General features: G+C 67.1%; 51 protein-coding genes (2 of these 51 cut by a window edge). 32 read left to right on the forward strand and 19 right to left on the reverse strand.

The genetic code is table 11. From position 1 onward, the window contains the following. The 15 genes from nuoH to A7W11_RS14285 form a co-directional block, all read left to right on the forward strand. On the forward strand, positions 1-508 hold the end of the coding sequence (nuoH, locus tag A7W11_RS14215; RefSeq protein ID WP_066413386.1) for an NADH-quinone oxidoreductase subunit NuoH. 566 nt of this gene lie to the left of the window's left edge; the window shows 508 of its 1,074 coding nt (coding positions 567-1,074); its start codon lies beyond the left edge, outside the window; the stop codon is at positions 506-508. Between the two features lie 22 nt (positions 509-530). After that, the gene (nuoI, locus tag A7W11_RS14220) at positions 531-1,019 is read left to right on the forward strand and encodes an NADH-quinone oxidoreductase subunit NuoI (protein WP_066132752.1); all 489 of its coding nucleotides are present in this window, start codon (positions 531-533) and stop codon (positions 1,017-1,019) included. Positions 1,020-1,037: 18 nt separating this feature from the next. After that, on the forward strand, positions 1,038-1,685 hold the full coding sequence (locus A7W11_RS14225) for an NADH-quinone oxidoreductase subunit J (RefSeq protein WP_066413388.1): 648 nt from the start codon (positions 1,038-1,040) through the stop codon (positions 1,683-1,685). Next, on the forward strand, positions 1,682-1,990 hold the full coding sequence (gene nuoK / locus A7W11_RS14230) for an NADH-quinone oxidoreductase subunit NuoK (protein WP_066132746.1): 309 nt from the start codon (positions 1,682-1,684) through the stop codon (positions 1,988-1,990). The genes A7W11_RS14225 and nuoK overlap by 4 nt, the downstream gene beginning before the upstream one ends. Before the next feature lie 17 nt (positions 1,991-2,007). Further along, the gene (gene nuoL / locus A7W11_RS14235) at positions 2,008-4,062 is read left to right on the forward strand and encodes an NADH-quinone oxidoreductase subunit L (RefSeq protein WP_066413390.1); all 2,055 of its coding nucleotides are present in this window, start codon (positions 2,008-2,010) and stop codon (positions 4,060-4,062) included. Further along, a complete protein-coding gene (locus tag A7W11_RS14240) occupies positions 4,059-5,561 on the forward strand; it encodes an NADH-quinone oxidoreductase subunit M (RefSeq protein ID WP_066413393.1) in 1,503 nt (500 codons plus the stop codon). Before nuoL ends, A7W11_RS14240 begins: the two co-directional genes overlap by 4 nt. Positions 5,562-5,571: 10 nt before the next feature. After that, positions 5,572-7,056, forward strand: a complete 1,485-nt coding sequence (gene nuoN / locus A7W11_RS14245) for an NADH-quinone oxidoreductase subunit NuoN (protein ID WP_066413397.1) — start codon at positions 5,572-5,574, stop codon at positions 7,054-7,056. A 13-nt stretch (positions 7,057-7,069) separates the two neighbouring features. Further along, a complete protein-coding gene (locus A7W11_RS14250) occupies positions 7,070-7,399 on the forward strand; it encodes a DUF2818 family protein (RefSeq protein WP_066413408.1) in 330 nt (109 codons plus the stop codon). A gap of 207 nt (positions 7,400-7,606) precedes the next feature. Continuing rightward, positions 7,607-8,236, forward strand: coding sequence for a GntR family transcriptional regulator (locus A7W11_RS14255; protein WP_066413410.1), 630 nt, complete (start codon positions 7,607-7,609; stop codon positions 8,234-8,236). Between the two features lie 52 nt (positions 8,237-8,288). Beyond that, on the forward strand, positions 8,289-9,269 hold the full coding sequence (locus tag A7W11_RS14260) for a tripartite tricarboxylate transporter substrate binding protein (RefSeq protein WP_066413412.1): 981 nt from the start codon (positions 8,289-8,291) through the stop codon (positions 9,267-9,269). Between the two features lie 26 nt (positions 9,270-9,295). Then, positions 9,296-10,303, forward strand: coding sequence for a Bug family tripartite tricarboxylate transporter substrate binding protein (locus A7W11_RS14265; RefSeq protein ID WP_066413414.1), 1,008 nt, complete (start codon positions 9,296-9,298; stop codon positions 10,301-10,303). Positions 10,304-10,343: 40 nt separating this feature from the next. After that, entirely contained in the window at positions 10,344-11,405 is a 1,062-nt protein-coding gene (locus A7W11_RS14270; RefSeq protein ID WP_066413416.1) for an isocitrate/isopropylmalate dehydrogenase family protein, read from the forward strand. A gap of 2 nt (positions 11,406-11,407) precedes the next feature. Continuing rightward, complete coding sequence (locus A7W11_RS14275) at positions 11,408-12,319, forward strand: amidohydrolase family protein (protein ID WP_082887230.1); 912 nt, start codon at positions 11,408-11,410, stop codon at positions 12,317-12,319. A gap of 163 nt (positions 12,320-12,482) precedes the next feature. After that, the gene (locus tag A7W11_RS14280; protein WP_066413418.1) at positions 12,483-13,214 is read left to right on the forward strand and encodes an SDR family NAD(P)-dependent oxidoreductase; all 732 of its coding nucleotides are present in this window, start codon (positions 12,483-12,485) and stop codon (positions 13,212-13,214) included. Between the two features lie 48 nt (positions 13,215-13,262). Continuing rightward, entirely contained in the window at positions 13,263-13,727 is a 465-nt protein-coding gene (locus A7W11_RS14285) for a RidA family protein (protein WP_066413422.1), read from the forward strand. Here the strand turns inward: A7W11_RS14285 and A7W11_RS14290 are convergent. The 3 genes from A7W11_RS14290 to A7W11_RS14300 form a co-directional block, all read right to left on the reverse strand. After that, the gene (locus A7W11_RS14290; RefSeq protein WP_066413424.1) at positions 13,714-14,628 is read right to left on the reverse strand and encodes a LysR family transcriptional regulator; all 915 of its coding nucleotides are present in this window, start codon (positions 14,626-14,628) and stop codon (positions 13,714-13,716) included. The genes A7W11_RS14285 and A7W11_RS14290 overlap by 14 nt on opposite strands. A gap of 58 nt (positions 14,629-14,686) precedes the next feature. Continuing rightward, a complete protein-coding gene (locus A7W11_RS14295; RefSeq protein ID WP_066413426.1) occupies positions 14,687-15,559 on the reverse strand; it encodes an alpha/beta fold hydrolase in 873 nt (290 codons plus the stop codon). A gap of 188 nt (positions 15,560-15,747) precedes the next feature. Next, the gene (locus A7W11_RS14300; RefSeq protein ID WP_218188592.1) at positions 15,748-16,317 is read right to left on the reverse strand and encodes a CGNR zinc finger domain-containing protein; all 570 of its coding nucleotides are present in this window, start codon (positions 16,315-16,317) and stop codon (positions 15,748-15,750) included. Positions 16,318-16,504: 187 nt separating this feature from the next. Between A7W11_RS14300 and A7W11_RS14305 the strand changes: the two genes are divergently transcribed. Both A7W11_RS14305 and serB read left to right on the forward strand, forming a co-directional pair. Continuing rightward, a complete protein-coding gene (locus A7W11_RS14305) occupies positions 16,505-19,063 on the forward strand; it encodes a penicillin acylase family protein (RefSeq protein WP_066413431.1) in 2,559 nt (852 codons plus the stop codon). Between the two features lie 175 nt (positions 19,064-19,238). Continuing rightward, a complete protein-coding gene (gene serB, locus A7W11_RS14310) occupies positions 19,239-20,096 on the forward strand; it encodes a phosphoserine phosphatase SerB (protein ID WP_066413434.1) in 858 nt (285 codons plus the stop codon). Between the two features lie 11 nt (positions 20,097-20,107). Here serB and A7W11_RS28010 read toward each other — a convergent pair whose 3' ends face one another. From A7W11_RS28010 to A7W11_RS14325, 3 genes are all read right to left on the reverse strand, one after another. Beyond that, a complete protein-coding gene (locus A7W11_RS28010; protein ID WP_066413440.1) occupies positions 20,108-20,962 on the reverse strand; it encodes a hypothetical protein in 855 nt (284 codons plus the stop codon). A 29-nt stretch (positions 20,963-20,991) separates the two neighbouring features. Beyond that, a complete protein-coding gene (locus A7W11_RS14320) occupies positions 20,992-21,795 on the reverse strand; it encodes a hypothetical protein (protein WP_082887231.1) in 804 nt (267 codons plus the stop codon). Between the two features lie 136 nt (positions 21,796-21,931). Next, entirely contained in the window at positions 21,932-22,819 is an 888-nt protein-coding gene (locus tag A7W11_RS14325) for a thioredoxin domain-containing protein (RefSeq protein WP_066413441.1), read from the reverse strand. 334 nt (positions 22,820-23,153) lie between these two features. On the opposite strand from A7W11_RS14325, the gene A7W11_RS14330 reads away from it, so the two are divergent. Next, positions 23,154-24,170 (forward strand): hypothetical protein, encoded by a 1,017-nt coding sequence (locus A7W11_RS14330; protein WP_066413449.1) that lies wholly within the window; start codon positions 23,154-23,156, stop codon positions 24,168-24,170. 15 nt (positions 24,171-24,185) lie between these two features. Here the strand turns inward: A7W11_RS14330 and mfd are convergent, their stop codons facing one another. Beyond that, a complete protein-coding gene (gene mfd / locus A7W11_RS14335) occupies positions 24,186-27,647 on the reverse strand; it encodes a transcription-repair coupling factor (protein ID WP_066413452.1) in 3,462 nt (1,153 codons plus the stop codon). A 29-nt stretch (positions 27,648-27,676) separates the two neighbouring features. Here mfd and ispD point away from each other — a divergent pair, with 29 nt between their 5' ends. Both ispD and ispF read left to right on the forward strand, forming a co-directional pair. Beyond that, on the forward strand, positions 27,677-28,375 hold the full coding sequence (ispD, locus tag A7W11_RS14340) for a 2-C-methyl-D-erythritol 4-phosphate cytidylyltransferase (protein WP_066413462.1): 699 nt from the start codon (positions 27,677-27,679) through the stop codon (positions 28,373-28,375). Positions 28,376-28,517: 142 nt separating this feature from the next. Continuing rightward, a complete protein-coding gene (ispF, locus tag A7W11_RS14345; RefSeq protein WP_066413465.1) occupies positions 28,518-29,012 on the forward strand; it encodes a 2-C-methyl-D-erythritol 2,4-cyclodiphosphate synthase in 495 nt (164 codons plus the stop codon). A 21-nt stretch (positions 29,013-29,033) separates the two neighbouring features. Here ispF and murI read toward each other — a convergent pair whose 3' ends face one another. Next, positions 29,034-29,855 carry a glutamate racemase gene (gene murI, locus A7W11_RS14350; protein ID WP_066413467.1) on the reverse strand — a complete coding sequence of 274 codons (822 nt, stop codon included), beginning with the start codon at positions 29,853-29,855 and terminating at the stop codon, positions 29,034-29,036. Between the two features lie 106 nt (positions 29,856-29,961). Here murI and A7W11_RS14355 point away from each other — a divergent pair, with 106 nt between their 5' ends. From A7W11_RS14355 to A7W11_RS28015, 3 genes are all read left to right on the forward strand, one after another. Beyond that, on the forward strand, positions 29,962-30,315 hold the full coding sequence (locus A7W11_RS14355) for a VOC family protein (protein ID WP_066413470.1): 354 nt from the start codon (positions 29,962-29,964) through the stop codon (positions 30,313-30,315). A gap of 177 nt (positions 30,316-30,492) precedes the next feature. Further along, positions 30,493-31,728: an MFS transporter gene (locus A7W11_RS14360; protein WP_066413473.1), complete on the forward strand. Its 1,236-nt coding sequence runs from the start codon at positions 30,493-30,495 to the stop codon at positions 31,726-31,728. After that, on the forward strand, positions 31,725-31,874 hold the full coding sequence (locus A7W11_RS28015; protein WP_156523075.1) for a hypothetical protein: 150 nt from the start codon (positions 31,725-31,727) through the stop codon (positions 31,872-31,874). The genes A7W11_RS14360 and A7W11_RS28015 overlap by 4 nt, the downstream gene beginning before the upstream one ends. A gap of 99 nt (positions 31,875-31,973) precedes the next feature. On the opposite strand, the gene A7W11_RS14365 is transcribed toward A7W11_RS28015, so the two are convergent. From A7W11_RS14365 to risA, 4 genes are all read right to left on the reverse strand, one after another. Next, entirely contained in the window at positions 31,974-32,492 is a 519-nt protein-coding gene (locus A7W11_RS14365; RefSeq protein ID WP_066413476.1) for a carboxymuconolactone decarboxylase family protein, read from the reverse strand. Positions 32,493-32,550: 58 nt separating this feature from the next. Then, positions 32,551-33,099 (reverse strand): peroxiredoxin, encoded by a 549-nt coding sequence (locus tag A7W11_RS14370; protein ID WP_066413479.1) that lies wholly within the window; start codon positions 33,097-33,099, stop codon positions 32,551-32,553. 64 nt (positions 33,100-33,163) lie between these two features. Next, the gene (risS, locus tag A7W11_RS14375) at positions 33,164-34,558 is read right to left on the reverse strand and encodes a sensor histidine kinase RisS (RefSeq protein ID WP_066413482.1); all 1,395 of its coding nucleotides are present in this window, start codon (positions 34,556-34,558) and stop codon (positions 33,164-33,166) included. A 37-nt stretch (positions 34,559-34,595) separates the two neighbouring features. After that, complete coding sequence (gene risA / locus A7W11_RS14380; RefSeq protein ID WP_066132672.1) at positions 34,596-35,330, reverse strand: response regulator transcription factor RisA; 735 nt, start codon at positions 35,328-35,330, stop codon at positions 34,596-34,598. Between the two features lie 131 nt (positions 35,331-35,461). Here risA and tsaB point away from each other — a divergent pair, with 131 nt between their 5' ends. After that, positions 35,462-36,859: a tRNA (adenosine(37)-N6)-threonylcarbamoyltransferase complex dimerization subunit type 1 TsaB gene (tsaB, locus tag A7W11_RS14385; protein WP_066413485.1), complete on the forward strand. Its 1,398-nt coding sequence runs from the start codon at positions 35,462-35,464 to the stop codon at positions 36,857-36,859. Continuing rightward, entirely contained in the window at positions 36,856-37,914 is a 1,059-nt protein-coding gene (locus A7W11_RS14390; protein WP_082887232.1) for a uracil-DNA glycosylase, read from the forward strand. The genes tsaB and A7W11_RS14390 overlap by 4 nt, the downstream gene beginning before the upstream one ends. A 77-nt stretch (positions 37,915-37,991) precedes the next feature. Here A7W11_RS14390 and lplT read toward each other — a convergent pair whose 3' ends face one another. Then, positions 37,992-39,305: a lysophospholipid transporter LplT gene (gene lplT / locus A7W11_RS14395; RefSeq protein WP_066413500.1), complete on the reverse strand. Its 1,314-nt coding sequence runs from the start codon at positions 39,303-39,305 to the stop codon at positions 37,992-37,994. A 291-nt stretch (positions 39,306-39,596) separates the two neighbouring features. Here lplT and smc point away from each other — a divergent pair, with 291 nt between their 5' ends. Genes smc through ligA form a run of 3 tightly spaced genes read left to right on the forward strand, consistent with a single transcriptional unit; the run spans position 39,597 to position 46,396 of the window. Beyond that, positions 39,597-43,121, forward strand: coding sequence for a chromosome segregation protein SMC (gene smc / locus A7W11_RS14400; RefSeq protein ID WP_066413503.1), 3,525 nt, complete (start codon positions 39,597-39,599; stop codon positions 43,119-43,121). 42 nt (positions 43,122-43,163) lie between these two features. Then, on the forward strand, positions 43,164-44,231 hold the full coding sequence (locus tag A7W11_RS14405) for a cell division protein ZipA C-terminal FtsZ-binding domain-containing protein (RefSeq protein WP_066413505.1): 1,068 nt from the start codon (positions 43,164-43,166) through the stop codon (positions 44,229-44,231). Between the two features lie 59 nt (positions 44,232-44,290). After that, positions 44,291-46,396, forward strand: coding sequence for an NAD-dependent DNA ligase LigA (gene ligA / locus A7W11_RS14410; protein WP_066413508.1), 2,106 nt, complete (start codon positions 44,291-44,293; stop codon positions 46,394-46,396). Between the two features lie 212 nt (positions 46,397-46,608). Here the strand turns inward: ligA and A7W11_RS14415 are convergent, their stop codons facing one another. From A7W11_RS14415 to msrB, 4 genes are read right to left on the reverse strand one after another with little or no spacing between them, the layout of a single operon-like run. After that, on the reverse strand, positions 46,609-47,385 hold the full coding sequence (locus tag A7W11_RS14415; RefSeq protein ID WP_066413510.1) for a peptidylprolyl isomerase: 777 nt from the start codon (positions 47,383-47,385) through the stop codon (positions 46,609-46,611). 18 nt (positions 47,386-47,403) lie between these two features. Continuing rightward, positions 47,404-47,679 carry a BolA family protein gene (locus A7W11_RS14420; protein ID WP_066413515.1) on the reverse strand — a complete coding sequence of 92 codons (276 nt, stop codon included), beginning with the start codon at positions 47,677-47,679 and terminating at the stop codon, positions 47,404-47,406. A gap of 13 nt (positions 47,680-47,692) precedes the next feature. Next, positions 47,693-48,262 (reverse strand): septation protein A, encoded by a 570-nt coding sequence (locus A7W11_RS14425; RefSeq protein WP_066413520.1) that lies wholly within the window; start codon positions 48,260-48,262, stop codon positions 47,693-47,695. Between the two features lie 16 nt (positions 48,263-48,278). Then, complete coding sequence (gene msrB / locus A7W11_RS14430; protein ID WP_066413523.1) at positions 48,279-48,677, reverse strand: peptide-methionine (R)-S-oxide reductase MsrB; 399 nt, start codon at positions 48,675-48,677, stop codon at positions 48,279-48,281. 327 nt (positions 48,678-49,004) lie between these two features. On the opposite strand from msrB, the gene A7W11_RS14435 reads away from it, so the two are divergent. From A7W11_RS14435 to A7W11_RS14450, 4 genes are all read left to right on the forward strand, one after another. Next, the gene (locus A7W11_RS14435) at positions 49,005-50,168 is read left to right on the forward strand and encodes an ABC transporter substrate-binding protein (protein WP_066413525.1); all 1,164 of its coding nucleotides are present in this window, start codon (positions 49,005-49,007) and stop codon (positions 50,166-50,168) included. Positions 50,169-50,375: 207 nt separating this feature from the next. Further along, positions 50,376-51,413 carry a branched-chain amino acid ABC transporter permease gene (locus A7W11_RS14440; RefSeq protein ID WP_066413529.1) on the forward strand — a complete coding sequence of 346 codons (1,038 nt, stop codon included), beginning with the start codon at positions 50,376-50,378 and terminating at the stop codon, positions 51,411-51,413. Positions 51,414-51,418: 5 nt separating this feature from the next. Continuing rightward, positions 51,419-53,254 (forward strand): branched-chain amino acid ABC transporter ATP-binding protein/permease, encoded by a 1,836-nt coding sequence (locus tag A7W11_RS14445; RefSeq protein WP_066413532.1) that lies wholly within the window; start codon positions 51,419-51,421, stop codon positions 53,252-53,254. After that, positions 53,251-54,003 carry an ABC transporter ATP-binding protein gene (locus A7W11_RS14450; protein ID WP_066413537.1) on the forward strand — a complete coding sequence of 251 codons (753 nt, stop codon included), beginning with the start codon at positions 53,251-53,253 and terminating at the stop codon, positions 54,001-54,003. Before A7W11_RS14445 ends, A7W11_RS14450 begins: the two co-directional genes overlap by 4 nt. A 48-nt stretch (positions 54,004-54,051) precedes the next feature. Here A7W11_RS14450 and A7W11_RS14455 read toward each other — a convergent pair whose 3' ends face one another. After that, positions 54,052-55,098, reverse strand: a complete 1,047-nt coding sequence (locus A7W11_RS14455) for a sensor histidine kinase (RefSeq protein WP_162270274.1) — start codon at positions 55,096-55,098, stop codon at positions 54,052-54,054. 157 nt (positions 55,099-55,255) lie between these two features. Next, positions 55,256-56,220, reverse strand: the 3' portion of a protein-coding gene (locus A7W11_RS14460; protein WP_066413540.1) for an ABC transporter substrate-binding protein. 49 nt of this gene lie beyond the right edge of the window; only the last 965 of its 1,014 coding nucleotides appear in the window; the start codon falls outside the window, past its right edge — the gene reads right to left on this strand; its stop codon occupies positions 55,256-55,258.

Here is a 56,220-nt window from a genome sequence, read left to right on the forward strand (position 1 = left end):
GATCGTGCAGGGGCAGGGCCGCGGCTGGTTCGCCGAGCACGGCATCACCTTCATGTCCTGGAACTGGCTGCCGCTGCTGCCGCTGTTCGTGATCTACGTGATCTCGGCCGTCGCCGAAACCAACCGCCACCCGTTCGACGTGGTGGAGGGCGAATCGGAAATCGTGGCCGGCCACATGGTCGAGTACTCGGGCATGGCCTTCGCGCTGTTCTTCCTGGGCGAATACGCCAACATGATCCTGCTGTCCTGCATGGCGTCGATCATGTTCCTCGGCGGCTGGATGTCCCCGATCGACATCGCGCCGCTGACGTGGATTCCGGGTTGGATCTGGCTGGGCATCAAGACCTTCTTCGTGGTGTCTCTGTTCGTGTGGTTCCGCGCATCGTTCCCGCGCTACCGCTACGACCAGATCATGCGACTGGGTTGGAAGATCTTCATCCCGCTGACCGGCGTGTGGCTGGTCGTCGTGGCGATCTGGATGCAGACGCCCTGGAACATTTGGCGCTGAGGCGCCGGGTCGAGGCAGGATTATGGAAGCGATCAAAGACTTTTTCGGCAGCCTGCTGCTGTCCGAGCTCCTGAAGGGCATGCGCCTGACGGGCAAGTATTTCTTCAAGCGCAAGATCACGCTGCGCTACCCGATGGAGAAAACGCCGACTTCGCCGCGATTCCGTGGCCTGCACGCACTGCGCCGCTACCCCAACGGGGAAGAGCGCTGCATCGCGTGCAAGCTGTGCGAAGCGGTATGCCCGGCGCTGGCCATCACCATCGAATCGGACGTGCGCGATGACGGCACCCGCCGCACCACGCGCTACGACATCGATCTGACCAAGTGCATTTTCTGCGGCTTCTGCGAGGAAAGCTGTCCCGTGGACTCGATCGTGGAAACCCATATCCACGAATACCACGGTGAAAAGCGCGGCGACCTGTACTTCACCAAGGACATGCTGCTGGCCGTCGGTGACCGCTACGAATCCGAAATCGCCCAGCGCCGCGCCGAAGACGCGCCTTACCGTTGATCGCCAGGGCCTGATTCCATGACTTTCACTTCTGTCCTGTTCTACATCCTGGCCGCAGTCCTGGTGATCGCCGCGTTCCGCGTCATCACCGCCCGCAGCCCGGTTACCGCCGTGATGCACCTGATCCTGGCCTTCGCCAATGCCGCGATGATCTGGATGCTGCTGGGCGCCGAGTTCCTGGCGCTGCTGCTGGTGCTGGTCTACGTCGGCGCCGTGATGGTGCTGTTCCTGTTCGTGGTGATGATGCTCGACATCCGTGTCGACCACCTGCGCCGAGGCCTGAAGACGTATCTGCCGATGGGCCTGATCGTCGGCGGCATCATGGTGCTGGAGATGGCCTTCGTGCTGGGCACCACCTGGCACGGCGCCGGTCCGCAGGCCGCGACCGCCCCGGATTACAACAATGCCCGCGCGCTGGGCGAGATCATGTACACGCAATATGTGTACGCGGTCGAAGTCGGCGCCGCGCTGCTGCTGGTGGGCATGATCGCCGCGATCGCGCTGACCCTGCGCGGCCGCCGCGACGTCAAGTACAACGATCCTGCCGCTGCCGTCCGCGTCCGCGCCAAGGACCGCTTCCGCATGGTGAAGATGCAGCCCCAGCGCGAACGCGCTCCTGAGGCAGCTGCCGCGACCGACGCCGCGGCTCAAGGAGAAAAGCAATGACGTTGACGCTGGCCCACTTCCTGATCCTGGGGGCGATCCTGTTCGCCATCGGCATCTTCGGCATCTTCCTGAACCGCCGCAACCTGATCATCCTGCTGATGTCCGTCGAGCTGATGCTGCTGGCCGTCAACATGAACTTCGTGGCGTTCTCCACGTGGTCCGGCGACGCCGCCGGCCAGGTGTTCGTGTTCTTCATCCTGACCGTGGCGGCCGCCGAGGCCGCCATCGGCCTGGCGATCCTGGTGCTGCTGTTCCGCAACCTGAGCACGATCAACGTCGAAGACCTCGATCGCCTGAAGGGCTGATGGGATAACGGAAGAAAATGTCTACCACTGCCTCCCCCAATCTCTACCTGCTGATCGCGCTGGCCCCCCTGGCCGGCGCCATCCTCGCGGGCCTGTTCGGCACCGGCTTCCTGGGCCGCCCGATCGGCCGCCGTGGTGCCCACATCATCACGATCCTGGGCGTGCTCATCTCGGCCATCGGCTCGGTGGTCGTCCTGGGCGACGTGCTCAACGGCCTGCGTTTCGACGGCAACGTCTACACCTGGAGCCTGATCGGCAAGACCGAGCTGTCCATCGGCTTCCTGATCGACCCGCTGTCGGCCATGATGATGGTCGTGGTCACGTCCGTGTCGCTGATGGTGCACATCTACACCATCGGCTACATGGCCGATGATCCCGGCTACCAGCGCTTCTTCGCGTACATCTCGCTGTTCACGTTCTCGATGCTGATGCTGGTCATGTCCAACAACATGGTCCAGCTGTTCTTTGGCTGGGAGGCGGTCGGCCTGGTGTCCTACCTGCTGATCGGCTTCTGGTACACGCGTCCGACAGCGATCTTCGCCAACATGAAGGCGTTCCTGATCAACCGCGTGGGCGACTTCGGTTTCGTGCTGGGCATCGGCCTGCTGTTCGCGGCGGTCGGCTCCATGCACTACGGCGACGTGTTCGGCCAGGCCACGCGCCTGGCGGGCGAAACGATGCCGGGCACCGACTGGAACCTGGTCACCGTCGCCTGCATCTGCCTGTTCATCGGCGCCATGGGCAAGTCGGCCCAGGTTCCGCTGCACGCCTGGCTGCCCGACTCGATGGAAGGCCCCACGCCGATCTCGGCGCTGATCCACGCCGCCACCATGGTGACGGCCGGCATCTTCATGGTGGCCCGCTTCTCGCCGCTGTTCGAACTGTCGGACACCGCGTTGTCGTTCGTCATCGTGATCGGCGCCATCGGCGCGCTGTTCCTGGGCATCCTGGGCATCATCCAGAACGACATCAAGCGCGTGGTCGCGTACTCCACGCTGTCGCAGCTGGGCTACATGACCGTCGCGCTGGGCGCCTCGGCCTACTCGGTGGCGATCTTCCACCTGATGACCCACGCGTTCTTCAAGGCGCTGCTGTTCCTGGGCGCGGGTTCGGTCATCATGGGCATGCACCACGACCAGGACATCCGCAACATGGGCGGCCTGCGCAAGTACATGCCCATCACCTGGATCACCTTCCTGCTGGGCACGCTGGCGCTGGTCGGCACCCCGTTCTTCTCGGGCTTCTACTCGAAGGAACACATCATCGAAGCGGCCGGCGCCGCCGACGTGTGGGGCGCGGGCTTCGCCTACTACGCCACGCTGATCGGCGTGTTCGTCACCTCGCTGTATTCGTTCCGCCTGTACTTCCTGGTCTTCCACGGCAAGGAGCGCTTCTCGACCGACGGCCATGGCCACGATGCGCACGGCCATGACGGCCATGCCGCCCACGGCCACGACGATCACGCGCACGACGACCACGGCCATCACGGCGGTACGCCGCACGAGTCGCCCTGGGTGGTCACGCTGCCGCTCTTGCTGCTGGCGATCCCGTCGGTCATCATCGGCGCCTGGGTGGTCGATCCGATGCTGTTCGGCAAGTTCTTCGACGGCGTCATCACCGTGCTGCCGCAGCATCCCGCGATGCACGAACTGCACGAAGAATGGCACGGCTGGGTGGCCTTCGGCACGCACGCCTTCGTCACCGTGCCGTTCTGGCTGGTGGTGGCGGGCGCCGTGGTGGCCTGGTACTGCTACCTTGTCAACCCGAAGGTGCCGGCCAAGATCCATGCCAGCCTGTCGGGCGTGATCCGCATCCTCGAGAACAAGTACTTCATCGATTGGATCAACGAGCAGATCATCGCCCGCGGCGCACGCTGCCTGGGCCGCGGCCTGTGGCAGACCGGTGATCGCGGCCTGATCGACGGCGTGCTGGTCAACGGCTCCGCGCGTGTCGTCGGCTGGGTGGCCGCGGTCAGCCGCCACCTGCAGTCCGGCTTCATCTATCACTACGCGTTCGCAATGATCATCGGCATCATGGCGCTGGTGACTTTCTTTGTGCTGATTCCCCAATGATGGCAAGCGACATGGCATCCAACAACTTTCCCTGGCTTACGCTTGCGATCTTCGTTCCGATCGTATTCGGTCTGCTGGTGCTGGCGCTGGGTCGCGACGAGAATCCGGGCCTGGCGCGCAAGCTGTCGCTGGCCGGCGCCGTGCTCGGATTCCTGGTCACCATCCCGCTGTACACCGGTTTCGACAACACCACCCCGGCGATGCAATTCGTCGAGATGGCCCCCTGGATCTCGACGTTCAACGTCAACTACCACCTGGGCGTGGACGGCATCTCGCTGTGGTTCGTGCTGCTGACCGCCTTCATCACCATCATCGTGGTGGTGGCGGGCTGGGAGGTCATCACCAAGCGCGTGGCGCAGTACATGGCGGCGTTCCTGATCCTGTCTGGCCTGATGGTCGGCGTGTTCGCGGCGCTGGACGGCCTGCTGTTCTACGTGTTCTTCGAGGCCACGCTGATCCCGATGTACATCATCGTGGGGGTGTGGGGCGGTCCCAACCGAGTCTACGCAGCGTTCAAGTTCTTCCTGTACACGCTGATGGGTTCGCTGCTGACTCTGATCGCGTTCATCTACCTGTGGCACGCCTCGGGTGGCTCGTTCGACATCCTGACCTGGCACCAGACCAAGCTGGGCTACACACCGCAGGTGCTGATCTTCGTGGCGTTGCTGGCGGCCTTCGCGGTGAAGGTGCCGATGTGGCCGGTGCACACCTGGCTGCCCGACGCCCACGTCGAGGCGCCCACCGGCGGTTCGGTGGTGCTGGCCGCGATCATGCTGAAGCTGGGCGCCTATGGCTTCCTGCGCTTCTCGCTGCCGATCGCGCCCGACGCCTCGCACAGCCTGGCCGGCCTGATGATCACGCTGTCGCTGATCGCGGTGATCTACATCGGCCTGGTGGCGATCGTCCAGGAAGACATGAAGAAGCTGGTGGCGTATTCGTCCGTGGCGCACATGGGCTTCGTCACCCTGGGCTTCTTCATCTTCAATACGGCCGGCATCGAAGGCGCTATCGTCCAGATGGTCTCGCACGGCTTCGTGTCGGGCGCCATGTTCCTGTGCATCGGCGTGCTGTACGACCGCATGCACTCGCGCCGCATCGCCGACTACGGCGGCGTGGTGAACGTGATGCCGCGCTTCGTCACCTTCTTCGTGCTGTTCTCGATGGCCAACAGCGGCCTGCCGGCCACCAGCGGTTTCGTCGGCGAGTTCATGGTCATCATGGGCGCGGTCGAGCACAACTTCTGGATCGGCCTCCTGGCCGCCACCGCCCTGATCCTGGGCGCGTCGTACTCGCTGTGGATGGTCAAGCGCGTGGCCTTTGGCGACATCGCCAACGACCACGTCCGCGAACTGACCGACATCAACACCCGCGAGTTCCTGCTTCTCGGCGTCATGGCGATCGCCGTGTTGTACATGGGTATCTATCCCAAGCCCTTCACCGACGTCATGCACGTGTCGGTAGAGGCCCTGCTGCAACACGTGTCCGTCTCGAAACTGTAAGACCTAGACAATGATGCAATCCCACATCGATTTCGCCTTGGCGCTGCCCGAGATCCTGTTGCTGGTCATGGGGCTGGCGGTCCTGATCGCCGACGTCTTCAGCAAGCATCCCGAGCGCAAGACCACCTTCGTCCTGACGCTGCTGTCCCTGGGCGTCCTGACCGTGGTGTCGCTGGTCCAGTGGAACAACGGCGTCGCGGGCAAGACCTTCAACGGCCTGTACGTCACCGACGCCCTGTCGCACCTGCTGAAGATCGCCTCCTACATCGCGGTGGCGGTCACCCTGATCTACGGCCGGCTGTACGCCCAGGCGCGCGACATGATGCGCGGCGGCGAACTGTACGTGCTGACGCTGTTTGCCCTGCTGGGCCAGATGGTGATGATCTCGTCCGGCAACCTGCTGTCGATCTACCTGGGCCTGGAACTGATGTCGCTGGCCCTGTATGCGCTGATCGCGCTGCGCCGCGACGACGCCACGGCCACCGAGGCGGCCATGAAGTACTTCGTGCTGGGCGCGCTGGCTTCGGGCTTCCTGCTGTACGGCATGTCCATGGTGTACGGCGCCACCGGCCACCTGGACCTGGCCGAGGTCGCCGCTACCATCCAGATGGGTAAGGCTGCCCAGATGCCGCTGGTGTTCGGCATCGTGTTCCTGGTCGCCGGCCTGGCGTTCAAGCTGGGCGCCGCGCCGTTCCACATGTGGGTGCCCGACGTCTACCAGGGTTCGCCCACGGCGGTCACGCTGATCCTGGGCGGCGCGCCCAAGCTGGCGGCCTTCGCCATCACGCTGCGCCTGCTGGTCGACGGCATGCACGGCCTGGCGGCCGACTGGCAGCCCATGCTGGCGATCCTGGCGGTGCTGTCGCTGGCCATCGGCAACCTGACGGCCATCGTGCAGACGAACTTCAAGCGCATGCTGGCCTATTCGACCATCTCGCACATGGGCTTCGTGCTGCTGGGCCTGATGTCGGGCGTGGTCGAAGGCAGCCCCAGTGCCGCTGCCGGCGCCTACGGCGCCTCGCTGTTCTACATGCTGACCTACGTGCTGACCACGCTGGCCAGCTTCGGCATCATCCTGTTGATGTCGCGCCAGGGCTTCGAGTGCGAACAGATCGACGACCTGAAGGGCCTGAACCAGCGCAGCCCGTGGCGCGCCTTCATCGTGCTGCTGCTGATGTTCTCGCTGGCCGGCATCCCGCCGCTGGTGGGCTTCCACGCCAAGCTGGCCGTGCTGCAGGCGCTGGTGCAGGCCGGTCACGTCACGCTGGCCGTGGTCGCCGTGGTGTTCTCGCTGATCGGCGCCTTCTACTACCTGCGCGTCGTGAAGGTCGTCTACTTCGACGAGCCTGCTGCCGAAGCCGCTCCCGTCATGGCCTCGTGCGCGCATCGTGGCCTGATGTCGGTCAACGGCCTGCTGATCCTGGTGCTGGGCGTCCTGCCCGGCGGCCTGCTGGCGCTGTGCGTGCAGGCCATCCAGTCGTCGCTGCTGCAGTAGGAAGGGCAGGCGCGTGAATCAGACGCTCGCTGTCTGGCTGTTGATTGCGCTGGCCCTGGTCAGCGCCAATCTGCCGTTCCTGACCGAACGCGTGTTCGCCGTGCTGCCCTGGAAACAGGGCGGTGCGGTCGCCGTCAAGCCGTTCTGGCTGCGCCTGGTCGAAGTGCTGGTGTTCTACCTGATCGTGGGCGCGCTGGGTTTCGCGTTTGAAAGCGCCCTGGGCAACCGCTTCGGGCAGACCTGGGAGTTCTACGCCATCACGCTGTGCCTGTATCTGGTGCTGGGGTATCCGGGATTCGTGTACCGGTATCTGTTCAATCGGAAGCGGGTGGCGGCCGCCTAGGCCCACTCATGCCCTGAACGGGCAGGCATCAACGGCTACTGGCTGACGTCAGTAGCCGTTTTGTTTTTCCGTGGTTGAATGCCGTTTGGGGGTGGACCTTGGGGCTGTTCCGGCTTTTCCGCCACGACGATTTGCGCCCTGTTTTTTTGTATGCAAAAATATACTTAAATACACAATGGCGTTCCAAGCGCTCCGGAGACTGCTTCCATGCCCATCCTGCACGCCAATTCGCAGGCCTTCGTCGCCTACAACGAGATCAAGCGCCGCATCCTGGGCGGCGATTTCGCACCGGGCGCGCGCCTGCGGGAAGTGGAAGTGGCCGAGCTGCTCACCCTGGGACGCACGCCCGTGCGCGAGGCGCTCAAGCGCATCCAGGACGAAGGCCTGCTGCGGCAGGAGCCTGGCCGTGGCCTGGTCGTGGCCGAAATGGATCAGCAGGAAGTCGGCGAGCTCTACGCCATGCGCGAATCGCTGGAGTCCACCGCCGCCTCGCTGGCCGCGCATCACGCCACCGAGGCCGAGATCCTCAACATGGAAGCCATCCTGATGGAGGGCGGCGACGATCCGGTCGCGCAGAACCTGCGCTTTCACGAGGCCATCTACAGCGCGGCGCACAACCGCTATCTGATGCGCCTGCTGCGCACCCTGACCGACACCACTTATCTGCTGGGCCGCAGCACGCTGGCCTCGCCTGTGCGCGCCGCAGCCGCCTTGCGCGAGCACTCGGCCATCGTCGACGCCATCCGCAGGCGAGACCCCGAAGGGGCCGCGAGCGCCGCGCGGCATCACATCCATCAGGCATTGATGGAGCGACTGAAGATGCTGCGACAAGGCTAAGTGCTGACAAGCCCCAATCAAAAAATTCACAAAGCCGTCGAGGAGACAACACATGACCACGCTGAACATCGTGCGCAGGGGCCTGTTGGCCGCCGCCGCCACGGCCGCCCTGGCATTGCCCGCACTGGGCTGGGCGCAGTATCCGGACAAGCCCATCAAGCTGATCGTGCCGTTCGCGGCGGGCGGCGGGACGGACAGCATTGCGCGCGACATGGCGCGTACGCTCGGCGAGCGGCTGAAGCAGCCCGTCGTGGTCGAGAATCGCGGCGGTGGCGGTGGCTCGATCGGCGCGGGCATGGTGGCGCACGCGGATCCCGACGGCTACACGCTGCTATTCGCCACCTCCACCTTCGTGACCAACGCCGCGGCCGAAGTCACCACGCAATACGACGTGGAGAAATCCTTTGCGCCCATCGCGCTGATCGGACGCGGCCCGCTGCTGGTGGTGACCAACAAGGACCTGGGCGCCAACAGCGTGGACGAGCTTCGCAAACTGGCCGCCAGCAAGCCGGGCGAGATCAATTTCTGCTCGGCGGGCGCCGGCAGTATCAATCACCTGTCCGGCGAACTGTTCAAGCAGAAGGCCAAGGTGGACATGACCCACGTGCCGTACAAGGGCAGCGGCCCCGCCACGGTGGATCTGCTGGCGGGCCGCGTGCAGGTGTTCTTCGCCACGGTGCCGACCATCCTGGGACAGGTGAAGGACAAGCGCGTGAAACTGCTGGCCGTGACCAGCAAGGAGCGTTCGCGCCTGTTCCCCGATACGCCGACCATGGCCGAGGCGGGCGTGCCCGATTTCGACATCAGCACGTGGTGGGGCGTGCTGGCGCCGGCCGGCACGCCGCAGGCCGTCATCGACACGCTCAACACAGCCGTGAATGCCGCGGCGGGCGATGAACTGGTGCGCCGCCGGCTGACGGAAGAGGGTGCCGACCTGTATGCCGGCAAGCCCGCCGATTTCGCCCGTACGCTGTCCAGCGAAATGACGCTGTGGCGGGGCGTGGTCAAGCAGTCGGGCTTCAGCCTGAACTGACACCCAGAACATACGGAGACGACATCATGCAGGCATCCGCCTATCCCGACACCGCTCGCCGCCGCCTGCTGCTGGGCGCAAGCGCCGCCGCCGCCGGGACGCTGTTCAGCGGCCTGGCCCGTGCCGAAGACGCCTATCCTTCCCGCGCCGTCACCGTCACGGTGCCTTATGCGCCGGGCGGTCAGGGCGATGTGTTCGCCCGCATCCTGGGCGAACGCCTGGGCAGCAAGCTGAAGCAGACCTTCGTGGTCGAGAACCGTCCGGGCGCTTCGGGCTCGCTGGGCTCCCGCCTGGTGGTGCGCGCCACGCCGGACGGCTATCACCTGCTGATGGGGCAGACTGGCGAAATGGTGGTCAATCCCTTCGTGATGCCCAATCTGGGCTACGACCCGCAGAAGGATTTCATGCCGGTGGCGCTGGTGGGCGATTCGCCGCTTGTGCTGGCGGTGCCGGCTGCGTCGCCTCATGGCGACATCAAGGCGCTGATCGAGGCGGCTCGCGCCAAGCCGGACGCCATCAGCTATGCCTCGTCGGGCACCGCCACGCCGGGCCACCTGGCGGCCGCCGCCATGAGTCTGGCGACCAAGGCACGCATGGTACACGTGCCCTACAAGGGCGCGGGCCAGGCCATGGCCGACCTGCTGGGTTCGCACGTGGACTGCTTCTTCTCCAGCGCGTCCGCCGCCATGCCGCACATCAGTTCGGGCAAGCTGCGCGTGCTGGCGGTGTCCACGCCGCAGCGCGTGCCCGCGTTGCGCGACGTGCCCACGGTGGCCGAAAGCGTGGCGCCGGGCTTCACGTTCAGCCTGTGGGGCGGCTTCTTCGCCCCGGCGCATACGCCGCAGCCGGTGGTGGATCTGCTGAACCGCGAGATCAACGCCATCCTGGCGGACCCGGCGATCCGCCAGCGCTTCGAGGCCGACGGCACGACGGTGCGCCAGAACAGTTCCGCCGAATTCGCTGCCTTCGTGCGCACCGAAGCCGGGAAATACCAGCAACTGGTCAAGGCGACCGGCGTGCGCGCCGAAGGCTGACCCTTTCACTCATTGTCTTTTCATCCTTGAAGGTGCTTCCATGAAAATCGTAGTTCTGCCGGGTGACGGCATCGGCCCTGAAACCGTGGCCGTGGCGGTCGATGCACTGCAGGCCGTGTCCGGCCGCTTCAATCTGGGCCTGCTGCTGGAGCACGACGTGGCCGGCCACGACAGCCTGAAGCGGCATGGCGCCACGGTGACGCCGGCGCTGCTGGACAAAGTGAAGGCCGCCGACGGCCTGCTGCTGGGCCCGATGGCCACCTATGACTTCAAGGACGAGGCAAAGGGCGAGATCAATCCGTCCAAATACTTCCGCAAGAGCCTGGATCTGTACGCCAACATCCGTCCGGCCCGCACCTATCCGGGCATGCAGGCGCGCCTGGGCGAATTCGACCTGGTGGTGGTGCGCGAGAACACCGAGGGCTTCTACGCCGACCGCAACATCGAATCGGGCGGCAGCGAGATGCTGATCACGCCCGACGTCGTCGTGTCGCTGCGCCGCATCACGCGCCAGTGCTGCGAGCGCATCGCGCGCTCGGCCTTCGAGCTGGCCATGACGCGCAAGAAGCACGTGACCATCGTGCACAAGGCCAACGTGCTGAAGATCGGCGACGGCATGTTCATCGACCTGTGCCATCAGGTGGGCAAGGAGTTTCCGGACGTGCGCGTGGACGACGTGATCGTCGACGCCATGATGGCCCACGTGGTGCGCGCGCCGGACCGCTACGACGTGATCGTCACCACCAACATGTTCGGCGACATCCTGTCCGACCTGACCGCCGAACTGTCGGGCAGCCTGGGCCTGGGCGGCTCGCTGAACGCCGGCCGCGACCACGCCATGGGCCAAGCCGCGCATGGTTCGGCGCCGGACATCGCGGGCCAGGACATCGCCAACCCGATCTCGCAGATCCTGTCGGCGGCGATGCTGCTTAACTGGTACGGGCAGCGCCGCGGCCAGCAGAACTTCCTGGACGCCGCGGCGGCCATGCAGGCCGCCATCGCCTCCAGCATCGCGGCGGGCGAGTGCACGCGCGATGTGGGCGGCACGCTGGGCACGCGGGCGGCGGGCGAGGCGTATCTGCGCCACCTGCAGGCGGCCTGAGCATGTCGGCCAGCCAGCAGGACGGGGCCGGCGGCCAGCGGCTGGCGCCGCCAGGCGAGCATGCCTTGCCCGGCGGCGCGTGCGACTGCCACGTGCATGTCGTCGGCCCGCAGCCGGAGTATCCGATGGTGGCCGACCGGCACTACACGCCCGGACCCGCCGGCGGCGATGCGCTGTTGCGGCACCTGGCCGGCCTGGGTCTGGCGCGCGCGGTGATCGTGCAGCCCAGCGTCTACGGCACGGACAACCGCTGCATGCTGGACAGTCTGGCGCGCATGGCGGGTGCGGCGCGGGGCATCGCCGTGGTCGACGAGACCATCGACGATGCCGGCCTGCGTGTCCTGCACGACGGCTGGGTGCGGGGCCTGCGCCTGAACCTGGAAAGCGCGGGCCGCAGCGACCCGGCCGCCATCCGGCGCAGCCTGGGCGCCTGGGCCGAACGCCTGGCGCCGTTGGGCTGGCATCTGCAGATCTATGCCTCGCTGGACGCCATCGCGGCGGCCGCGCCAGCGTTGCGTGGCCTGCCGGTGCCGGTGGTGCTGGACCATTTCGCGATGGTTCCCGCCAGGCTGCCGCACGATGACCCGCGCGTGCAGGCGGTCTTCCAACTGGTGCGCGAGGGAACGGCGTACGTCAAGCTGTCCGCCTCCTACCGGATCGAACCGGCGGACGGCGCGGCCGAGGCTACCCGCGCGCTGGCGCGGGCCTACGCCGGCTGCAATCCCGACAGGGTGCTGTGGGCCAGCGACTGGCCGCACACCAACCGCGAGCCCGGCAAGGATGCGCGGGAGGTCAGCGCCTATCGCGCCATCGCGCGCGAACGGCTGCTGCGCGAGATCGCGGCGTGGTTTCCCGACGCGGACCTGCGCATGCGCGCCCTGGCCGGCAATCCGGCGCGGCTGTACGGTTTCTGATCCGCGGCCCGGCGGCGCGCGCGCCGTCCGGCCAGGCTTGTTCCGCCGCGTATCAAATCATGTTCCACCACGGCCGTTTATCGGGCCGGCTCCGGTCTCTATAGTTCGTCTCACTGTCTGAGCGCGCAGGCATCCGAACCCTCAATAGAACCGGAGTACTGAAATGTCCAAGAAGACTGTTGTGATCACGGGCGCGTCCAGCGGCATCGGCTATGCGCTGGCCCAGGCCTATCTGCGCCGTGGCGATAATGTGGTGGGCAATGCCCGCACGATGGAGCGCCTGCGGCAGGCGGCCGCAGGCCTGGGCCGTCCGTCCGGTTTCCTGCCGGTGGCGGGCGACATCGCCTCGGCGGCGACGGCGCGCGAGATCGTGCGCCAGGCCGTCGATACGTTCGGCAGGATCGATGTGCTGGTCAACAATGCCGGCATCTTCATCCCCAAGCCCATCGCCGAATACACCGACGACGATCTCGACCGCATCATCGACACGAATCTGAAGGGCTTTTTCCACATCACCCAGCAGGCCGTGGCCCACATGGCCTCCCAGGGCGACGGCCACATCGTCAACATCACCGCCAGCATCGCCATGCAGCCGACCGTCCGCGTGCCGGCGCTGCTGCCCGTGCTGATCAAGGGCGGCCTGAACCATGCCACGCAGGCCCTGGCGATCGAGCTGGCCGGCAAGAACATCCGGGTCAATGCCGTGGCGCCGGGCATCATCGAGACGCCGCTGCATGCGCCGGAGACCTTCGGGTTCCTGAAGTCGCTGAATCCCGCGGGCCATATCGGCAAGGTGGAGGACATCGTCGGCGCGGTGACCTACCTGACCGATTCGGCCTTCACCACGGGCGCCATCCTGCCCGTGGACGGCGGCGCGGCCGCGGGGCACTGGTAAACGGATCGCCGGGATGGCTCACGGGCCATCCCGCATTGGGAGAACACGATGTCCGTCGAAGAAAGACTGGCCGCGCTGGGCCTGCGGCTGCCTGCCGCGCCCCGGCCCCTGGGCCGCTACACCGCCGTCAGCCAGGCGGCAGACCTGCTGTTCGTCTCGGGACAGTTGCCGCTGCGCGACGGCGAAGTCGTCTGGCAGGGCGCGGTCGGCAGCGGGCTGACCCTGCAGCAGGGCCGCCAGGCCGCCGAACTGGCCGCATTGAATGTCCTGGCGCAGATTCATGGCTATCTGGGTGGCTTCGAGCGCCTGGACCATATTGTCCGTGTGGAAGGGCACGTCTGCAGCGCGCCCGGTTTCGTGGACCAGCCCGGGGTGCTGGACGGTGCGTCCGAGCTGTTCGCCGCGGTGCTGGGCGACAAGGCGGGCCATGCGCGGGCGGCCTATTCCGCCACGCAGCAGCCGGGCAACGCCGCGGTCGTGCTGGTCGTGATCGCGCAGATCATGCGGGATTGATTCCGCTGGACAGCTTGTCCAGCAGGAAGTCCAGCAGCGCCCGCACCCGCCGTGGCACGTGGCGGGCATGCGGGTACAGCAGCAGGAACGGCCGGGTGCTGCCGCCGTAAGGCGTCAGCACTTCGGCCAGCGTGCCCCGGCGCAGGTCTTCCTCGACCGCGAAGCGGTAGGTCTGGAACAGCCCGGCTCCGGCGCGCGCCAGCGTCACGCCGCCCAGCACATCTTCGGCGGTGCCATACGCACCATGCGTGGCGATGTCCAGCATCCGGCCGTCCTGCCGGAAGGTCCAGGGGATGCGGCGCCCACTGCTGGGGCGCTCGAACTGGATGCACTCGTGCGCGGGCAGGTCTTGCAGCGTGAGCGGCTCGCCGCGCGAGCGCAGGTATTGCGGCGAGGCCACCACCACCAGTTCCGCGTCCTCCAGCTTGCGTGCGACCAGGGCGGAGTCGTCGGGCGCGCGTCCGCGTATCGACAGGTCGTAGGCATCGTCGGAGAAGTCCACATTGCGGTTGCTGATGTGCACATGGACGTCGATCTCGGGATACTGCGCGCGAAACGCCGGAAGAAGGGGCAGCACCCGGTAGTGGGCGTACGGCGTGGGCAGGCTGATGCGCAGGCGTCCCGCCGGGCTGCCGACCTGGCGTTCGGCTTCGACCAACTGCGCGATCGCCGGACGGACCTGTTCGAAGTAGGCGCGGCCCTCGTCGCTCAGCCGGATGTGCCGGGTGCTGCGGATGAACAGCCGGATGCCCAGCCTCGCTTCCAGTCTGGAGACGCTGCGGCTGACCGCCGCCGGCGTCACGCCCGCGGCGTTGGCCGCTGCGGTGAAGCTGTTCAGTTCCGCAGCCAGGCAGAACATCTCGATGCTGCCCAGCTGCAGGTCGTCGAAGTGGCGCGTCATGGCGCGTTCCTGAAAAAAGGCCGCCTGGCGGCGGCCCGTTGCTTGCGATCGGGAGGGTTCAACCGCCCAGCACCTCGATGATGCGCTGGCCGATGTACTGGCCGTGCGTCTCCAGGGCGAAGTGGCCGGTATCCAGCAGTTCGACCACGGCATCCGGATTGTCGCGCTTGTAGGCCTCGGCCCCCGGAGGGATGAAAAACGGATCGTTGCGGCCCCAGATCGCCAGCGTGGGCAGCCGGGCGCTGCGCAAGAACGCCTGGAAGTCGGGATACAGCTTCAGGTTGTTGGCGTAGTCCAGGAACAGGTCGAGCTGGATCTCCTTGTTGCCCGGGCGTTCGAGCAGGGCGGCGTCCAGCGTGTAGCCCTCGGGCGCGACGCTGTCGGGGTCGGCCACGCCATGCACGTACTGCCACTTGGTGCCTTCCAGATGCAGGATGGCGTCGTGGATGACCTGGCGGTTGGCGGGCGTGGGATCGGCCCAGTAGGCCTTGATGGGCGCCCAGGCGTCGCCCAGGCCTTCCAGATAGGCATTGCCGTTCTGCGAGACCAGGCCGGTGACGCGCTCGGGATGCGCCAGCGCCAGGCGCAGGCCCGTGGGGGCGCCGTAGTCGAAGAAATACAGGGCGTAGCGCGTCAGGCCGAGCGCGTCGACGAAGGCTTCCAGCGACTTGGCCAGGTTGTCGAACGTATAGCGGTAACCGCGCTCGGCCGGCACCTCGGTGAAGCCGAAGCCGGGCAGGTCGGGGGCGATGACGCGGAAGCGTCCGGCCAGTTGCGGAATCAGGTTGCGGAACTGGTGGGAAGAGCTGGGATAGCCGTGCAGCAGCAGCAGCACGGGGGCGTTCGCGTCGCCCGCCTCGCGGTAGAAGAAGCGCAGGCCATCGGCCTGCAGGCGGCGGTACTGGACAAGGGTGTCGGCGTGGGCAGTCATGGTGATCTCCGGGTGAGGACGTCGGTGAAAGTGCGACTTCAGGACGGAGTCTAGCTGGCTTTGGTAACCTGATAAAGTGTTTTTTAAAGGTTACGTTGTTTTTGCGCGAAGCCCGCCTGCGCGTGGCCAGGCGCGGATAAAGAAAAAGCCCGGCACGAGGCCGGGCTGCTAGGCGTGTTGCGCGGATATCAGGCCTGGGGATCGGACTCGCGCTTGCGGAAGGCCGCCACTTTGTGGCGGTTGCCGCACAGGGCCATGCTGCACCAGCGCCTGCGGTGCGAGCGGGTACGGTCGTAGAACCATAGCGAGCACGCCTCGCTTTCGCATTTGCGCACCAGGTCGAAATCGCCTTGCGCCAGCAGATCGGCGGCCGCCTCCGCGGCCGGCACCAGCCACTGCTCGGGCGTGCGCGCGTCGTAGCGGCGGACGAGCACCCAGCCGTCGGCGGCCGGTTCGAGCTCCTGGTGGCTGCCGCCCGCGGCCAACGCGCGGTTCAGCGGATTCAGGCGCAGGGGCGCGCCCGCCTTGCGCTGCGCCACCAGCGCGCGCACCGTTTCGCGCAGTCCGCGCGCCGCTTCCAGCAGGCCCTTGGGCGCGCCGCGGTGGGCCGGAGCCAGGCCGGACAGCTCCAGCCAGGCCTGCACGTCGGCGTCGGACTGCCAGCGATCCAGCGGGCCGTCGCCCGACTGCTCCACGGTATTGATCATGTCCAGCGCGGGGTGATCGCCCAGCGTACGGAACTCGGGGGGTGTCTGCATGATGGCCTCCATGCGGCATTGTAACTATCTAGATTTAAAAATAGAAGTTACTGAAAAGCACCGTGCCCCGTCGCGCAAAGTGGCTGGACGCGCAATGCATGCGTGGTAACGTAGCCGGACCTCAGCCACGGCCGCGCGCAGCCCCATTACCGCCATGACCAGCACGCCGACCTCGACCCGACGCTCAATGGGACGACGCATCGTCCGGATCGGAACATGGGGCCTGGCGGGCGTGCTGGCGCTGGTCCTGCTGACGCTGGTGGTCGGCTGGTCCTTCATGCGGGCCAGCTTGCCGCAACTGGACGGACAGCACGCCGCGCCCGGCCTGCGGGCGGCCGCGTCCATCGTGCGCGATGCCGCGGGCAGCGCCACCATCACTGCCGCCGACCGCATCGACGCGGCCTACGCCACCGGTTTCGCCCACGGGCAGGACCGTTTTTTCCAGATGGACATGATGCGCCGCCTGGCGGCCGGCGAACTCGCCGCGCTGGTCGGCCCCAGCGTGCTGCCGCTGGACCGGCGCAACCGCCTGCACCGGTTCCGCGCACGCGCCGAGGCCGCTTATGCCGCGCTCGATGACGACGATCGGCATCTGCTGCGGCGCTACGCCGATGGCGTGAACGATGCGCTGGCCGCCGCGCGCGCCCGGCCGGTGGAGTACCTGGTGCTGGGCGCCGCGCCCCAGCCCTGGGAGCCGGAAGATTCGCTGCTGGCCATCGACGCCATGTACCTGAACCTGCAGGGCATGCAGTTGCTGCGCCTGCTGTCGCGCGGCGCGTTGCGCGAACAGGTGCCGGCCGAACTGCTGGCCTTCCTGACGCCACGCGCCAGCCATTGGGATGCCACGCTGGATGACGTCGGCCCCAATGCCGTGATCGTGCTGCCGCCCACGCGGCCCGATTGGCTGGACCCGGAGCCCGGCGACACCCCGGGCGTTCCGCGCGCCGACATCGAGGACGCGGTTTCCCTGGACGCATTCATCGCTTCGTCGTCGGGACGGCCCTCGGCGCGCGACGAACTGATTGCCGGCCTGCTGGCCAATGCCGGCCTGGACCCGGCCAGTGCCACCGGCTGGCGGCAGGATGCGCCCGCCGCGGCGGTGGGCAGCAGCGGCTTCGCCGTCGATGGCAGGCACGGCGCGGACGGGCTTGCCCGCGTGGGCAACGACATGCACCTGGGCCTGACCCTGCCGAACATCTGGTACCGCCTGACCCTGCAGTTTCCGGATCGGGACGCGCCGGGCCGGCAGCGCCGCGTGTCCGGCGTCAGCCTGCCGGGTACGCCCGCGGTGGTGGCGGGCAGCAATGGCGACGTGGCCTGGGGGTTCACCAACAGCTACGGCCAGTTCATGGACCTGGTCGCCGTGGAGCGCGATCCCAGCCAGCCCAGGCGCTATCTGGGCCCCGCCAGCGAATGGGAAACCGCGCGCGAGTACACCGAGACCATCGCCGTCAAAGGACAGCCCGGCGTGACGCAGACGGTGTACGAAACGCGCTGGGGCCCGATCCTGGAGGCCGATGGCCGCGCGTACGCCGTACGTTGGGTCGCGTACCAGGCGGGGGCCACCGACCTGGGGTTGCTGGGCCTGGAGGATGCCCGCGACGTGCCGCAGGCCTTGCGGACCGCGCAAGGTTCGGGCGTGCCGACGCAGAACATCCTGGTCGCCGGGCGTGACGGCCGCATCGGCTGGACGCTGGCCGGACCGTTGCCGCTGGCCGTGCTCGATCCCAATGGGTTTCCGGTGTCGGCCAGCCAGGTGGATGCGCCCGCGGGCCGCCTGGCGCCGCAGGCCTACCCATCTATCATCGATCCGCCCGGCGGACGTCTCTGGTCGGGCAACAGCACGCAGTTGGGCGATGCCGCGCAGCAGCGCCTGATCGGCGACGGCGGCGCCGACCTGGGCGCGCGCGCCACGCAGATCCGCGACAACCTGCGCGCGCTGCCCGAGGCGGACAATGCCGCGCTGCTGGCGGTGCAACTGGACGACCGGGCGCGCTGGATCGCGCCGTGGAGCAAGCTGGTGCTGGATACGCTGGATGACGATGCCGTGCGCGACCATCCCCAGCGCGCGGCTTATCGCCGGCTGGTGGCCGAATGGAACGGCCGGGCCGATATCGACGCCGTCGGCTACACCTTGCTGCGCGACCTGCATGACGCCTTCCAGGAAGCCTGGTTCGGTCGTCTGGACAAGCGCCTGGCCGGCAGCGCGCTCAGCCTGTCGCCATCGCCCACGGTGGCTCGTGCCTCCTCGCGCCTGGAGGCAGTGATGGAAGTGCTGATGCGCGAGCAGGCGTGGATACCGTCCAGCCATGCGGACTGGCGCGCTTTCGTGCTGGATCGTATCGATACCGTGATCGCGGCCAATACGGCCAATGGCGCGCGCCTGGAGAATGCCTATTGGGGCCAGCGCAACCGCCTGGCGATGGGGCATCCCTTCGCGCGCCTGTTGCCCGCATCCATACGCAGTTGGCTGTCCGCGCCCACCGATGAGATGCCCGGAGACGTGAACAACCTGCCGCGTATCCAGCATCCGTCGTTCGGCGCATCGGAGCGGTTTGTCGTGGCGCCGGGACACGAGAGCGAGGGCATCCTGCACATGCCCGGCGGGGCGTCGGGGCACCTGTTGTCGCCGTTTTTCCTGGCGGGACATCGGGCCTGGGTGGAAGGGCGCGCCACGCCGTTTCTGCCTGGGCCGCAGATGTATCGTCTGGAGTTGACACCGGCACCGCCAGGGCACGGGCAGTGACCGAGCCTGGGGCATCCCGTTGCCCTGCATCGGCGCGCTCCCGACAATAACGCGGGCCTTCATCCCGCGCCGTCGGCTTCCGAAGCGGCCGAGCCCGCGGAAGTGGTCCGTCCGCGCCGTGGCTGTTACGATGACGCGGCATCGGCCTGCGGCCGTCCTTTTCTTCCGTTCAAGCATGACCATCCATCTCGTTATCCAATCTCCCGCCCTCGCTGTCGAACACGCCGAGCAACTGGCGGCCCTGGCCCAGGCGCAAGGCGTGGCGCGCATTTCCACGACGGCGGCGCGCTTGCTGGATGTGCAGGCTGACACACAGACGCGCGATGAAGTCCGTGACTGGAGCGAGTCGCACGGCGTGGATGCGGCTTTCGTGCCCGCTGGCCGCCGGTTGTCCGATTGCCGCGTGCTGGCGATGGATATGGATTCGACCTTGATCAACATCGAGTGCATCGATGAGATCGCGGCTTGGGCCGGCCGTGGCGAGCAGGTCGCGCAGATCACCGAAGCCGCGATGCGCGGCGAGATCAAGAACTTTTCCGAAAGCCTGCGCCGGCGTGTGGCATTGCTGGAAGGCGTGCCGGCCGAAGCGCTCGATCGCGTATACCAGGACAAGTTGCGCCTGAACCCGGGCGCCGAGCGGCTGTTGGCGTCGGCGCGCGATGCGGGCATCAAGACGCTGCTGGTGTCGGGAGGCTTCACTTTTTTCACGGGCCGCTTGAAGGAACGCCTGCAACTGGACAGCGCGCACGCGAATACGCTGGAAATCGGCGAGGACGGTTTGCTGACAGGCCAGGTGCTGGGCGATATCCTGGATGCCGATGCCAAGGCGACATATCTGCGAGCCTTCGCCGCCGAACACGGGGCCACGCAGGAGCAGACCATTGCCATGGGAGATGGCGCCAACGACCTCAAGATGCTGGCTCTGGCCGGCTATGCCGTGGCCTATCATGCCAAACCCATCGTGCGACGCCAGGCGCCGTATGCGCTGAACGTGTCGGGGCTGGACGGCGTATTGAACTGGTTCGAGGCCTGAGCGGCGCCAGATCAGTAGTACCCGTACGGCAAGGCCTTGCCGCGCGAGGCGGGTGGGCTCTCGGGCGCGGCGGCAACGGGTTCCGGCGTGGTCGGTCCGGCGAACTGCACCAGTTCCCGGCCTTTCTTGTCCAGCAGGACGATGCGCACCACGATCGCCTTGACCGTCTGATTGCTGGTGTCCGCATCGTTGGCGAACAGATAGGCGCGCACCACCAGGTTCTCGTACTTGGTACGCAGGGTTTCCATCAGGCGTGCCGTGGCTTCGTCGGCGACAGGCAGGAAGGCATACCGCTGCGCATTGCTGAACGCGATGTGGAAACGGTTGTTGTCGTTGAAATAGCGGAAGCTGCTGGCGTCCTTGAACGGCTCCAGCTGGAAGCCCTTGCGGTCGAAGTCGTAGGCGGACAGCTGGCTGCTGTACAGGTCGAAATCCATGCGCAGATATGAGGTGTTCTTGGCCTGCGCCAGCGAGGCGTCGATGCGTGGCTTGAGCGCGGCCAGCAGGTCGCGCTGCCGGAAGGCATCCGTGGTCTGCCGGTACTCGTTCGAGATGTCGCCGGCAACGCGGCCGTAGTCCAGCGGCAGGCCGGTGCGCGCATAGTACTGGAACATCAATTGGTTGCCGCTTTCCAGCGTGACGTAGCGATCGGCTGGCGTCGTCACGTCGGGCTGGGCGAGGACGGGAGCAGCCGGGACGGGGGCCGGCGTTGCGGCGGCGGGGGCAGCCGGAGTTGCTGTTGCGGGGGCGGTCGGCGGCTGCTTGGCGGACGAATCGGTGCTGTCGTCCGAGCAGGCGGACAGCAGGGAAAGCGCCAGGATAGCGGCCAGGGCCGTGCCCGTGGTGTACATGCGTGCGAAAGTCATGAGGTATACCTGATGGGAGAAGGACAGAATCAGAGACTGCCGGCGCGCAGGATGCTCGCGCCGCGATAGACGAAATACAGGGTGATGGCGAGGCTGAGATAGAAGCCCAGGCCGAAGCTGGCGCTTTCCCACACCATCGCGCCCAGGTTGGGCATCATCTTTTCGAAAGCCGCGTTGCTGCCCGTGAAGCTGCGCATGGCTTGCATGGCGTCGCGCATCACCCATACCGTACGGACGATGGCCAGCAACAGGCCGGCCCACAGCACGAGCGGCAGGAAGTAGGCCCGCCGCGCCTTGGGGCTGCGCAGGAAGTAGGCCAGCAACGGGCCGAAGACCGCCAGCAGCCACAGGATGGACGTCAGCATGCCTGGGCCTTGTGCGCCGCCCGCTCCCATGGCGCCCGGTCCGTTCACTGCTAGCCCCAACACCGAATACAGGCTCAGGCTGCCCGAGGCCACCCCCATGACGCGCATGTCCAGTGTGCTGAACACGGTGCTGGCCAGCGCCAGCAGGCCCATGGCCACCAGGTCGGGCAGGCCGACGCGCGCCGTGATCTGGCGCGCCAGCTTGCCGCCCTGGTCCTGGCCGGCCGACAGCCATTGGCGTCCCTGTTCCAGCGCCTGCCGGGCCTGTTCGCCGGCCAGTTGCTTGGTCTCGATAGGGGTGACGCTCTCCAGGCCGCCGTTGCCCGCGAATGCCAGTTGCACGGTCTGGTTGACGGCGGGCGCGCGCGCGCCGCGCCAGTGCGCTTCCAGGGTGAAGGGGTATTGCCTGCCGTCGGCGGCGATCAGTCCGTCGCCCTGATCGGTACCGCGCAGAATCGTGCCACGCATGGTGTTTTTCCTGTGTGTGAGTAATGGGTCCGGGACGTCGGCGTCCCTGTCGTCTTGCGTGGGTCGCATCGAGATGCGGTCGGGCTTGCCTTACATGAATGAAGGGCGCGGCGCGGCCGCGCACTATCCAGCAGGCTCAGGCGTTCGGAAAGAAGCGTTTCTGGGACAGGCGCTGATTGGCTACTCTCATGCCATCGGCGCTGTCCCAGCCTTCCCGCAGCTCGCCATCCGCGAACACGACCAGCGGCGTTCGAGGAGTGGGTTTGCCATGCATCATGAAGAGGAAGGCGAAGTCCGTGGCGTCGTCCAGGGGGTATTTCCTGTCGCCCGGGCCGCGTTCGCGGGTCTGGCCCGTGGTGATCAGTTCATGCCAGATGCGCGCGAACTCCGGGTGGGCGTACAGCGACTGGGCCAACGCGAAAGATTGTTCGCTCAAGCCGCCCGGGACCAGGTAATAGCTGATGCCTGCCTTGCGGAAATCGGCCTCCATCCGGCGCGAGTAGGGGCAGTCCCAGGCGCCGTACACCACCGCCAGCGGGCGGGTCTTGCCGGGGATCAATGGCCATTGCGACACGTCGATCTCGCGGACCATGGCCTGTTTGCGCGCTTCGATGAATGCCTGCTTCATCGTGTGCGGCAAACCCTGCAGGCCGACCGGATTCGGCATGTTGATGAACCACTCGACTTTTTCGTCGAAATAGCGTGGCAGGGCCTGAGGATTGCGCACCGCCCAGATGCCGCCGTAGCGCGTCTTCTGCAGCACGTCGCCCTGACGCAGGGTGTTGGGCAGGCGGGTCTCGAAATAGGCCCGCATCTTGTCCTGCTCGGCGCGCGAGGTGCCGGCCGCCAGCAGGCGGCCCGGAAACGCACTGGCCAGCGCGGCGCCGCCCAGCGCGGCAAGCAGCGCCCGGCGGCCCGGGCGCGGGCCAGGGGCAATGGCATCGTGAAAAGCCGTCTTCGTCGCCGAGTCGTGGGCGGACCAGGCGTTGGCTGGGGCATTCTCATGCGGCATCGCATCGCGCATCGTTCATCCTTTTCCAAAGCATTTGCAGGGTGTCGGCCGGATTGCACATTTCGAATCCGATCGAGCGTTGTAGGCACAGTATGGGAAAAGGTCTCACGGTTTTGGGCGAATTTCCTGCGTACCCTGTAAGAACTGACAGGTCGAGCTTTGCGCGGGCGGGCTCTAATATTCGCCCCGTTGGCCTGGGGGAGGGGGCGGAAATCGGGCGCTTGAAACCTTTTCCGATCTGACGCCTAGAGGGTGTCAAGAGCTTGGCGCGTTGGCGGCTCTCGTCCCAAAGTGGCGTGCCGGCGCCCTCGCACCGACCGGCCTTCTCACAGAAAACCCTAGCCAAATGAAAAAACTCGATAGCCCCAAGCCGTATCTGATATTGGGCGTGATCTGCCTGGCCCTTTCCTTCACGGACATCTCGCCGGTCGGGATACTGATCATGGTGATCGGCTCGTCGTTCGTTTTCGTGCGCAGGCGGTTCTGGCGGCCTTTGGTGGTATGCCGGAGCGATCTGATTTCGTATCGCAGCGCCAGCTTCGGAGATGCGTACCTGAAACTCTCCTATCGGCCTGGAGACGATTGCGCCTATCTGACGACAGGCGGAAGCAAGAAAATCCGGGAGGAGATACCGGTACAGCTAGGAAGTTTTCAAAATGCCCCGGCTTTGATCCTCCCCTTGGGGAGCTGGTCCGGCGGAAACTCCCACACTGAAACCTTCAATGTACAGAGGACTCATGTCGTCCCCCCCAGCACGGATGTGGGGTTCACTTCTACGGGCGATACCGTGTACGTGCACAGGCCTGCAGAATTCATTCCGGTCAATGAAACCGAAACGCGCACCACCTACACCCATTGGCTCGATCTGAGCTTTGCGTGCCGGGACGGAACGCGAATCAGCCAGAAAACGTTCAGATTCTTTGCGCGCGTCGAGTCGGCACGCTTGTTTGAAGAAGTGCTTGCCTCGATCAATAAGTGCCTGGCGCAAGCAACAGCGGTCAAGGAGGCATCACCGGGCAGCGTCTTGGCCACCGCCGCGGTCGCGCCGACGATGGATGCGCTGCTCGAGCGTGTACGAGACAAGTGGCGCCAGGCAAATGCAGGATCCCTGCGGGCCCGTATCTCTCGTGCGGGCACTGGCAGGTATGTGCTTTATTTCGGTTGGCTCATGCAGATCAGGTGGTCCAGCGACAGTCTCATGATGCTTGCTGCGTGCGTGATCATTGCATCGATAATGGCGCTCGTGACGATGGTCCGGGGCGACTTGCGAGGCGGATTCAAGCAGTTGGTGCTTGCCGTGGGCGGCTCCGCCATCGTGGCCGTTGCAGCGTCCTTCCTGCACACCCGTGTGCTCGGCTGGTGAAGCGGGGCAGCCGATTCACCGCAACGCCCGCAGTATCCCTCGCACCGCATCCACCCGCTCCTTGACCTGGGCCGCCTTGATCTCCGCCCGCAGGCGATCCTGCCCCGAGAACCGGATGTGCTTGTGCTTCTGCACCAGTTCCACCATGCGCACTGGCTCGACCGTGGTCTTCGGCCCGAACTGCAGCAAGGCCTGGGACTCGCTGACGTCGATCTTCACGATACCCAATGGTTGCGCCGCCAAACGCAGGCGATGCGTCGCCAGCAGCGTCTGCGCGGCCTCGGGCAGCTTGCCGAAACGGTCGATCAACTCTTCCTGGATCTGGATCAGGTCGTCCTCGTCCTGCGCATGCGACAGGCGCTTGTAGATCGCCAGCCGTCCGTGCACGTCCGCGCAATAGTCGTTGGGCAGCAGGGCCGGCGCGTGCAGATTCACCTCGCACGCCAGGTTGAACGGTGCGTCCAGGTCAGGCTCTTCCCCGTTCTTCAGCGCGCGCACCGCCTCGTTCAGCATCTCGTTGTACATCGAGAAGCCCACTTCCTGGATGTTGCCGGACTGCGAGTCGCCCAGGATCTCGCCCGTGCCGCGGATCTCCAGGTCGTGCATCGCCAGGTAGAAGCCCGAGCCCAGTTCTTCCATCGCCTGGATGGCTTCCAGGCGCTTCTTGGCGTTGGCCGTGATGGCGTCCTCGCCTGGCGTCAGCAGATAGGCATAGGCCTGGTGATGCGAACGCCCGACCCGGCCGCGCAACTGATGCAGCTGGGCCAGGCCGAAGCGGTCGGCGCGATGGATGACGATGGTGTTGGCCGAGGGCACGTCGATGCCGGTCTCGATGATGGTCGTGCACAGCAGCACGTTGAAGCGCTGCTGATAGAACCCCTTCATCACCTGTTCGAGTTCGCGCTCGGGCATCTGGCCGTGCGCCACGCCCACGCGCGCCTCGGGCACCAGTTCTTCCAGGCGGGCGCGGCGGTTGTGGATGGTCTCGACTTCGTTGTGCAGGAAATACGCCTGGCCGCCGCGCTTCAATTCGCGCAGCAGGGCCTCGCGGATGGTGCTGCCGTCCTCGCGCCGCACGAAGGTCTTGATCGCCAGGCGCTTCTGCGGCGCGGTGGCGATGACGGAGAAGTCGCGGATGCCTTCCAGCGACATGCCCAGGGTGCGCGGGATGGGCGTGGCGGTCAGGGTCAGCACGTCGACCTCGGCGCGCAGCGATTTCAGCGCCTCTTTCTGGCGCACGCCGAAACGGTGTTCCTCGTCGATGATGACCAGGCCCAGACGCTTGAACTGCACGTCCTTGGACAGGATCTTGTGCGTGCCGATGACGATGTCGACGCGGCCGTCGTTGATGCCCTCGACGGCCGTGGCCACTTCCTTGGCGGAACGGAAGCGCGACAGTTCCACCACGCGCACCGGCCAGTCGGCGAAGCGGTCGGCGAACGTCTGCGCGTGCTGTTCGGCCAGCAGCGTGGTGGGGCACAGCAGGGCGACCTGCTTGCCGTTGGCGATGGCCAGGAAGGCGGCGCGCAGCGCCACCTCGGTCTTGCCGAAGCCCACGTCGCCGCACACCAGGCGGTCCATGGGCCGGCCCGAGGTCATGTCCATGATGACGGCCTGGATGGCGGCGGACTGGTCCGGCGTTTCCTCGAAGCCGAAGCCTTCGGCGAAGGCCTCGTAGTCGCCCAGCGGCAGCTTGAACGAAAAACCCTCGCGCGCGGCGCGCTGCGCGTACAGCGCCAGCAGCTCGGCCGCGGTGTCGCGCACCTGCCTGGCCGCCTTGCGGCGCGCCTTGTCCCATTGGCCCGAGCCCAACTGGTGCAGCGGCGCGGCTTCGGGATCGGCGCCGCTGTAGCGGGCGATCACGTGCAGTTGCGAGACCGGCACGTACAGCGTGCTGCCGTTGGCGTACTCGAGATGCAGGAACTCCATCTCGCCTTCGCCCATGTCCATGTTGACCAGGCCGTGATAGCGCCCGATGCCGTGCTGGGCGTGCACCACCGGATCGCCCGCGCGCAGCTCGGCCAGGTCGCGCACCATGGCTTCGACGTTGCTGGTGCGTTCCTGCGCACGGCGGCCGCGGCGCGAGGCGGTATGGCCGGGATAGAGGTCGTTTTCGGTCAGGAAGGCCAGGCCGGCGCCGGGAATGAGGAAGCCGGCGGACAGCGGCGCCACCGCCAGGCCGAAGGGCGCGTCCGTATCCAGGAAGGCCTGTATCGAGTCGGCCTGCACGTCGGGGACGATGCCATGTTCGGCCAGCATCTGCACCAGCGTCTCGCGGCGGCCGGCCGAGTCGGCGCACAGCAGCACGCGCGTATCGGCGCGCGCCAGCAGGGCGCGCAGGCGCATCACCGGGTCATCGGCCCGGCGCGAGATGCTGACATCCGGCGCCGCGGCGAAATCGGGATGGCTGTGTTCGCCGCCCAGCACCAGGCGCGGGAAATCGCGGAAATGCCCGAACAGGCCTTCCTTGTCGAGGAACAGGGCCTCGGGTGGCAGCACGGGCCGCTCGCGGTCGCTCTTCAGGAAGTTGTAGCGGCTGGCCGTGTCCTGGCCGAAGCGCGTGACGGCATCGTCGATGTCGCCCAGCGTGACGGTGACGGTGCCCGGGGCCAGGTAGTCGAACAGCGTGGCCGTCTGGTCGAAGAACAGCGGCAGGTAGTATTCGACGCCGGCGAAGGCGATGCCGTTGCCGATGTCGCGGTACGGCGTGGCGCGCGAGGGATCGCCCTCGAACACTTCGCGAAAGCGCGCGCGGAAGCGGTTGCGCGATTCCTCGTCCATCGGGAATTCGCGGCCCGGCAGCAGTTGCACGTCGCGCACCGGGTACAGGCTGCGCTGGGTGTCCACGTCGAAGCTGCGGATGGATTCGATCTCGTTGTCGAACAGGTCCAACCGGTAAGGCAGCACCGATCCCATCGGGAACAGGTCGATCAGGCCGCCGCGGATGCAGAACTCGCCCGGCGCGGTGACCTGGGTGACGTGCGTGTAGTTGGCCAGCGTGAGCTGGGCACGCAGGGCCGCCTCGTCCAGCTTGTCTTTCTGGCGGAACGAGAACGTATAGGCCGCCAGGAAGGCCGGCGGCGCCACGCGGTACAGCGCGGTGGTGACCGGCACGGTCAGCACGTCGACTTCCCGCTGCATCAGCGCGTGCAGCGTGTGCAGGCGTTGCGAGATCAGGTCCTGGTGCGGCGAGAACGCGTCGTACGGCAGGGTTTCCCAGTCGGGCAACTGGCGCACGCGCAACTGCGGGGCGTACAGCGGGATCTCCTCGGCCAGGCGCTGGGCCTCGAGGGGATCCGCGGTGAAGACCACCAGCGGCCGGCCGGCCTGCCTGGCCAGGTCGGCCAGCAGCCAGCCGTCGGCCGAGCCGGGCGGCCGCGGTTGCGCGTACCGAGCGCCGGGTTTGAGGGCGGGAAGCGTGGCGGCGGTGGCGGGCAAGCCCTGGGACGCCGCGGAGGAGGAATAGGAATCGGACATCAGGTCGAAGATTATAAAATCCCGGCACCATGTCCGACACTCTTATCGCCATCGTGCCCGCCGCGGGCGTGGGCGCCCGCGCCAGCCAGCCCGGCGCCCAGGCTCTTCCCAAGCAATATCGCCTGCTGGACGGCCAGCCCATGCTGCGGCGCGCCGTGCAGGCGTTGCTGGCCGACGAACGCATCGCCCAGGTCCGCGTGGCCGTGTCGGCCGGCGACGGCTGGGTCGAAGAAGCGCTGCGAGGCCTGCCGCGCACCATATGGCGTCCTTGTGGCGGCGCCACCCGTGCCGACACCGTGGCCAATGCCCTGGCCGACAGCGGCGCGGGCGAGCACGACTGGGTGCTGGTGCACGACGCGGCCCGTCCGGGCCTGACCCCGGCCGCGCTGGCCCGCCTGATCGACGCCTGCCTGGCCGATCCGGTCGGCGGCCTGCTGGCGCTGCCCGTGGCCGATACCGTGAAGGCGGGTTCCGCTGCGCCGGATGCCCCTCGTGTGGTCCGCACGGTGGACCGGCAGGGCCTGTGGCTGGCCCAGACGCCGCAGATGTTCCGCACCGGCCTGCTGGGCCAGTGCCTGGCCGCCGCCGCGCGGGGCGGCCTGGCCGTGACGGACGAAGCCTCGGCGATCGAGGCAGCCGGCCATGCGCCGTGCCTGGTCATCGGCGAGGCCCGCAACTTCAAGGTCACATGGCCGGACGATTTCGAATTGATGGAACGATGGCTGTGAGCAGATCCGCTCGCGGCCGGTCCGAAACAGGGCGTGGCGCCTGCCGGCGTGCTGACCCGGTCTTCGGCATTCCAGGTGGGTCGCCCGAGGCAAGCGCCGTCTTGTCCGGGCAGGATGTCGCGCAGCGACAGGAGAAATATCGATGAGCATTCCCTTCCGTGTCGGCCAGGGTTTCGACGTGCACGCCCTGGTGGAAGGCCGCCCGCTGATCCTGGGCGGCGTCACCATCCCGCACACCCATGGCCTGTTGGGCCATTCCGACGCCGACGCGCTGCTGCACGCCATCACCGACGCGTTGCTGGGCGGCGCGGGCCTGGGCGACATCGGCCGCCACTTCCCCGATACCGATCCGCAGTACCGGGGCGCGGACAGCCGCGTGCTGCTGCGCGCGGCCGCCGAAAAGGTGCGCCGGGCCGGCTGGCAACCCGTCAACGTGGATGCCACCATTCATGCCCAGGCGCCCAAGATCGGCCCGCACGCCACCGCCATGGTGCGCAACATCGCCGCCGACCTGGGCCTGAGCGAGGGCGACGTCAACATCAAGGCCAAGACCAACGAAAGCCTGGGATTCCTGGGCCGCAAGGAAGGGATCGCGGCGACGACGGTGGTGCTGCTGGGGCGTATCGAGCCGGCCTGATCGCCCAGCTTTCCTGGCGAATCAGCGCCAGGTGGCCGGCAGTCGTTCGGCAGGCAGAGCCCACTGCAGCAACCGCATCGCCTGCTCGCCCAGACGCCGGGCGTCGCCGCTGGTCAGCAATTCGCAGCCGCCCGCATATCCTGCCGGCGCCATCAGCCCGGGGGCCTCGGTGCGCAGCCGGTACGCCAGTTGCCGGGCCAGCGCCGGGCCCGGCTCGATGATGGGCAGGTCGGGGCCGACGCGTTCCCGCAGCAGCGGCAGCAGGAAAGGAAAATGCGTGCAGCCCAGCACCAGCACGTCCGCGCCTGCGTCCAGCAGCGCGGTCGCCGCCATATCCACGGCGGCGCGCGCGGCATCGCCGTCAAGCTGTCCGTTTTCCACCAGCATCACCCAGTCGGGGCAGGGCCGCAGCACGACCCGGACGCCCGCGGCCGCCCGTTGCGCCAGCGCGGCGAAGCGCGGGCTGGCCAGCGTGCCGTGGGTGGCGAAGACGCCGATCACGCCTGATCGGCTGAGTTGCGCCGCGGGCTTGATGGCGGGCTCGATGCCCACGACGACCAGATCGGGATGGTGCGCCCGTATCGTGCCGATGGCCGCCGCGGTGGCCGTGTTGCAGGCGACGGCAATGGCGCGGACCTGGCGCGAGACGAAGTAGTCCGCGATGGCCAGCGCGCGCCGTTCGAGAAATTCCTGGGATTTTTCGCCGTAGGGCAGATGGGCCGAATCGGCCACATAGACCAGCGGCTCGTCCGGCAGGGCGCGGCGGATGTCGCGCAGGGTGCTCAACCCACCCGCGCCCGAGTCGTAGATGCCGATGGGGCGGACGTCGGAGAGCGGAGGCATCGAGAGGCTGGGCGGGGGAAAAGCGTCATTCTACGCCGCCGTATCCGGGAGGCCGCGGCATGCGTGATGTAATCGAAGATCGGATCAATCTCAGCGAGGAGGACGCATGGGTACGCGAGGGCAGGATCGCCAGATCGACAACATCGAGTTCAACGTCGGTGACATTGCACGCAGCAAGACCTTCTACGGCAACGTGTTCGGCTGGACGTTCACCGACCATGGCCCGGCCTATACCGAATTCACCGATGGCCGGCTGACCGGCGGCTTCACGACCGGCGAACCCGTCAAGCCGGGCGGCCCGCTGGTCATTCTCTATGCCGACGACCTGGCCTCGACCCAGAACAGCCTCGAGGCCATGGGCGCCACGATCAGCCGCCCGGTGTTTTCCTTCCCCGGCGGCCGCCGTTTCCACTTCATCGATCCGGACGGCTACGAACTGGCCGTGTGGACGGCGGACTGAGCCGCGGCACGGCGCACGGCGAGGCATCCTGTATCTAGGACAATTTCTTGATTGTCCTGAGGGCGGCGAGCAGACTGCGGCATACCGTCCGCCATGCCGGACCTGCCGCGAGACCGCACACCATCCGGTGCCTGTCGGAGCTCGGTCCTTCCGTCCCGACCAGGAAAGCGAATCGCCATGCCGCCATTGTCCGACCCGCTGCGCCATCGCTGGCTTATCGTCATCGCCGCCGGGGCCATCATGGGGGCCGCGCTCGGCGTGCGCCACGTCCAGGGACTGTTTCTGGCGCCCGTGGTGCTCAGTCAGGGCTGGTCGCGCGAGGCCTTCGGCTTCGCGCTCGCCGTGCAAAATCTCGTCTGGGGGCTGGCGCAGCCTTTCTCGGGCCTGCTGGCGGATCGATATGGTTCGGTGAAAGTGCTGGTGTCCGGTCTGTTGGCGTACGCCGCCGGCCTGATGCTGATGGCACAGGCCGCCACCCCGGGAAGTTTCATGCTTACCAACGGTCTGCTGGTGGGCGTGGCGTTGTCGGGCACGGCGTTCGGCACGGTCTATGGCGCGCTGAGCCGCATTTTTCCCGGCGATATGCGAACCTGGGCGCTGGCCGTCGTGGGCGCGCTGGGCGGACTGGGGCAGTTCTGCATGGTGCCGTTCGCCCAGGAACTGCTGGGCGCCATGCCGTGGCAGCGCGCCGCGCTCGTGCTGGGCGTGGGCATGCTCGTGTTGGCGCCGCTGTCGATGTTCCTGAGAGACCGGCCTTCCGCCTGCATGCAGGCCGCGGCCGCTTCGGGCGGTCAGGCGTCCATGATGCCCGCGATCCGCCAGGCCCTGCGCCATCGGGGCTTCTGGCTGTTGACCCTGGGATTCACCGCTTGTGGTTTCCAGCTCGCCTTCATCGCCACGCACATGCCGGCATACCTGTCCGAGCACGGCCTCAGCGCGGGGCAGGCCGGGGCCACGCTGGCGGTCATCGCACTGGCCAACATCTTCGGCAATTACGCCTTTGCCAAGCTGGGGGGCAGATGGCCGCCCCGGCAGGTGCTCTGCGCGCTATATGTCGTGCGGGCGTTGGCCATCGCGGTCTTCATGGCGCTTCCCGTCACGGCCTGGAGCGCCTATGCGTTCTCGGCGGTCATGGGCTTTCTCTGGTTGGGCACCGTCCCATTGACCAGCGGGGTGCTGTCGCGCATCTTCGGCGTACGCTACATCGGTACGTTGTTCGGCCTGGTATTTCTCGGGCACCAGGTCGGCGGCTTTCTCGGCGTGTGGCTGGGCGGACTCGTCTACGACGCCTACCGGTCCTACGACCCGATGTGGATCGTGTCGATCGCCGTCGGGCTGTTGGCTGCCTGGGTGCATTGGCCCATCGACGACCGGCCCGTGGGGCAGGGCATTCCTGCTGGGCAGGCGTCATGAGGCGCCTGCGCCCGCGTCTGGCGGCGCTTGTATGGCGCGGCATGGCGGCCGTCGTGGGCGCCGTGGCCCTGGCCCAGGTCTTCCGGGCATGGTTGGATCCCGACCTGACCCTGGCACTGGCGGGCGGCCTTTTCCTGTGCCGCTGAGAGGCGTAACCGACGTGGCGACAATGAAAATCCCCGCGGCACGTGTCCATGCCGCGGGGATCGAGGCCCCGCCCCGTAGCGGAAGGGGGCTTGCCGAACTTACTTGCCTTGCGCCGCCAGCGCCTGGGCCGCGGCGTTGATCACCGCCGCGATGCGGCCGGCGTCACGCAGTTGCTCGGAGCTGAAGCCGTCCTTGCGCAGGTTCTCGAAGTGCGACTGGATGCAGAAGTGGCACTTGCCGATGATCGACGCCACCAGGGCGAACAGTTCGAAGCGCTTCTTGTCCACGCCGCCGTGGGTGGCGTAGGCGTTCATGCGCAACTGGGCCGGCAGCGTCTTCAGTTGGGCGTCGCCCGACATCTCGACGTACGGGTACCAGACGTTGTTCATGCCCATCAGCGTCGCGGCGGTCAGCGCGGCGTTGGCATCGGTCTCGGACAGTGCGCCCTTGAAGGCGTCGACCAGGAACGGGCTACGCGCCGCGAAGGCGGCGGCCAGGGCCGCGCCCAGCGCGTCTTCCGGCGCCAGCGTGGAGCGGGCGATGACGGAATCCAGATTCAGGCGGATGTCCTTCGCCCAATCCGGCAGTTGTTCCTTGATGGTAGAGAGGAATTCCATAGTTTTTACCTATATTCTGGAGCAAGAAAAGCCCGGACGAACCGGGCCAGCGTACTGTTTACAGCGTGTCGCCGCCAACCGTACGGTTGCACGGGCACAGTTCGTCGGTTTGCAGGCCGTCCAGCAGACGCAGGACTTCCTCGGGGTTACGGCCGACGTTCAGGTTGTTCACCGACACGTGCTGGATCGTGTTGTCCGGATCGACGATGAAGGTGGCGCGCAGCGCCACGCCAGCGCCCTTTTCACGCACGCCCAGCTGATCGATCAGCGAGCCGGTGGTGTCGCCGAATTGGTAGTGACCCAGCTTGTTGAGGTCCGGGTGCTCACGGCGCCATGCCAGCTTGACGAATTCGTTGTCCGACGAACCGCCCAGCAGGACGGCGTCGCGGTCTTCGAAATCCTTGGCCAGCTTGTTGAAGCCGACGATTTCGGTCGGGCACACGAAGGTGAAGTCCTTCGGGTAGAAGTAGATGACCTTCCACTTGCCGGGGAACGAGCTTTCGGTGATGTCTTCGAAGGCCGAGACGCCGTTTTCTTCGTGCTGGTTGAAGCCGGGCTTGACGCCGGTGACCTTGAAGGACTCGAGTTTATCGCCAACAGTTTTCATGTGTGCTCCCATTAGGTGTTGGGTGGAAAGGGGCTCGCGTGGAGCCGAGACACCTAATTTTACGCTATTGATTATCGATGTCTAATTGATAATTTCTAAATTTGGCTTTGGGCAGCTCTATGCGTGCCGTCAGTCCGCCGCCGGACCGCGGCTGCATTTTCAGCGATCCGCCGACGTGCTTGAGCAGGCGTTCGACAATGGCCAGGCCCAGGCCCGCGCCGCTGACGCCGGTGCGGGCCGCTTCGCCGCGCGAGAAGGGACGCAGGAGGCGTTCGACTTCCTCGGGGGCGATGCCGGGACCGCGGTCGCAGACTTCGATGGCCACGGTACTGCCCTCGGATTGCACGGTCATGACCAGGTGGGCCAGCCCATCGGTGGAACGGCCATAGCGGCGCGCGTTTTCGATCAGGTTGCCGACGATGCGTTTCAGGTCCAGCGCGGTGATGCGCGCGCGCAGGCCCGGTTCGATGTTGGCCTCGAGCTCGCCGCCCAGCGACGCGGTATGGCTGCGTTCGCGTTCGAACAACTCGTGCAGCACCAGGGAGATGTCGGTGGCCAACTGGGGCAGGGTGCCCGCCGGGCGGGCGTATTCCATCAACTGGCCGATACTGTGGTCGATCTGGGCCAGGTCGTCGTCGATGGCCTGGCGGGCGTCTTCCGACACGCCGCTCATCTCGATTTCCAGGCGCATGCGCGCCAGCGGCGTGCGCAGGTCGTGCGAGATGCCCGCCAGCATCAGTTCCCGGTCGGCCTCGGCCTGGCGAAGGTCTTTCGACATGCGGTTGAACGAGGCATTGAGATCGCGGATCTCCAGCGGCCCCTGTTCGGGCAGCGATGCCGGGGTCTCTCCGCGCGACAGCACCTGGGCCGCGCGCGCCAGCCGTGACAGCGGCCGATTGACGAAGCCCACGCTGACCGCGGCGCCCACCAGCGACAGCAGCAGCGCGGTCGCGCCCCAGCCCAGCCACTCTATGCCCCCGGTCAGCCCGATCTGCTCGCGTTCGAACACCAGCCAGTAGAGATCCTGGTTGATCTGGAAACTGACCCAGAAACCGGGTACCTGATTGACCCCCCATGCGATCTGGGTATCCGCGCCGAAACGGGCGCGGATCTGCTGTGCCACGCGCTGCCAGTAGTCGTCGTCGGGCAGTCCTTCGGTGAAATCGGTGACTTCACGCGGATAGACCTGGATGCCTTCGTTGGTCGCCAGGTCCAGCAGCAGCTTGCTGCGTTCTTCCGCATGGGAATAGACGAGCGCCGTCCGGGTGATGTTCACGGCAGTGATCACCCGCTGGGCCATCTGGTTGGCGCGCGGTCCCAGCTCCATGCTGAAGAAGACCTGCAACCATGCCCCGAGGCTGACCAGCATGAGCGCGGCCAGCAAAAGGAACGTGCGCCCGAAGAGACCCAGGCGCAGACGTGAAGTCAGGTTGCGGAGAATTCTGCGTAAGCGGGGCACAGGAGCACGCTCCTGCCCGGTGGTACGGGCTGTTTTATCAGCTTCCGCCATCCGGAACGAAAACGTAGCCCAGGCCCCAGACCGTCTGGATGAAGACCGGCTTGGACGGGTTCGGCTCGATCAGCTTGCGCAGGCGCGAAATCTGGACGTCCAGGCTGCGGTCGAAGGCTTCGTATTCGCGGCCGCGGGCAAGTTCCATCAGCTTGTCGCGCGACAGGGGAATCTTGGGGTGACGGGCAAACACCTTCAGCACCGAGAATTCGCCGGTGGTGATCGGCACCTGCTCGCTGTTGCGGGTGAGGGTGCGCGTGGACAGGTTGAGCACGTACGGGCCGAAGGCGATCGACTCGTTTTCCTGGCTGGGGGCGCCGGGGTGTTCCTCGGTGCCGCGGCGGCGCAGGATGGCGTTGATGCGCGCCAGCAGTTCGCGCGGGTTGAACGGCTTGGACAGGTAATCGTCCGCGCCCATCTCAAGGCCGACGATACGGTCGATCTCTTCTGCCTTGGCGGTCAGCATGATGATCGGCGTATTGTCGTGTCCGCCCCGCAGGCGACGGCAGATCGACAAGCCGTCTTCGCCTGGAAGCATCAGGTCGAGAACGAGCAGGTCGAAGTGCTCGCGCTGCCAGAGCTTGCCCATTTCCTTGGCATCCTCGGCGACGAACACGTTGAACCCTTGTTCAGACAGGTAGCGCCGCAGCAGATCGCGAAGACGGGGGTCATCGTCAACGACGAGGATCTTGCGGATGGGGGTGGTGTTTTGAGTATTCATGGCCGGAAATGTAACAGTGACAAGAACCGCGGGCAATCGGCATTTCACAATGTATTACACATTGCGCATAACGGTTGAAAACTCTCGGTTTTTTCTCGAAGGGTTGCTCCAATTTCGTACAATTCCGCACCATGAACTTGACTATGTTGGCCTTTGAGACCTCGTCCTCGCGGTGTGGCGTGGCGCTTTTGCGTGACGGGGACGGAACGCCTCGCATCGATCTGCTCGAACACGAGGGCGCCCAGGAGCACGCGGAACGTCTCCTGCCCATGGCGCGGGAATTGCTGACGCGTGCCGCTCTCGTCCCTGCCGACGTGCAGGCCGTGGCGTTCGGCCAGGGGCCTGGGGGCTTTACCGGCCTGCGGGTGGCCTGTGGCGTGGCGCAGGGCATGGCGCTGGGGCTGGGCGTGCCGGTGCTGCCCGTGGTGTCCCATCTGGCCGTGGCGGCGGAAAGTGGCGCCGGCCCGCAAGAGGCCGTCCTGGTGGCGCTGGACGCGCGCATGGAAGAAGTCTACCTGGCGGCCTATCTGCCCGAGGGCGATGGCTGGCGCGAGTTGCAGGCGCCCATGCTGATCGCGGCCGGCGAGGCCATGCCTTGGGCGCGGCATCATCTGCCGGCCTGGTCGGAGCAGGCCGGCCGGCCGCTGGCGCTGCTGCGCGCCGGCGACGCCTGGGATGCCTATCCGGCGATGGACGAGGCCGGGGCCGGCACGCGGCGTTGCGAGGCGACCCGGCCGCAGGCCACCGCCGTGGCGCGGCTGGCGCGGCAGGCCTGGCTACGCGGAGAAACCGTGGATCCCGAAGCCGCCGCGCCGCTGTACGTGCGGGACAAGGTGGCTTTCACAACCGCCGAGCGGCAGGCCGGGCAAGGGGGCAATCCCCGTGCCGGCAGCCAGTTGTCGGAGCCGGCGCCGCGATCGGGGCCGGACGGTTCGGTGTCTCGGCCCCAGGCGCAGGGTGGGACTTCCCAGCCTGCGGGGGCGTCGGTCCCGGACGTGCCGCCCGGGGCGGCTGTGGCGGCTCAGTCTGCCGGGGGCCTGGCCGGGCCGGTCGATCCGCCGCCCATCGACGACATCGAACTGCTGCCGATGACGCCCGCCGATCTCGACGACGTTGCCGACCTGGAGGCGCAGGTCCAGGCCTTTCCGTGGACGCGCGGCAATTTCGCCGACGGCCTGGCGGCGGGCTATCCGGGCTGCGTGCTGCGTGCGCAGGGCCGTCTGGCGGGGTTCTGCCTGCTGATGCTGGCGCCGGACGTGGCGCACCTGCTGGTGATCGCCGTGCCGCGCGCGTTACACCGCCGCGGATTGGGGCGCAGGCTGCTGGCATGGTGCGAAATGCGCACCCGGCAGGCCGGCGTGCCAGGGCTGCTGCTCGAGGTGCGTCCCTCGAACGAGGGGGCCGTCGGTTTCTACGAACAGGCCGGTTTCCTGCGGGTGGGTGTGCGCAGAGGCTATTATCCGAGCGGTAAAGGCAAACGCGAGGATGCATTGGTCATGCAGAAGACCATCGAGGGCGGCCACGCATGACGGGTGCGCACGTCCAGGGGGCGGCGCCGTCGGCGCCGCGCGTCAATCCCTTGCAGCGGTTGTGGCTGCGCGAGCTGGGTATCGAGAAGACCTGGCTGCGCGAGGTGGCGCCGGTGGCGTCCGATGCCGCGCTGGCGAAGGCGCCGCAGGCCGGCCAGGGGGCTACGCCCGCGGGCCGGGCCGATGCGGCGCCAGCGCCGGTTCGCGCGTCTGCCGCCGCGGCAGCAGGCGCGGATACGCCCGCTCATGGCGTACCGCCCACGGAACCGCCGGCTGGCGATCGGGCGGCCCGCGGCCCCGGCGCGCAAGCCGAGACCGTGCCGGCCAAGCCCGTGGGCGCTGCGCCTTCCACGGCATCCGAACACATCAAGGCGGCCCTGGCCGCCACGGGCCGTAACGCGGCCCCGCCGCCCGCGGCAGCCGCCGCGCCGCGCGGTCCCGCGCCCTACGTTGCAGAGACCCCCGAGGCCAAGGAAGCGCGCTTGCGCCAGGTGCAGACGGCCGACGTCGAGACCCTGCGCGGCATGGTCACCGGCTGCGAGGCCTGCGGCCTGTGCCGTGGACGGCGCAACGCCGTATTCGGCATGGGCGCGACCGCGCCGCGCTGGATGGTGGTGGGCGAAGCGCCCGGCGAGCAGGAAGACCGGCAGGGCCTGCCGTTCGTGGGGCGTTCGGGCCAGTTGCTGGACGCCATGCTGGCGTCGGTCGGCATGAGCCGGGAACAGGACGTCTTCATCGCCAACGTGATCAAGTGCCGCCCGCCGGGCAACCGCAACCCGACGCCTGACGAAATCGCCGCCTGCAGTCCCTACCTGATGAGGCAGATCGCGTTGCTCAAGCCCGAGCGCATCCTGGTGGTGGGCCGCTTCGCGGCGCAGACGTTGCTGGGCACGGACGCCACCATCGGCAGCCTGCGCGGCCGCGTGCACCACCTGGAAAGCGACGGCCGCCAGATTCCCGTGATCGTCAGCTACCACCCGGCCTATCTGCTGCGCAGCCCGGCCGAGAAGGCGCGCAGCTGGCAGGATCTGCGGCTGGCGGCCACGCTTTCGTAGGGCGCCAGCCACCCGCCACCCAAGAAAAAGGGGCCGTCGGAACTGAACAACGGCCCCTTGCTTTTCCCGGACGGGAATCAGTGCCCGTCGCCCAGCGCCTTGCCGTGGCCTTCCTGGCCGATCTGCTCCAGCATGTCGGGATGCGCGCGACGGTTCAGGCGGCACCAGTACATCACCACGGTCATCAGCGTGAAGACGATCAGGCCGAAGACCACGATGATGGTGTTGATCGCCATGTTCAACCACAGCATCAGCGAGTACATGGCCACCATCAGCAGGATGTTGAGCTGCTCGTTGAAGTTCTGCACGGCGATGGAGTGGCCGGCCGACAGCAGCACATGGCCGCGGTGCTGCAGCAGGGCGTTCATGGGTACGACGAAGAAACCCGCCAGGCCGCCGATCAGCAGCAGCAGTACATATACCGCCCAGGGGGAGTACACCAGCGGCATCAGCAGCACGACCAGGCCCATCGAGGCGCCCACCGGCAGCACGCACAGCGCCTTGCGCAGCGGAATGCGGCCGGCCAGGATCGAGCCCACCACGGTGCCCAGCGCGGCCACGCCCATCAGGATGGAGGCCTGGTCCAGGCGGTAGCCCAGGTGGTCTCGGCCCCACTCGATGACGATCAGTTGCAGTGTGGCGCCGGCGCCCCAGAACAGGGTGGTGACGGCCAGCGAGATCTGGCCCAGCTTGTCGCGCCACAGCACGCGGACATAGCCCGTGAAGGTGCGCACCAGCTTGAGCGGGTTCTTCTGTTGCGGCGGGTAGCGCACGTGCGTGGGAGGAATCAGCAGGTTGCACAGCGCGGCCAGCAGGTAGACCACGGAGATGACCAGGATGGCGGCCTCGGCAGGGGTGTGGACCAGCCTGCCGATGGTGGGATGCGTCAGCAGCGCCTCGGAGACCTTGGGCGAGATGAGCGCGCCGCCCAGCACCGTGCCGATGATGATGGACAGCACCGTCAGGCCTTCGATCCAGCTGTTGCCCACCACGAGCTTGTCGGGCGGCAGCATCTCGGTGACGATGCCGTACTTGGCCGGCGAGTAGGCCGCCGCGCCGATGCCTACCACGGCATAGGCCAGGCAGACCAGGAAGGTCTGCAGGTCATGGGACAGGCCGACGCTGGCGTAGGAGAACATCAGCAGACAGCCGCCGACCTTCATGGCGTTGGTGACGAACATGACGCGGCCCTTGGGGAAGGTGTCCGCGACGGCGCCCACGAAGGCGGCCAGCACCACGTAGGCCAGCGCGAAGGTCCACTTCATCATCGGCGCCATCCAGTCGGGACCGCGCAATTCCTGGATCAAGGCGATGGCCGCGATGAACAACGCGTTGTCCGCCATGGACGAGAAGGCCTGCGCGGCCATGACCAGAAAGAACCCGCGTTTCAAAAGGATGTCCCCGCTGCCCTGGAACGTGCCCTTGGGCGGAAAGTTGTGCTGTACGACAAAGTGTCAGCGAGTATAGCGTCCGGCTGCGTTGGCCAGACTCCGGATATGTCCTTGCATGGCGCGCGCGCCGGATGCCGGCGTCGTGTCGGCCCCGGGACGTTCGCAGGACCGCCCTGGGGTATCATACGACCCGTATCCGCCGGCCCCCTGGGGCCGCTTTCGTATTCGCGGCATGTCGGCCCGCGTCGATGCGTCTCTTTCCCTTTCGAATAACCGCTCCGCCACCGCACCGTGCGTCTTACCCAGCTCAAACTCGCCGGATTCAAGTCGTTCGTCGACCCCACCGTCATCCCCGTCCCCAGCCAGTTGGTGGGCGTGGTGGGGCCGAACGGCTGCGGCAAATCCAACATCATCGACGCGGTGCGTTGGGTGCTGGGCGAGGCCAAGGCCTCGGAGTTGCGCGGCGAGTCGATGCAGGACGTGATCTTCAACGGCTCGGGCAACCGCAAACCGGCGGCCCGCGCCTCGGTCGAGATGGTGTTCGACAACAGCGAGGGCCGCGCCGCGGGGCAATGGAGCACCTACGCCGAGATCGCGGTGCGCCGCGTGCTCACGCGTGACGGCACCAGCAGCTACTACGTCAACAACCAGCAGGTCCGCCGGCGCGACATCCACGACATCTTCCTGGGCACCGGCCTGGGCGCGCGCGGCTACGCCATCATCGGCCAGGGCATGATCAACCGCCTGATCGAGGCCAAGCCCGAAGAGCTGCGGGTGTTCCTGGAAGAGGCCGCCGGCGTGTCGCGCTACAAAGAGCGCCGCCGCGAGACCGAGAACCGCCTGTCCGATACCCGCGAGAACCTGACGCGCGTGGAAGACATCCTGCGCGAACTGGGCAGCCAGCTGGAGAAGCTGGAAGCCCAGGCGGAGGTGGCCCGCCAGTACCGCGAACTGCAGTCCGACGGCGAAATGAAGCAATACGCCCTGTGGCTGCTGAAGGAAACCGGCGCGCGCGACGAGCGCGTGCGCAAGAACCAGGACATGGCCCAGGCGCAGAATGCGCTGGAAGCCGCCACGGCCAACCTGCGGGCAGGCGAGGCCGCGCTCGAGGCGCACCGCCAGGCCCACTATGCCGCCGGCGACGCCGTTCACGCCGCCCAAGGGCAACTGTACGAGGCCAATGGCCAGGTCAGCCGGCTCGAGGCCGAGATCCGCCACGTGGTCGATTCGCGCAATCGCCTGCAGGCCCGCCGCCAGCAGTTGGAGTCGCAGATCGCCGAATGGGGCGTCCAGCAGGAACACTGCATCGAGCAGATCGCCCAGGCCGAGGAAGACCTGGCCACGGGCGCCGCGCGCACCGAAGAGGCCCGCGCGCGCGCCGAGGACGCCCAGGCGTCGCTGCCCAACATCGAGGCCCGCGTGCGGGAAGCGGCCGCCGCCCGCGACGGCATGCGCGGCGACCTGGCGCGCGTCGAGCAGAATCTGGCCCTGGCCGCGCAAAGCCAGCGCGATGCCGACCGCCAGTTGCAGACCCTCGAACAGCGCCGCGAGCGCCTGCAGCAGGAGCTGCGCGAGCTGCACGCCCCCGATCCCGCCCGGCTGGAACAACTGGCGGGCGATCGCGCCGCCGGCGAAGACCAGCTCCAAGAAGCCCAGGCCGAACTGGCCGAACTCGAAGGCCGCGTACCCGAGGCCGATGCCGAGCGTACCCGCGCCCAGGGGGCGGCCCAGCAGGAAGTGCAGAGCCTGGCCCGCCTGGAAGCGCGCCTGTCCGCGCTGGTCAAGCTGCAGGAAGACGTGCAGAAGCAGGGGGCGCTGGAGCCCTGGCTGGCTCGCCACGAGCTGGCCGGCCTGTCCCGCCTGTGGCAGAAACTGCACGTCGAACCCGGCTGGGAAACCGCCCTGGAGTCCGTGCTGCGCGAGCGCATGGCCGCCCTGGAAGTGCGCAGCCTGGATTGGGCGCGCGCCTTCGCCGAGGATGCGCCGCCCGCCCGCCTGGCTTTCTACCAGTTGCCCACGCCCACGCCGGCGCCCGCCGCGCCCGCGGGCCTCACGCCGCTGGCCAGTCTGCTGCGCGTCACCGAACCCAGCCTGAAGGCGCTGCTGAACGGCTGGCTGCGCAACGTCTACACCGCGCCCGATCTGGCGCAGGCCCTGGCCAACCGCGCCACGCTGCCCGAGGGCGCCATCTGCGTGGTCCAGGCCGGCCATGTGGTCGACGGCCATAGCGTGCGTTTCTACGCGCCCGACTCCGAGCAGGCCGGCATGCTGGGCCGCCAGCAGGAAATCGAGAACCTGCAGCGCGAGATCAAGGCGCAACAGTTGATCACCGACCAGGCCCGCAGCGCCGTGGCGCGTGCCGAAGCGGGCTGGCAGCAGGTGTCGCAGGCCGTCGCGCCGGCGCGCCAGCGCGTGGCCGAAGTCACGCGCCGCGTGCACGATATCCAGCTCGAACATTCGCGCCTGCAGCAGCAGGCCGAGCAATCCGGCGAACGCGCCGCGCGCCTGCGCCAGGACCTGGACGAACTGGCCGCGCACGAAGAAGACCTGCGCGCCACCCGCGAGGAGGCCGAGGCCCGTTTCGAGACGCTCGACGTCGAGCTGGGCGAACATCAGTCGCGGTTCGCCGATGCCGAAATCGCTGGCGAGGACCTGGCCGCCGAGGCCGAGTCCGCCCGCGTCAAGCTGCGCGAGCTCGAGCGCGCCGCGCAGGAATCCGAGTTCGCCGAACGCAGCGTGCAGGCGCGCATCGCCGACCTGCAACGCAACCGGCAACTGGCGGCGGATCAGAGCCAGCGCGGCCGCACCGAGATGGAACAGCTCGACGCCGACCTGTCCGAACTGGACGCCTCGGCGTCGCAAGCCGGCCTGCAGGACGCGCTGGAGCATCGCGCCGAGCGCGAGGAGGCCCTGACGCGCGCGCGCCAGGAGCTGGACAACCTGTCCGCCGGGTTGCGCGCCGCCGACGAAGAACGCATGCAGCAAGAGCGCGGGCTGGAGCCGCTGCGCAACCGCATCACGCAATTGCAGCTGGACGAGCAGGCCGCGCGGCTGGCCGAAGAGCAGTTCACCGAGCAGCTCAATGCCCGCGAGGTCGACCGCGAGGCGCTGGCCAGCCAACTGGCCGAGAAGCCCGACGAATGGCGCCGGGCCAGTTGGCTGCAGTCCGAGGTGGGGCGCATCTCGCGCCAGATCGATGCCCTGGGCTCGGTCAACCTGGCTGCCCTGGACGAACTGACCACCTCGCGCGAGCGCAAGACCTTCCTGGATTCGCAGCAACAGGATCTGATGACCGCGATGGAGACCCTCGAGGACGCCATCCGCAAGATCGACCGCGAGACCCGCGAGCTGCTGCAAGAGACCTTCAATACCGTCAACGGCCATTTCGGCGAGCTGTTCCCGCGCCTGTTCGGCGGCGGCGAGGCCAAGCTCACCATGACCGGCGACGAGATCCTCGACGCCGGCGTGCAGGTCATGGCGCAGCCGCCCGGCAAGCGCAACAGCACCATTCATTTGCTGTCAGGTGGTGAGAAGGCGCTGACGGCCACCGCGCTGGTGTTCGCGCTGTTCAAGCTGAACCCCGCGCCGTTCTGCCTGCTGGACGAGGTGGACGCGCCGCTGGACGACGCCAATACCGAGCGCTACGCCAACCTGGTCAGCGCCATGAGCCAGCAGACGCAGTTCCTGTTCATATCTCATAACAAGATCGCCATGCAGATGGCCAAGCAATTGGTCGGCGTGACCATGCAGGAACAGGGCGTTTCGCGTATCGTTGCCGTAGATATTGATTCGGCCGTGCAGATGGCGGCCGAATAACCCCCTAGAGTGAATAAACGCGCCCGCGCGCGGAATTGATAAATGAGCGATTTGCAGATGGGGCTGATTGCCCTGGGTGTGCTGTTCATCCTGTTGGTGCTGGGATTCAACTGGTGGCAAGACCGCCGGGTGCGCCGCAAGATGCAGGCGCAGTTTCCTGGTTCCGAACAGGACCCGCTGCTGGGCGCCGGCGACATGCGCGCGGGCGCCGCGCCGGTGGTGGCCAGCGGCCCCTCGCGCCGTGAGCCCGGCATCGGCCACAGCAATGCCGCCGTGTCCTCCGAGGCGCCCTCGCACGAGGCCGACGATCCCCAAGAGCCTGATCCCGCCTGCGAGGTCGTCATCGAGGTGCGCTTCAGCGAGCCGGTGCGCGGCGCCGACCTGGTGCCGCATCTGCAAAGCCTGCGCAGCGTGGGCCGCAAGCCCCTGCGTGTCTTCGCCGAGACCGATGGGCATCGCCACCGCGCCCGCGTGCACGCGCAGGAAACCTATGTATCGCTGCAACTGGCCGTGTTGCTGGCCAACCGCAGCGGTGCGCTGACCGCCATCGAGTGGTCGCAGGCCTGGGCGCGCGCGCAGGACCTGGCCGACCGCTTCGACGGCAATATCGAAAGCCCCGACCAGCAGGCCGCGCTCGAACAGGCCGCCCGCCTGGACGACATTTGCGCGGCGCTGGACACGCAGGTGGGCCTGACGCTGGTGATGCAGGCGCCTATGTCCGCATCCGACGTCCTGTCCGCCGCCATGGCGCTGGGCTTCTCGGTCGATGGGCCGCGCCTGGCCTGGCTGGCCGACAGCGGCGTGACGCGGTTCACGCTGTCGCGCGCCGACGGCGCGCCGCTGGAAGCGGGCGGCGCGCCCTCCGACCGGCTGTACCTGCTGCTGGATGTGCCGTGCACGCCGGCCGACGCGCGCGCCTTCGGCCGCATGGTCGACGTGGGCCGCGATCTGGCCGGGCGCCTGGGCGCCGATCTGGTCGACGATCAGGGCAAGCCGCTGGGGCACGGCGCCGACGAGGTCATCGACGAGCGCCTGCAGGTCCTGTTCCAGCAGCTCGAGCAGGCCGGGCTGCCGGCCGGCGGCGAGCGCGCGCTGCGGGTCTTTTCTTGATTCTTTATCCGGCGGTCTGGCGGCGCGGTTGAGGTCGCCCGCGCCGGACTGGACATGCCATGACGGATAACAAGCCCACCCCGCCGACGCCGGCCGAACGCGCCGCCGTCCTGCGTACCGAGATCGAGCAGCACAACGTCCGCTACTACACGCAGGATGCGCCCACGATATCGGATGCCGATTACGACGCGCTGATGCGCGAACTGCAGGCTATCGAGGCCGAGCATCCCGAACTGGTCACGGCGGAATCGCCCACGCAACGCGTCGGTGCCGCGCCCCAGGCCGAGTTCGGCAGCGTGCGCCACGCGGTGCCCATGCTGTCGCTGGGCAACGCCTTCGAGGAAGACGACGTCACCGCGTTCGACAAGCGCGTGTCCGACACGCTGCGCAACGCCGGCCTGCTGGCGGCCGAGGCGCAGGTCACCTATTTCTGTGAATTGAAGCTGGATGGCCTGGCCATCAGCCTGCGCTACGAAGACGGCCTGCTGGTGCAGGCCGCCACGCGCGGCGACGGGCAGACGGGCGAAGACGTCACCGCCAACATCCGCACCATCAAGGAGATTCCGAAGCGCTTGAAGGGCCCCGCGCCCAAGGTGCTGGAGGTGCGGGGCGAAGTGCTGATGACGCGCGCCGATTTCGAGCGTCTGAACCAGACGCAGGCCGAGCGTGGCGAGAAGATCTTCGTGAACCCGCGCAACGCGGCGGCGGGCAGCCTGCGGCAACTCGATTCGCGCATCACCGCGCAGCGCCGGCTGACGTTCTTTGCCTATAGCTGGGGCGAGGTGCAGGGCTTGCCGCGGGGCGAGTCGGACGTCTACGACGAACCCGCGCCGGGTGTGCGCGAAGCGTCCACGCTGCCGCGCGACAGCCATGGCGACATGCTGGCCTGGCTGGACGAGATGGGTTTGCCCGTGAACGTGGCGCACAACCATCGCGCCCAGGGCGCCGCCGGGCTGATGGCGTTCTACAAACAGGTCGGCGAGATCCGCGCGGACCTGCCCTACGACATCGACGGCGTGGTCTACAAGGTCGACGCCTTGCCGGCCCAGCGCGTGCTGGGTTTCGTGGCCCGGGCGCCACGCTTTGCCGTGGCGCACAAGTTCCCCGCCGAAGAGGCCACCACCGAGCTGCTGGGCATCGAGGTGCAGGTGGGCCGCACCGGCGCCATCACGCCGGTGGCACGCCTTGCGCCGGTGTTCGTGGGGGGCGTCACCGTCACCAACGCCACGCTGCACAACGAGGACGAGATCCGTCGCAAGGATGTGCGCGTGGGCGACACGGTGATCGTGCGCCGCGCGGGCGACGTGATTCCCGAGGTGGTCGGTCCCGTGCTGGAAAAGCGCGAAGGCGATCTGCCGCTGTTCGTCATGCCCACGGCATGTCCGGTGTGCGGCTCGGCCATCGAGCGCCTGGAAGACGAAGCCATTGCGCGCTGCACCGGCGGCCTGTTCTGTGCCGCGCAGCGCAAGCAGACCCTGTCGCACGCCGCCGGCCGCAAGGCGTTGGACATCGAAGGCCTGGGCGAGAAGCTGGTGGATCAACTGGTGGAAAGCGGCCGGGTGAAATCGCTGGCCGACATCTACAGCCTGAAGGGCGCCGAGCTGGCCGCGCTGGAGCGCATGGGCGAGAAGTCTGCCGAGAACCTGGTGCAGGCCATCGACAAGGCGCGCAAGCCCACGCTGGGCCGTTTGCTGTTCGCCCTGGGCATCCGCCACGTGGGCGAGACCACGGCGCGCGACACGGCACGCCATTTCGGGTCGATCGACGGGGTGATGAATGCCGACGAGGAAGCCTTGCTGGCCGTGCCCGACGTGGGGCCGGTGGTGGCGGGCTCCATCCACCGTTTCTTCGCGGAGCCGCACAACCGCGAGATCGTCGACCTGCTGCGCCAGCAAGGTGTGGAACCGGTGGCCGAGGCTGAGCCGCAAGGCACCGCGCTGGCCGGCAAGACCTTCGTGCTGACGGGCACCATGCCCACCTGGACGCGCGAGGAGGCCACGATGTACATCCAGGCCGCGGGCGGCAAGGTCAGCGGTTCGGTGTCGAAGAAGACGGCCTACGTGGTGTCGGGCGAGGATGCCGGCAGCAAACTGAAGAAGGCGCAGGAACTGGGCGTGACCATCCTGGACGAGGGTGGGTTGAAGGCGTTGCTGGGGCAGGGCTGAGGGTTTATCGCCGCCTCTAAACCGTGCAGGATGGCGTTGTCGATGGCGCCGGCCTGATGCAACGCGACGAGATCGCTGTGCAGTGAGTCAATTATCTTGCTCATGCTTTCCCCGCAATGCATGGGGTTGGGGCAGCATGGATCATGCGTCAGCCAAAATAAAAGAGCCTGCTCGAAAAGCAGGCTCTTTTACCTATGGCCGAAAGACCCGTCTTACTGCACCTTGGCCTTGTCGCGCAGATCTTTCTGGAAGGCGCTGAGCGTTTGCTGGCGCAGCATTTCTTCCAGTTGCGGACGGACCTGATCCAGCGGCGGGAATTGCACCGGGCGGGTGTCGTCGACCTGGATGATGTGCCAGCCGAACTGGGTTTGCACCGGCTTGTCGGCCAGTTCGCCCTTCTTCAGCTTCTGCACGGCCTCGGCGAACGGGGGCACGTAGTTGGTGGGGGGCGCCCAGCCCAGGTCGCCGCCGCGCTCGGCGCTGCCGGGGTCTTGCGAGTTCTTCTTGGCCAGGTCGTCGAACTTGGTCTTGTCCGACTTGATCTGGGCCAGCAGGTCGTTGGCGGTCTTCTCATCCTTGACCAGGATGTGGCGGACCTTGAATTCCTGCTTGCCGGCCTGTTCCTTCTTCATCTTGTCGTACTGGGCCTGGATCTGGGCGTCGGTGACGGGGTGCTTTTCCAGGTAGCCAGCCATCAGCGAGCGCACCAGGATGCCCTGGCGAGCCAGTTCCAGTTCGGTCTGCACGTCGGACTGCTTGGCGATGCCTTGCTTCTCGGCCGCCTGCACGAACACCTGGCGGTTGATCATCTCCTGCTTGACCTGCTCGCGCAGTTGCGGCGAGTCGGTGGCGCCCTGCGAGACCAGCAGCTTGACGAACTCGTCCAGGCTCTTCTGCGTGATGGCCTTGCCGTTGACGGTAGCCACGTTCTGCGCGAAGGCAGGCGCGGCGATAGCGCATGCGGCAGCCAGCATGATGATGCGTTTCATGGATGTCCTTTGTGGGATTTACTGGGAAGAAGGCGGCTGTGCGTCGAGCGCAAGCGCATGGATGGGATGGGGGATGAGATCTTGCAAATGATGATACACCAGCCTGTGGCGGGCCACGTGCGACAGGCCGGTGAAGCAGGCCGCCACGATGCGTACGTGGTAATGGCCCGCGCCGCCCTGCGCGCCGGCGTGTCCGGCATGCAGGTGCGAGTCGTCGCGGATGTCCAGTTCGAGCGGCTCCAGGGCGGCCAGGCGCCCGCGGATCAGGCCGATGCGGTCGGTATCGTCGGTCATGGTGAAAGCGGGGTCAGTCCTTGGCCTTGTCGTCGTCCGCCGCTTCGGCGGGGCGGATGTGCCGGCCCAGCCAGATCGACTGCGCGATGACGAAGACGATCATCAGGCCGGTCTGGCCGAACGCCTTGAAGCTGACCCATTGCGCTTCGGTGAACTGGCCCGAGAAGGCCACGTACAGGTTGAGCACGCCGCAAGCCAGGAAGAAAAGGATCCAGGTGATGTTGAGCCTGTCCCAGATGGCGTCGGGCAGGTCGATCTGGCGGCCCATGAGGCTGCGCATCAGGTTGCGGCCCATCAGCAGGCGCGCGCCCAGCAGCACGGCGGCGAAAAGCCAATACAGCACGGTGGGCTTCCACTTGATGAACACGTCGCTGTGCAGCCACAGCGTGGCGCCGCCGAAGACCATGATGACGGCCAGGCCGATCCAGTGGGTGGGCTCGATGGCCTTGCCGCGCAGGCGCAGCCAGGCGACCTGGGCCAGCGAGGCCGCCATGGCGACCCCCGTGGCCACGTACAGGTCGGCGAACTTGTAGGCCGCGAAGAACAGGATCAGCGGGAACAGGTCGAACAGGAACTTCTTCATCGCAGGCAGGGGCCCTTTATGGCGCTTCGGGCTCGAACTTGAGCGACAGCGAGTTGATGCAGTAGCGCAGCCCGGTGGGCTCGGGGCCGTCGGGGAAGACGTGGCCCAGATGCGCGTCGCAGATGTTGCACAGCACTTCGGTGCGGATCATGCCGTGCGTGGTGTCGCGTTCTTCGCGCACGCGCTCGGGGTCGATGGGCTCGAAGTAGCTGGGCCAGCCGCAGCCCGCGTCGAACTTGGTGTCGGACGCGAACAGCGGCGTGCCACAGCCCACGCAGCGGTAGATGCCGTGCTGGAAGGTGTCCCAGTAGCGTCCGGTGAAGGCGCGCTCGGTGCCTTTTTCACGGACGACCGAGAACTCTTGCGGAGTGAGGATGGCGCGCCATTCGGCGTCGCTCTTGCGTACTTTTTCCATGGGGTCTTCGACCTCCGATCGAACGAAAGGTTCGGAGTAACCCGCGATGTTAAACGACTTTGACGCGGCCAATGTGACCGGTTTGTTTGGACAATGCGGGTAACCCCTAGCAGACGGTGAGAAGCCCGCTCAAGTAGGGTTCGCCATTATCAAATGCGTTTGCTGAAAGGCGGATCGGCGCATTTCACCCCTGTTGTCTAAGGGTTGATACGCCCCTTGCATGCGTCGCATTTGATACGGATTTAATCCTATAATCCGTTTTTCTGTATAACTTTAAACCAGCCCGCGACCCGTTCCAGGGATTGCCGGGCACACAGGAGACAAAAGATGCCCAAGCATTTTGGCTTGTCCGCGCTCGCCGCCGCGTTGGCGCTCAGCCTGCCCATGGTGGCCGGCGCCCAGGTCAAGGTCGGCGTCACGCTGGCCGCCACCGGCCCCGCCGCCTCGCTGGGCATCCCCGAGCGCAACACCGCCACGCTGCTGCCCAAGGAAGTGGCCGGCCAGAAGATCGAATGGATCGTGCTGGACGACGCCACCGACACCACGGCCGCCGTGCGCAACTCGCGCAAGCTGGTCACCGAGGACAAGGTCGACGTGCTGGTCGGCACCTCGATCACCCCGGGTTCGCTGGCCATGGTCGACGTGGCCGCCGAAGCCAAGGTGCCGATGATCAGCGTGGCCGCCAGCGCCAAGATCGTCGAACCCGTGGACGAAAAGCGCCGCTGGGTCTTCAAGACCCCGCAGAACGACGCCCTGATGGCCAGCGCCCTGGCTGACGCCATGGTCAAGGCCAAGGTCAAGAACCTGGGCTTCATCGGCTTCGCCGACGCCTACGGCGACGGCTGGCTGGACGTGATGCAGGCCGCCGCCAAGGCCAAGGGCATCAGCGTCACCGCCATCGAAAAATATGGCCGCACCGACACCAGCGTCACGGGCCAGGTGCTCAAGCTGGTGGCCGCCAAGCCCGATGCGATCCTGATCGCCGGCGCCGGCACGCCGTCGGCCCTGCCGCAGAAGGAACTGAAGGCCCGCGGCTTCGGCGGCCTGATCTACCAGACCCACGGCGCCGCCAACAACGACGTGCTGCGGGTCTGCGGCAAGGATTGCGAAGGCATGCTGCTGCCCGCCGGCCCGCTGCTGGTGGCCGCGCAGCTGCCCGACGACAATCCCGTCAAGAAGTCGGCCCTGAACTACGTGCAGACCTACGAGAAGGCCTATGGCGAGGGTTCGGTCAACACCTTCGGCGGCCACATGTGGGATGCCGGCCAACTGATCGTGGCCGCGTTGCCCGAGGCCCTGAAGTCGGGCGCCAAGCCCGGTACGCCCGAGTTCCGCGCCGCCATGCGCGATGCCATCGAAGGCGTGAAGAACCTGGCCGTGTCGCAAGGCGTGTTCAACATGAGCCCCACCGACCACGCGGGTTTCGACCAGCGCTCGCGCGTCATGGTCAAGGTCGTGAACGGCAAGTGGACGTACCAGCCGGGCCTCTGATCTGATCCAGCCAGGTCTGGCATCATCCGGGAGGCGCGTCGCGCAGCGGCGCCGCAAAGGCGCAGCGACGTGCTTCCCCGCAGCACCTCGCACCGGCCTCCAGGGCCTGTTGCCACTTTTGGTGTCGACAGGCCCCTGGGCCGGTGTGTCGTATTCGCAGTGCTCCGGTCGGGGTCGGAGCGCCAGGAAAATCAACAGGTCGTATAGATGGATTCCACAATTGCGCTGATCCTGCTGCAGGACGGCATCGTCAACGGCGCGATCTATGCCCTTCTGGGCATGGCGCTGGTACTGGTGTTTGCCGTCACGCGCGTCATCTTCATTCCCCAGGGCGAGTTCGTCGCGTTCGGCGCGCTGACGCTGGCCATGCTGGTCGACGGCAAGATGCCCGGCACCGTGTACCTGCTGCCCCTGCTGGGCGGCGTGGTCACCCTGCTCGAACTGGTCCGCGCCGCGCGCACGGGCAGTTGGGCGGGCCTGCCCAAGGTGCTGCTGGGCTGTGTGGCGTTGCCGCTGGCCTTGCTGGCGCTGACCTCGGCCTACGTCGGCCCCGACACCTCGCTGTGGCTGAACATGCTGCTGACGCTGGCGCTGGTCATTCCCATGGGCCCCATGGTCTACCGCATCGTCTACCAGCCGCTGGCCGAGGCCACGGTGCTGGTGCTGCTGATCGTCTCGGTGGCGCTGCACTTCGCGCTGATGGGTCTGGCGCTGGTGTTCTTCGGCGCCGAGGGCTGGCGCACGCCGGCCTTCGTGTCGGGCCAGGTCGACCTGGGCTTCGGCACCTGGTCGGCGCAGAGCCTGTTCGTGGTGGCGACCTGCGCGCTGCTGATCGTCGCGCTGTGGCTGTTCTTCGGCAAGACGCTGTATGGCCGCGCGCTGCGCGCCACCGCGGTCAACCGCCGCGGCGCCCGCCTGGTGGGCATCAGCACGTCGATGTCGGGCAGCCTGACCTTCACGCTGGCCGTGGCCATCGGCGCCATGTCCGGCATGCTGATCGCGCCCATCACCACGGTGTACTACGATACCGGCTTCCTGATCGGCCTGAAGGGCTTCGTCGGCGCCATCATCGGCGGCCTGGCCAGCTATCCCGTGGCCGCCGCCGGTTCGGTGCTGGTGGGCCTGCTCGAATCCTATTCATCTTTCTGGGCCAGCGCCTACAAGGAAGTCATCGTCTTCACGCTGATCATCCCGGTGCTGATCTGGCGCTCGTTCGGCAGCCATCACGTGGACGACGAGGAATAAGCATCATGAACCGTATCCTGACGATCGTCTTTCTCGTCGTGCTGGCGGCGCTGCCGCTGCTTCCGTTCACTCCCGAGTTCTGGATCACGCAGCTCAACTACATCGGGCTGGCCAGCCTGGTGGCGCTGGGCCTGGTGCTGCTGACCGGCGTGGGCGGCCTGACCTCGTTCGGCCAGGCGGCCTTCGTGGGCCTGGGCGCCTACACGACCGCGCTGCTGTCCACGCATTACGGCGTGTCGCCGTGGCTGGCGCTGCCGATCGGCCTGGTGCTGACGGCGCTGGTGGCGTATCTGCTGGGCCAGATCACGCTGCGCCTGTCGGGTCACTTCCTGCCGCTGGGCACCATTGCCTGGGCGCTGTCGCTGTATTACCTGTTCGGCAACCTGGACGCGCTGGGCAAGCACGACGGCATCGCCGGCATCGAGCCGCTGGCGTTCTTCGGCCTGTCGCTTGCCAGCGGCCGCAACATCTATTTCCTGATCTGGGTCTGCGTGCTGCTGGCCCTGTGGGGCACGCGCAACCTGCTGGATTCGCGGCCCGGCCGCGCCATCCGCGCGCTGAAAAGCGGCGCAGGCATGGCCGAGTCGATGGGCGTGAACACGGCCTCGTACAAGATCATCATCTTCGTGTGGGCCGCGTTGCTGGCGTGCGTGTCGGGCTGGCTGTACGCCCACATGCAGCGCGCCGTCAGCCCCAGCCCGTTCGGCCTGAACTACGGCATCGAGTATCTGTTCATGGCGGTGGTGGGCGGCGCGGGCCACGTATGGGGCGCGCTGCTGGGGTCGGCACTGATCCTGTCGCTGAAGGACCAGTTGCAGAACTGGCTGCCCTCGCTGTTGGGCAGCGACGCCAACTTCGAGCTGATCGTGTTCGGCGTGCTGATGATCCTGATGCTGCAATATGCCAGCAGCGGCCTGTGGCCCATCTTGTCGGGCTGGTGGGAGCGCATCGGCGGCGGCGGTTCGCGCCGCAGCCGTCCCGCGCCGCCCGAGGCGCCGGCGCTGCCGCAGCGCGAGCGCCCGCAGGGCGGGGCGCTGGTGCTCGAGGTCGACAGTATCCGCAAGCAGTTCGGTGGCCTGGTCGCGGTGAACAACATCTCGTTCAAGGTGCGCGCGGGCGAGATCATGGGCCTGATCGGTCCCAACGGCGCGGGCAAGAGCACCACCTTCAACCTGATCAGCGGCGTGCTGCCGGCGACCAGCGGCCAGGTGCGCTTCCTGGGGGAACGCATCGACGGGAAGTCGGCGCGCGTCATCTCGCAATCCGGCGTGGGCCGTACTTTCCAGCACGTGCAACTGCTGCCGACAATGTCGGTACTCGAGAACGTGGCCCTGGGCGCGCACCTGCGTTCCGATGTGGGCGTGATGGCCGGCGCCCTGCACACCGACCGGGCGCGGGAAGCCCGTCTGCTGCACGAGGCCGCGAAGCAACTGCAGCGGGTGGGCCTGGGCGACTACCTGTACGAACAGGCGGGCAACCTGGCGCTGGGCCAGCAACGCATCCTGGAAATCGCCCGGGCATTGGCCGGCGACCCCCTGCTGCTGCTGCTGGACGAACCGGCGGCGGGCCTGCGCTACAAGGAAAAGCAGGAACTGGCCCAGGTGCTGGAGCAACTCCGCGCCGAGGGCATGAGCATCCTGCTGGTGGAACACGATATGGATTTCGTCATGCGCCTGACCAATCACCTGGTGGTGATGGATTTCGGCACCAAGCTGGCCGAAGGCGTGCCGGCCGAGGTGCAGCAGAATCCCGCCGTTCTCGAGGCCTACCTGGGCGGTATCGACGACGACCTGCCCGAGTCGGTGCAGGCGGCGCCCGCCGTGGCGGGAGGCACGCGATGAGCGATCAACAGCAGTCCATCCTGGAAGTGCGCGATCTGTCGGCCCGCTATGGCAAGGTCGGCGCGCTGACCAACGCGGTCATCAGCGTGCCCGCCGGCAGCATCGTCACCGTGATCGGCGCCAACGGCGCGGGCAAGTCGACCATGCTGAACGCGGTGATGGGCGCCTTGCCGCAGACCGGCCACGCCACGGGTCAGGTGCAGTACGCCGGCACCGACGTGTCGGGTTGGCAGGTCGAGCGCCGCGTCTCGGCCGGCATGTCGCTGGTGCCCGAGCGCCGCGAACTGTTCGGCAGCATGTCGGTGGAAGACAATCTGCTGCTGGGCGGCTTCCGCCGCTATCGCGCGCGCGAGAGCGGCTGGCGCGACACGCTGGAAGAGGTCTTCACGCTGTTCCCGCGCCTGCGTGAGCGGCGCGGCCAGCAGGCCGGCACGCTGTCCGGCGGCGAGCGCCAGATGCTGGCTGTGGGCCGCGCGCTGATGGCCAAGCCGCGCCTGCTGATGCTGGACGAGCCCAGCCTGGGCCTGGCCCCGCGCATCGTGCGCGAGATCTTCCACATCATCGCGCGCCTGCGCGAGACGGGCGTGGCGATCCTGCTGGTCGAACAGAACGCGCGCGCCGCGTTGCAGGTGGCCGACTACGGCTATGTGCTGGAAACCGGCGAGATCGTGCTGCACGGCCCCGCCCGCGAACTGGCGGGCAATCCCCGCGTGATCGAGAGCTATCTGGGGCTGGGCAAGAAAGAGTAGGGCGGCGTCCACCGCTTGGCGGTTCGAGGCGGGAGGCGCCGGCGGCGATCAGACGAAGCTCGGCTCGCCGTGCACCGACAGCCGTGTCACGCTGCGGTCGGCCTGCTGTTCCATCGTCAGGCTGTAGCGTTCCGGATAGCACTGCGCCAGCCGCTGGTTCAGATTGTCCAACACCGGCCCGGCGCGCGAGGGGTCGAACGTGCCGGACAGATGGCCCGGATTGTCCACTTCGATTTCCAGCACCGAGTCCCGCATCCATACCTGCACCTGCACGTGGAACGGCGCATCGCCCGCGCGCTGGCCTTGCCGCACGGCATGTTCGACCAGGGCGGGCAAGGTCATGTGCGGCAGGCGCTTGCCCAACGCGGCGGCGTCCACGTCGTAGCGGCATGAAAAACGCTCCCCCAGCCGTTGCGTCTGGATGCCGACGAAATTCCGCACCGCCGCGACCTCCTCTTGCACGCTGCACAGGGTGTTGCCGTGCCTGTCCAGCGCGTATTCGAGGTAATCGGCCAGTTGCCCCGCCAGTTCCTGTGCCCGCGCGGGCCGCGTGGCGATCTCGGCCTGGATGGCGTGCAGCGTGTTCAGGACCAGATGCGGCTCGACCTGGCGTTGCAGGTGTTCGAGTTCCTTCTGCCGCGCCTGGGCCTCGGACAGGCGTTCGGTGCGCACGTCCAGCTCGGCGCTGAAGCCGTAATAGGCCAATGCCCAGATGCACAGCACGCCCAGGTAATAGACGAACCCCAGCGAGAAGGTGCTGCGCGGCATGATGGCCGAGGCGCCCATCGGAAACAGGTCTCGTATCGCGGTGCCCAGCAACCCCAGCAGGAAGGCGCCCATGACGCAGGCCGTGACGGCGGCCAGCAGGACGTACAGGCGCCGGGCCCCGCCGGCATAACGCACATGCAGCACGGCCGCCGCGCTCGTGCCGATGAAGCCCAGCGTATCGAGGGTGGTGGTCAACGCCAGCGCCAGCGTGGGATTGGCGAAGGCCGCGCTGCGGATCCAGAAGCCGATGGCCCCCAGCGCCAGCCAGCCGATGGGTTGGACGCGCCAGAAGAACGGAGAAAGCCCAGCGCCGGTCAGCATTGTCATGAAGGGTATTCGAAAGGCAGGCAAGGATAGCCTGCCAACCCGCCGCCAACAAGGCGAGGAAGACTCCATCAAGGGGGCTGGGTCTGTCAACCTTGAAGAGCGCCTCGCGCAGCCAGGGAACCGGCCGGCATGCGGCATGGCGCCGGCCCTGGCCGCGCTACAGCGCGGCTTGCACCCGCTGCGCGACCTCGGCGGGCACCCACGTTTTCCATTCGTCGCCATAAGTCTTCAGGAAGTACCTGGCGGCGTCCTCGGGCTCGGCGCCTTCGTTTTCCAGCCAGCCCAGCGTGCCGTCGATGGCCTTGCTGGAGATCTTGATGGACGAGAAGAAGGCCTGCAGCTGCGGCGCCTGCCGTGCGAAATCCGCGTTCAGGCCGGTGACGACCGGCTGGGCCTTGAACTCGGTGGCTACGGGATTCGCGCACTTGGGATCGGTGATGCAGCGGTAGGCCTGCGGATCGAACGGGGGTAGTTCCAGTTTCACGAGGTCCAGCGCGCCCACCAGCGCCGTCGGCGTCCAGTAGTAGAAGACGATGTCCCGCTTGCGCTTGTAGGCCGAGACGATGGCGGCTTTCTGCGCGGCGCCCGAGCCGGGGGCGAACATGGTGTAGCGCTGGTCCAGCTTCAGCGCGCGGATCAGGTTGTCGTTCAGCGTGCCGCAGGCCCAGCCGGCAGGGCAGCCGTAGATGCGGCCTTTGCCGGGTTCCTCGGGATCGGTGAACGTGTCCTTGTAGCGGGCCAGGTCGGCGGCGCGCTTGAGATCGGGATGGCGTTCGGCGGTGTAGCGTGGGATGTACCAGCCTTCGCCGGCCTCGTAGACCTGTCCCACGCCGATCACCTTCTTCGAGGCTAGGGCCTTGGTCCAGGCGCCTTCGATCTGGCCGGGCCATACTTCGGGTGTGACGTCCACGTCGCCGCGCTGCAGCGCGGTCAGCATGGCCAGGGTTTCGCCGGGTTCGACCTGGGTCTTGCAGCCGTAGCCCTTTTCCAGGATGAAGCGTTCGATGCCTGCCAGCACCAGGTTCGATTCCCAGTTCAGGCCGGTGAAGCGCACGGGACGCTGCACTTCGCACCGCGGACCCTCGGTGGCGGCCGAGGCCGCGGCAGGCAGCGCCGCCGCCA

The organism is Bordetella ansorpii, assembly GCF_900078315.1.
Lineage (GTDB): Bacteria > Pseudomonadota > Gammaproteobacteria > Burkholderiales > Burkholderiaceae_B > Bordetella > Bordetella ansorpii.

Excerpts from the sequence above, each read along its gene's own strand:
- nuoI (WP_066132752.1), top strand. The coding sequence starts at position 531 with ATGGAAGCGATCAAAGACTTTTTCGGCAGCCTGCTGCTGTCCGAGCTC.
- A7W11_RS14225 (WP_066413388.1), top strand. The coding sequence starts at position 1,038 with ATGACTTTCACTTCTGTCCTGTTCTACATCCTGGCCGCAGTCCTGGTG.
- nuoK (WP_066132746.1), top strand. The coding sequence starts at position 1,682 with ATGACGTTGACGCTGGCCCACTTCCTGATCCTGGGGGCGATCCTGTTC.
- nuoL (WP_066413390.1), top strand. The coding sequence starts at position 2,008 with ATGTCTACCACTGCCTCCCCCAATCTCTACCTGCTGATCGCGCTGGCC.
- A7W11_RS14240 (WP_066413393.1), top strand. The coding sequence starts at position 4,059 with ATGATGGCAAGCGACATGGCATCCAACAACTTTCCCTGGCTTACGCTT.
- nuoN (WP_066413397.1), top strand. The coding sequence starts at position 5,572 with ATGATGCAATCCCACATCGATTTCGCCTTGGCGCTGCCCGAGATCCTG.
- A7W11_RS14255 (WP_066413410.1), top strand. The coding sequence starts at position 7,607 with ATGCCCATCCTGCACGCCAATTCGCAGGCCTTCGTCGCCTACAACGAG.
- A7W11_RS14260 (WP_066413412.1), top strand. The coding sequence starts at position 8,289 with ATGACCACGCTGAACATCGTGCGCAGGGGCCTGTTGGCCGCCGCCGCC.
- A7W11_RS14265 (WP_066413414.1), top strand. The coding sequence starts at position 9,296 with ATGCAGGCATCCGCCTATCCCGACACCGCTCGCCGCCGCCTGCTGCTG.
- A7W11_RS14270 (WP_066413416.1), top strand. The coding sequence starts at position 10,344 with ATGAAAATCGTAGTTCTGCCGGGTGACGGCATCGGCCCTGAAACCGTG.
- A7W11_RS14275 (WP_082887230.1), top strand. The coding sequence starts at position 11,408 with ATGTCGGCCAGCCAGCAGGACGGGGCCGGCGGCCAGCGGCTGGCGCCG.
- A7W11_RS14280 (WP_066413418.1), top strand. The coding sequence starts at position 12,483 with ATGTCCAAGAAGACTGTTGTGATCACGGGCGCGTCCAGCGGCATCGGC.
- A7W11_RS14285 (WP_066413422.1), top strand. The coding sequence starts at position 13,263 with ATGTCCGTCGAAGAAAGACTGGCCGCGCTGGGCCTGCGGCTGCCTGCC.
- A7W11_RS14290 (WP_066413424.1), bottom strand. The coding sequence starts at position 14,628 with ATGACGCGCCACTTCGACGACCTGCAGCTGGGCAGCATCGAGATGTTC.
- A7W11_RS14295 (WP_066413426.1), bottom strand. The coding sequence starts at position 15,559 with ATGACTGCCCACGCCGACACCCTTGTCCAGTACCGCCGCCTGCAGGCC.
- A7W11_RS14300 (WP_218188592.1), bottom strand. The coding sequence starts at position 16,317 with ATGCAGACACCCCCCGAGTTCCGTACGCTGGGCGATCACCCCGCGCTG.
- A7W11_RS14305 (WP_066413431.1), top strand. The coding sequence starts at position 16,505 with ATGGGACGACGCATCGTCCGGATCGGAACATGGGGCCTGGCGGGCGTG.
- serB (WP_066413434.1), top strand. The coding sequence starts at position 19,239 with ATGACCATCCATCTCGTTATCCAATCTCCCGCCCTCGCTGTCGAACAC.
- A7W11_RS28010 (WP_066413440.1), bottom strand. The coding sequence starts at position 20,962 with ATGACTTTCGCACGCATGTACACCACGGGCACGGCCCTGGCCGCTATC.
- A7W11_RS14320 (WP_082887231.1), bottom strand. The coding sequence starts at position 21,795 with ATGCGTGGCACGATTCTGCGCGGTACCGATCAGGGCGACGGACTGATC.
- A7W11_RS14325 (WP_066413441.1), bottom strand. The coding sequence starts at position 22,819 with ATGCGCGATGCGATGCCGCATGAGAATGCCCCAGCCAACGCCTGGTCC.
- A7W11_RS14330 (WP_066413449.1), top strand. The coding sequence starts at position 23,154 with ATGAAAAAACTCGATAGCCCCAAGCCGTATCTGATATTGGGCGTGATC.
- mfd (WP_066413452.1), bottom strand. The coding sequence starts at position 27,647 with ATGTCCGATTCCTATTCCTCCTCCGCGGCGTCCCAGGGCTTGCCCGCC.
- ispD (WP_066413462.1), top strand. The coding sequence starts at position 27,677 with ATGTCCGACACTCTTATCGCCATCGTGCCCGCCGCGGGCGTGGGCGCC.
- ispF (WP_066413465.1), top strand. The coding sequence starts at position 28,518 with ATGAGCATTCCCTTCCGTGTCGGCCAGGGTTTCGACGTGCACGCCCTG.
- murI (WP_066413467.1), bottom strand. The coding sequence starts at position 29,855 with ATGCCTCCGCTCTCCGACGTCCGCCCCATCGGCATCTACGACTCGGGC.
- A7W11_RS14355 (WP_066413470.1), top strand. The coding sequence starts at position 29,962 with ATGGGTACGCGAGGGCAGGATCGCCAGATCGACAACATCGAGTTCAAC.
- A7W11_RS14360 (WP_066413473.1), top strand. The coding sequence starts at position 30,493 with ATGCCGCCATTGTCCGACCCGCTGCGCCATCGCTGGCTTATCGTCATC.
- A7W11_RS28015 (WP_156523075.1), top strand. The coding sequence starts at position 31,725 with ATGAGGCGCCTGCGCCCGCGTCTGGCGGCGCTTGTATGGCGCGGCATG.
- A7W11_RS14365 (WP_066413476.1), bottom strand. The coding sequence starts at position 32,492 with ATGGAATTCCTCTCTACCATCAAGGAACAACTGCCGGATTGGGCGAAG.
- A7W11_RS14370 (WP_066413479.1), bottom strand. The coding sequence starts at position 33,099 with ATGAAAACTGTTGGCGATAAACTCGAGTCCTTCAAGGTCACCGGCGTC.
- risA (WP_066132672.1), bottom strand. The coding sequence starts at position 35,330 with ATGAATACTCAAAACACCACCCCCATCCGCAAGATCCTCGTCGTTGAC.
- tsaB (WP_066413485.1), top strand. The coding sequence starts at position 35,462 with ATGAACTTGACTATGTTGGCCTTTGAGACCTCGTCCTCGCGGTGTGGC.
- A7W11_RS14390 (WP_082887232.1), top strand. The coding sequence starts at position 36,856 with ATGACGGGTGCGCACGTCCAGGGGGCGGCGCCGTCGGCGCCGCGCGTC.
- A7W11_RS14405 (WP_066413505.1), top strand. The coding sequence starts at position 43,164 with ATGAGCGATTTGCAGATGGGGCTGATTGCCCTGGGTGTGCTGTTCATC.
- ligA (WP_066413508.1), top strand. The coding sequence starts at position 44,291 with ATGACGGATAACAAGCCCACCCCGCCGACGCCGGCCGAACGCGCCGCC.
- A7W11_RS14415 (WP_066413510.1), bottom strand. The coding sequence starts at position 47,385 with ATGAAACGCATCATCATGCTGGCTGCCGCATGCGCTATCGCCGCGCCT.
- A7W11_RS14420 (WP_066413515.1), bottom strand. The coding sequence starts at position 47,679 with ATGACCGACGATACCGACCGCATCGGCCTGATCCGCGGGCGCCTGGCC.
- A7W11_RS14425 (WP_066413520.1), bottom strand. The coding sequence starts at position 48,262 with ATGAAGAAGTTCCTGTTCGACCTGTTCCCGCTGATCCTGTTCTTCGCG.
- msrB (WP_066413523.1), bottom strand. The coding sequence starts at position 48,677 with ATGGAAAAAGTACGCAAGAGCGACGCCGAATGGCGCGCCATCCTCACT.
- A7W11_RS14435 (WP_066413525.1), top strand. The coding sequence starts at position 49,005 with ATGCCCAAGCATTTTGGCTTGTCCGCGCTCGCCGCCGCGTTGGCGCTC.
- A7W11_RS14440 (WP_066413529.1), top strand. The coding sequence starts at position 50,376 with ATGGATTCCACAATTGCGCTGATCCTGCTGCAGGACGGCATCGTCAAC.
- A7W11_RS14445 (WP_066413532.1), top strand. The coding sequence starts at position 51,419 with ATGAACCGTATCCTGACGATCGTCTTTCTCGTCGTGCTGGCGGCGCTG.
- A7W11_RS14450 (WP_066413537.1), top strand. The coding sequence starts at position 53,251 with ATGAGCGATCAACAGCAGTCCATCCTGGAAGTGCGCGATCTGTCGGCC.
- A7W11_RS14455 (WP_162270274.1), bottom strand. The coding sequence starts at position 55,098 with ATGACAATGCTGACCGGCGCTGGGCTTTCTCCGTTCTTCTGGCGCGTC.